58 protein-coding genes are annotated in these 56,108 nt (G+C 32.7%); 42 read left to right on the top strand and 16 right to left on the bottom strand.

The features are described from left to right. Positions 1–113 precede the first annotated feature (113 nt). From HMPREF3247_RS02005 to HMPREF3247_RS01980, 6 genes are all read left to right on the top strand, one after another. On the top strand, positions 114–266 hold the full coding sequence (locus HMPREF3247_RS02005; protein ID WP_001788502.1) for a hypothetical protein: 153 nt from the start codon (positions 114–116) through the stop codon (positions 264–266). Between the two features lie 70 nt (positions 267–336). Beyond that, on the top strand, positions 337–447 hold the full coding sequence (locus HMPREF3247_RS02000; RefSeq protein ID WP_000139423.1) for a hypothetical protein: 111 nt from the start codon (positions 337–339) through the stop codon (positions 445–447). 1 nt (position 448) lies between these two features. Beyond that, on the top strand, positions 449–634 hold the full coding sequence (locus HMPREF3247_RS01995) for a hypothetical protein (RefSeq protein ID WP_001286805.1): 186 nt from the start codon (positions 449–451) through the stop codon (positions 632–634). A gap of 345 nt (positions 635–979) precedes the next feature. Next, positions 980–1,291, top strand: a complete 312-nt coding sequence (locus HMPREF3247_RS01990; protein WP_000344118.1) for a DUF3467 domain-containing protein — start codon at positions 980–982, stop codon at positions 1,289–1,291. Further along, a complete protein-coding gene (locus HMPREF3247_RS01985) occupies positions 1,278–1,661 on the top strand; it encodes a hypothetical protein (RefSeq protein ID WP_001251277.1) in 384 nt (127 codons plus the stop codon). Before HMPREF3247_RS01990 ends, HMPREF3247_RS01985 begins: the two co-directional genes overlap by 14 nt. Positions 1,662–2,119: 458 nt before the next feature. Beyond that, the gene (locus HMPREF3247_RS01980) at positions 2,120–2,257 is read left to right on the top strand and encodes a chorismate mutase (protein ID WP_001790198.1); all 138 of its coding nucleotides are present in this window, start codon (positions 2,120–2,122) and stop codon (positions 2,255–2,257) included. 5 nt (positions 2,258–2,262) lie between these two features. On the opposite strand, the gene HMPREF3247_RS01975 is transcribed toward HMPREF3247_RS01980, so the two are convergent. Continuing rightward, positions 2,263–2,577: a hypothetical protein gene (locus HMPREF3247_RS01975; RefSeq protein WP_000274029.1), complete on the bottom strand. Its 315-nt coding sequence runs from the start codon at positions 2,575–2,577 to the stop codon at positions 2,263–2,265. 364 nt (positions 2,578–2,941) lie between these two features. On the opposite strand from HMPREF3247_RS01975, the gene HMPREF3247_RS01970 reads away from it, so the two are divergent. The 7 genes from HMPREF3247_RS01970 (at position 2,942) to HMPREF3247_RS01940 (ending at position 9,787) form a co-directional block, all read left to right on the top strand. Further along, entirely contained in the window at positions 2,942–3,982 is a 1,041-nt protein-coding gene (locus tag HMPREF3247_RS01970; protein WP_000582332.1) for a hemolysin family protein, read from the top strand. A gap of 13 nt (positions 3,983–3,995) precedes the next feature. Continuing rightward, positions 3,996–5,063 (top strand): NAD(P)H-dependent flavin oxidoreductase, encoded by a 1,068-nt coding sequence (locus tag HMPREF3247_RS01965; RefSeq protein ID WP_000267250.1) that lies wholly within the window; start codon positions 3,996–3,998, stop codon positions 5,061–5,063. Positions 5,064–5,238: 175 nt separating this feature from the next. Beyond that, positions 5,239–6,087, top strand: coding sequence for a DUF72 domain-containing protein (locus HMPREF3247_RS01960; protein WP_000608129.1), 849 nt, complete (start codon positions 5,239–5,241; stop codon positions 6,085–6,087). Between the two features lie 12 nt (positions 6,088–6,099). Then, positions 6,100–6,927, top strand: coding sequence for a sulfite exporter TauE/SafE family protein (locus tag HMPREF3247_RS01955; RefSeq protein ID WP_070866174.1), 828 nt, complete (start codon positions 6,100–6,102; stop codon positions 6,925–6,927). A gap of 26 nt (positions 6,928–6,953) precedes the next feature. Continuing rightward, on the top strand, positions 6,954–8,273 hold the full coding sequence (locus tag HMPREF3247_RS01950; protein ID WP_001241217.1) for a bifunctional metallophosphatase/5'-nucleotidase: 1,320 nt from the start codon (positions 6,954–6,956) through the stop codon (positions 8,271–8,273). 83 nt (positions 8,274–8,356) lie between these two features. Beyond that, positions 8,357–9,274 carry a lipoyl synthase gene (lipA, locus tag HMPREF3247_RS01945; RefSeq protein ID WP_000201875.1) on the top strand — a complete coding sequence of 306 codons (918 nt, stop codon included), beginning with the start codon at positions 8,357–8,359 and terminating at the stop codon, positions 9,272–9,274. Between the two features lie 129 nt (positions 9,275–9,403). Beyond that, positions 9,404–9,787 carry a YutD family protein gene (locus HMPREF3247_RS01940; RefSeq protein WP_000598444.1) on the top strand — a complete coding sequence of 128 codons (384 nt, stop codon included), beginning with the start codon at positions 9,404–9,406 and terminating at the stop codon, positions 9,785–9,787. Positions 9,788–9,865: 78 nt separating this feature from the next. On the opposite strand, the gene HMPREF3247_RS01935 is transcribed toward HMPREF3247_RS01940, so the two are convergent. Continuing rightward, entirely contained in the window at positions 9,866–10,132 is a 267-nt protein-coding gene (locus tag HMPREF3247_RS01935) for a DUF3055 domain-containing protein (RefSeq protein ID WP_000566649.1), read from the bottom strand. A gap of 97 nt (positions 10,133–10,229) precedes the next feature. Here HMPREF3247_RS01935 and HMPREF3247_RS01930 point away from each other — a divergent pair, with 97 nt between their 5' ends. From HMPREF3247_RS01930 to dltD, 9 genes are all read left to right on the top strand, one after another. After that, positions 10,230–10,664, top strand: coding sequence for a DUF86 domain-containing protein (locus tag HMPREF3247_RS01930; RefSeq protein WP_000273981.1), 435 nt, complete (start codon positions 10,230–10,232; stop codon positions 10,662–10,664). After that, positions 10,664–11,443 (top strand): TIGR01457 family HAD-type hydrolase, encoded by a 780-nt coding sequence (locus tag HMPREF3247_RS01925; RefSeq protein ID WP_000816184.1) that lies wholly within the window; start codon positions 10,664–10,666, stop codon positions 11,441–11,443. The genes HMPREF3247_RS01930 and HMPREF3247_RS01925 overlap by 1 nt, the downstream gene beginning before the upstream one ends. Positions 11,444–11,475: 32 nt before the next feature. Beyond that, complete coding sequence (locus HMPREF3247_RS01920; RefSeq protein ID WP_000239131.1) at positions 11,476–12,435, top strand: 2-hydroxyacid dehydrogenase; 960 nt, start codon at positions 11,476–11,478, stop codon at positions 12,433–12,435. A 253-nt stretch (positions 12,436–12,688) separates the two neighbouring features. Continuing rightward, positions 12,689–12,799, top strand: coding sequence for a hypothetical protein (locus tag HMPREF3247_RS01915; RefSeq protein ID WP_001790652.1), 111 nt, complete (start codon positions 12,689–12,691; stop codon positions 12,797–12,799). Between the two features lie 47 nt (positions 12,800–12,846). Continuing rightward, on the top strand, positions 12,847–12,999 hold the full coding sequence (locus HMPREF3247_RS01910) for a teichoic acid D-Ala incorporation-associated protein DltX (protein ID WP_000837752.1): 153 nt from the start codon (positions 12,847–12,849) through the stop codon (positions 12,997–12,999). Positions 13,000–13,014: 15 nt separating this feature from the next. After that, positions 13,015–14,472, top strand: coding sequence for a D-alanine--poly(phosphoribitol) ligase subunit DltA (dltA, locus tag HMPREF3247_RS01905; RefSeq protein ID WP_000129653.1), 1,458 nt, complete (start codon positions 13,015–13,017; stop codon positions 14,470–14,472). Continuing rightward, positions 14,469–15,683: a PG:teichoic acid D-alanyltransferase DltB gene (dltB, locus tag HMPREF3247_RS01900; RefSeq protein ID WP_000613541.1), complete on the top strand. Its 1,215-nt coding sequence runs from the start codon at positions 14,469–14,471 to the stop codon at positions 15,681–15,683. The genes dltA and dltB overlap by 4 nt, the downstream gene beginning before the upstream one ends. Before the next feature lie 17 nt (positions 15,684–15,700). After that, positions 15,701–15,937, top strand: a complete 237-nt coding sequence (gene dltC / locus HMPREF3247_RS01895) for a D-alanine--poly(phosphoribitol) ligase subunit 2 (protein ID WP_000395692.1) — start codon at positions 15,701–15,703, stop codon at positions 15,935–15,937. Beyond that, positions 15,934–17,109 carry a D-alanyl-lipoteichoic acid biosynthesis protein DltD gene (gene dltD, locus HMPREF3247_RS01890; RefSeq protein WP_000769416.1) on the top strand — a complete coding sequence of 392 codons (1,176 nt, stop codon included), beginning with the start codon at positions 15,934–15,936 and terminating at the stop codon, positions 17,107–17,109. Before dltC ends, dltD begins: the two co-directional genes overlap by 4 nt. Before the next feature lie 262 nt (positions 17,110–17,371). Here the strand turns inward: dltD and HMPREF3247_RS01885 are convergent, their stop codons facing one another. Next, the gene (locus tag HMPREF3247_RS01885) at positions 17,372–17,614 is read right to left on the bottom strand and encodes a NifU family protein (RefSeq protein WP_001141883.1); all 243 of its coding nucleotides are present in this window, start codon (positions 17,612–17,614) and stop codon (positions 17,372–17,374) included. A 100-nt stretch (positions 17,615–17,714) separates the two neighbouring features. Between HMPREF3247_RS01885 and HMPREF3247_RS01880 the strand changes: the two genes are divergently transcribed. Then, positions 17,715–18,038: a YuzD family protein gene (locus tag HMPREF3247_RS01880; RefSeq protein ID WP_000401414.1), complete on the top strand. Its 324-nt coding sequence runs from the start codon at positions 17,715–17,717 to the stop codon at positions 18,036–18,038. Positions 18,039–18,096: 58 nt separating this feature from the next. Here the strand turns inward: HMPREF3247_RS01880 and HMPREF3247_RS01875 are convergent, their stop codons facing one another. Next, positions 18,097–19,161 (bottom strand): NAD(P)/FAD-dependent oxidoreductase, encoded by a 1,065-nt coding sequence (locus HMPREF3247_RS01875; RefSeq protein WP_000794020.1) that lies wholly within the window; start codon positions 19,159–19,161, stop codon positions 18,097–18,099. A gap of 316 nt (positions 19,162–19,477) precedes the next feature. On the opposite strand from HMPREF3247_RS01875, the gene HMPREF3247_RS01870 reads away from it, so the two are divergent. From HMPREF3247_RS01870 to HMPREF3247_RS01845, 6 genes are all read left to right on the top strand, one after another. Beyond that, complete coding sequence (locus HMPREF3247_RS01870) at positions 19,478–19,714, top strand: YuzB family protein (RefSeq protein WP_001068337.1); 237 nt, start codon at positions 19,478–19,480, stop codon at positions 19,712–19,714. 12 nt (positions 19,715–19,726) lie between these two features. Beyond that, complete coding sequence (locus HMPREF3247_RS01865; RefSeq protein WP_001143497.1) at positions 19,727–20,086, top strand: HesB/IscA family protein; 360 nt, start codon at positions 19,727–19,729, stop codon at positions 20,084–20,086. A gap of 453 nt (positions 20,087–20,539) precedes the next feature. Next, positions 20,540–21,748 carry an NAD(P)/FAD-dependent oxidoreductase gene (locus HMPREF3247_RS01860; RefSeq protein ID WP_000046076.1) on the top strand — a complete coding sequence of 403 codons (1,209 nt, stop codon included), beginning with the start codon at positions 20,540–20,542 and terminating at the stop codon, positions 21,746–21,748. 130 nt (positions 21,749–21,878) lie between these two features. Then, complete coding sequence (locus HMPREF3247_RS01855; RefSeq protein WP_001009697.1) at positions 21,879–23,354, top strand: M17 family metallopeptidase; 1,476 nt, start codon at positions 21,879–21,881, stop codon at positions 23,352–23,354. Between the two features lie 410 nt (positions 23,355–23,764). Then, positions 23,765–25,081, top strand: a complete 1,317-nt coding sequence (locus HMPREF3247_RS01850) for a Na+/H+ antiporter family protein (RefSeq protein WP_000606329.1) — start codon at positions 23,765–23,767, stop codon at positions 25,079–25,081. 18 nt (positions 25,082–25,099) lie between these two features. Next, positions 25,100–25,474, top strand: coding sequence for a PaaI family thioesterase (locus tag HMPREF3247_RS01845; RefSeq protein ID WP_000149291.1), 375 nt, complete (start codon positions 25,100–25,102; stop codon positions 25,472–25,474). Positions 25,475–25,529: 55 nt separating this feature from the next. Here the strand turns inward: HMPREF3247_RS01845 and HMPREF3247_RS01840 are convergent, their stop codons facing one another. The 9 genes from HMPREF3247_RS01840 to HMPREF3247_RS01800 all read right to left on the bottom strand — a co-directional run bounded on the left by HMPREF3247_RS01840 (position 25,530) and on the right by HMPREF3247_RS01800 (position 33,211). Beyond that, a complete protein-coding gene (locus HMPREF3247_RS01840; RefSeq protein WP_064130003.1) occupies positions 25,530–26,684 on the bottom strand; it encodes an FAD/NAD(P)-binding protein in 1,155 nt (384 codons plus the stop codon). 248 nt (positions 26,685–26,932) lie between these two features. Next, entirely contained in the window at positions 26,933–27,289 is a 357-nt protein-coding gene (gene mnhG1 / locus HMPREF3247_RS01835; protein ID WP_000590451.1) for a Na+/H+ antiporter Mnh1 subunit G, read from the bottom strand. Beyond that, positions 27,267–27,560: a Na+/H+ antiporter Mnh1 subunit F gene (gene mnhF1, locus HMPREF3247_RS01830; protein ID WP_001016306.1), complete on the bottom strand. Its 294-nt coding sequence runs from the start codon at positions 27,558–27,560 to the stop codon at positions 27,267–27,269. Before mnhF1 ends, mnhG1 begins: the two co-directional genes overlap by 23 nt. Beyond that, a complete protein-coding gene (gene mnhE1, locus HMPREF3247_RS01825) occupies positions 27,560–28,039 on the bottom strand; it encodes a Na+/H+ antiporter Mnh1 subunit E (protein WP_000290674.1) in 480 nt (159 codons plus the stop codon). The genes mnhF1 and mnhE1 overlap by 1 nt, the downstream gene beginning before the upstream one ends. Position 28,040: 1 nt before the next feature. Then, positions 28,041–29,537, bottom strand: coding sequence for a Na+/H+ antiporter Mnh1 subunit D (gene mnhD1 / locus HMPREF3247_RS01820; protein WP_000573077.1), 1,497 nt, complete (start codon positions 29,535–29,537; stop codon positions 28,041–28,043). Next, on the bottom strand, positions 29,530–29,871 hold the full coding sequence (gene mnhC1 / locus HMPREF3247_RS01815; RefSeq protein ID WP_000402803.1) for a Na+/H+ antiporter Mnh1 subunit C: 342 nt from the start codon (positions 29,869–29,871) through the stop codon (positions 29,530–29,532). Before mnhC1 ends, mnhD1 begins: the two co-directional genes overlap by 8 nt. Continuing rightward, positions 29,871–30,299, bottom strand: a complete 429-nt coding sequence (gene mnhB1 / locus HMPREF3247_RS01810; protein WP_001081626.1) for a Na+/H+ antiporter Mnh1 subunit B — start codon at positions 30,297–30,299, stop codon at positions 29,871–29,873. The genes mnhC1 and mnhB1 overlap by 1 nt, the downstream gene beginning before the upstream one ends. Then, positions 30,292–32,697 (bottom strand): Na+/H+ antiporter Mnh1 subunit A, encoded by a 2,406-nt coding sequence (gene mnhA1 / locus HMPREF3247_RS01805; protein WP_000054609.1) that lies wholly within the window; start codon positions 32,695–32,697, stop codon positions 30,292–30,294. The genes mnhB1 and mnhA1 overlap by 8 nt, the downstream gene beginning before the upstream one ends. A gap of 130 nt (positions 32,698–32,827) precedes the next feature. Further along, on the bottom strand, positions 32,828–33,211 hold the full coding sequence (locus HMPREF3247_RS01800; protein ID WP_000781162.1) for a kinase-associated lipoprotein B: 384 nt from the start codon (positions 33,209–33,211) through the stop codon (positions 32,828–32,830). A gap of 63 nt (positions 33,212–33,274) precedes the next feature. Between HMPREF3247_RS01800 and HMPREF3247_RS01795 the strand changes: the two genes are divergently transcribed. The 5 genes from HMPREF3247_RS01795 (at position 33,275) to HMPREF3247_RS01775 (ending at position 39,000) form a co-directional block, all read left to right on the top strand. Beyond that, positions 33,275–33,868: a peptidylprolyl isomerase gene (locus tag HMPREF3247_RS01795; protein WP_000035058.1), complete on the top strand. Its 594-nt coding sequence runs from the start codon at positions 33,275–33,277 to the stop codon at positions 33,866–33,868. A gap of 415 nt (positions 33,869–34,283) precedes the next feature. Next, the gene (gene ygs / locus HMPREF3247_RS01790; RefSeq protein ID WP_001067294.1) at positions 34,284–34,661 is read left to right on the top strand and encodes a S1 domain-containing post-transcriptional regulator Ygs; all 378 of its coding nucleotides are present in this window, start codon (positions 34,284–34,286) and stop codon (positions 34,659–34,661) included. A gap of 360 nt (positions 34,662–35,021) precedes the next feature. Further along, positions 35,022–36,149 carry an NADH-dependent flavin oxidoreductase gene (locus tag HMPREF3247_RS01785; protein WP_000838029.1) on the top strand — a complete coding sequence of 376 codons (1,128 nt, stop codon included), beginning with the start codon at positions 35,022–35,024 and terminating at the stop codon, positions 36,147–36,149. A gap of 307 nt (positions 36,150–36,456) precedes the next feature. Beyond that, the gene (locus HMPREF3247_RS01780) at positions 36,457–37,647 is read left to right on the top strand and encodes an ornithine--oxo-acid transaminase (RefSeq protein WP_000167314.1); all 1,191 of its coding nucleotides are present in this window, start codon (positions 36,457–36,459) and stop codon (positions 37,645–37,647) included. 108 nt (positions 37,648–37,755) lie between these two features. Further along, a complete protein-coding gene (locus HMPREF3247_RS01775; RefSeq protein ID WP_000138487.1) occupies positions 37,756–39,000 on the top strand; it encodes a Glu/Leu/Phe/Val family dehydrogenase in 1,245 nt (414 codons plus the stop codon). Positions 39,001–39,450: 450 nt separating this feature from the next. On the opposite strand, the gene HMPREF3247_RS01765 is transcribed toward HMPREF3247_RS01775, so the two are convergent. The 3 genes from HMPREF3247_RS01765 to HMPREF3247_RS01755 form a co-directional block, all read right to left on the bottom strand. Next, entirely contained in the window at positions 39,451–40,380 is a 930-nt protein-coding gene (locus HMPREF3247_RS01765; protein ID WP_000185321.1) for a glycerophosphodiester phosphodiesterase, read from the bottom strand. A gap of 241 nt (positions 40,381–40,621) precedes the next feature. After that, a complete protein-coding gene (gene argH, locus HMPREF3247_RS01760; RefSeq protein ID WP_070866173.1) occupies positions 40,622–42,001 on the bottom strand; it encodes an argininosuccinate lyase in 1,380 nt (459 codons plus the stop codon). Beyond that, entirely contained in the window at positions 41,991–43,196 is a 1,206-nt protein-coding gene (locus HMPREF3247_RS01755; protein WP_000660040.1) for an argininosuccinate synthase, read from the bottom strand. The genes argH and HMPREF3247_RS01755 overlap by 11 nt, the downstream gene beginning before the upstream one ends. A gap of 350 nt (positions 43,197–43,546) precedes the next feature. Here HMPREF3247_RS01755 and HMPREF3247_RS01750 point away from each other — a divergent pair, with 350 nt between their 5' ends. The 8 genes from HMPREF3247_RS01750 (at position 43,547) to HMPREF3247_RS01715 (ending at position 55,974) form a co-directional block, all read left to right on the top strand. After that, a complete protein-coding gene (locus tag HMPREF3247_RS01750; RefSeq protein ID WP_000148852.1) occupies positions 43,547–44,878 on the top strand; it encodes a glucose-6-phosphate isomerase in 1,332 nt (443 codons plus the stop codon). Positions 44,879–45,202: 324 nt separating this feature from the next. Then, a complete protein-coding gene (locus HMPREF3247_RS01745; protein ID WP_000007967.1) occupies positions 45,203–45,778 on the top strand; it encodes a TVP38/TMEM64 family protein in 576 nt (191 codons plus the stop codon). 4 nt (positions 45,779–45,782) lie between these two features. Beyond that, entirely contained in the window at positions 45,783–46,307 is a 525-nt protein-coding gene (gene lepB / locus HMPREF3247_RS01740) for a signal peptidase I (protein ID WP_000758209.1), read from the top strand. Between the two features lie 15 nt (positions 46,308–46,322). Beyond that, on the top strand, positions 46,323–46,898 hold the full coding sequence (gene lepB, locus HMPREF3247_RS01735) for a signal peptidase I (protein ID WP_000711896.1): 576 nt from the start codon (positions 46,323–46,325) through the stop codon (positions 46,896–46,898). Positions 46,899–47,057: 159 nt separating this feature from the next. Continuing rightward, positions 47,058–50,534: a helicase-exonuclease AddAB subunit AddB gene (addB, locus tag HMPREF3247_RS01730; protein ID WP_001566566.1), complete on the top strand. Its 3,477-nt coding sequence runs from the start codon at positions 47,058–47,060 to the stop codon at positions 50,532–50,534. After that, the gene (addA, locus tag HMPREF3247_RS01725; protein ID WP_000154935.1) at positions 50,535–54,188 is read left to right on the top strand and encodes a helicase-exonuclease AddAB subunit AddA; all 3,654 of its coding nucleotides are present in this window, start codon (positions 50,535–50,537) and stop codon (positions 54,186–54,188) included. Positions 54,189–54,353: 165 nt separating this feature from the next. Beyond that, a complete protein-coding gene (locus HMPREF3247_RS01720; protein ID WP_000670752.1) occupies positions 54,354–55,256 on the top strand; it encodes a fumarylacetoacetate hydrolase family protein in 903 nt (300 codons plus the stop codon). A gap of 328 nt (positions 55,257–55,584) precedes the next feature. Continuing rightward, positions 55,585–55,974, top strand: coding sequence for a YisL family protein (locus HMPREF3247_RS01715; protein ID WP_000902805.1), 390 nt, complete (start codon positions 55,585–55,587; stop codon positions 55,972–55,974). The last annotated feature ends 134 nt before the right edge of the window (positions 55,975–56,108 follow it).

Below are 56,108 nucleotides of genomic sequence, written 5' to 3'. Positions count from 1 at the left end.
GGCAGGTACTTCGGTACTTGCCTATTTTTTTATGCAAATTTTAAAAAACACTTGACTAATAAACATTTGTTTAGTATAATTATATTTGTAGGTTAGTTGATGACTTACAAATTATGTGTAAGGAGGTGAAAAGCCTCATGCTAGACATAATAAAAACACTTCTAGAACATCAAGTATTGGCAGTACTGATAATTCCAGAAGTGTTAAAACAACTTAGAGAATGGCATCTCGGCTACCTAGACCGAAAGCCAAACAACAAAGATTAACATTATGCTTGGAGCCTGATGGCTCCTCCTTACACTTATATAATATAATATTATTTGGAGGTTTTCAATTATGACAGAACAAATGTATTTAATATTGTTTTTATTAAGCCTACCATTGTTATTATTTATCGGGAGAAAAACACATTTTTATTGTTTAGATAAAAAGAATGGACGTAGATAATATGAGTGATTATAAATTAAAAATAATTGAATTGATCAAAAGTGATATAACAGGTTACCAAATTCACAAACAAACTGGCGTAGCGCAATATGTAATTTCACAATTAAGGCAAGGAAAGCGCGAAGTAGATAACTTAACTTTAAATACAACTGAAAAACTATACAGTTACGCACGACAAGTGTTATAATATAAATGTGAAATGGTCATTCTTGAAATGACTCGGTCGCTACTGGCACAGAACGTTTAAAGTGTCACCACAACATGAACTGAGAATTCATATGACGTTGCTGACGAGCGACAAAGCTCTGTGTTCCTGGATAGGAGTAAGTTTGTGTGGTGGTGCATAACAAGTCGCTGAAATATTTGCGACATAATAAAGCATATTATCGGTTTTATTAAGTGCTAAAGGCACACCTTAACCACCCATACTAGTTACTGGGTGGTTGTTTTTTGTTCGCCATTATGTTCTGTCTACTAAACTCAGATTATCTCATATATTATTTATATAGACGTTAATGTAGGAGGAAAATATATGGACGAAAATGAAAGACTTAATGTTGAATTAAATAAAAGTAATGATTATATTTTTGGTGAAAGCTATGAAATATTTTATGCTAACGCTTTAGATGTGCAGGTAAGCATCACAGATCTTATGGTGGATTTCAAACAACATACCCCTAGCGGATTTTTAAGTAATAAAAAAATTATTATGAATCCTAGTCTAGCAAAGCAATTAAATAAAGCTTTAGAACAAGCTTTATCACAATATGAAAATATGCACGGAACAATTAAAGATATTGATACTCTTCAAAATGAAATGAGCAAAATTTATGGCGATGAATAATATCGTTAAAATCAATAATCATCAACGATATGATAGGTATAGTGTAGGTGGTAGTGAGTTTTATACAAGTGATAGTATTGGTGGAAACCTAGCCTTTAAAAAAGTGGAGGGTGGTAATATGAGTTATGAATACATTACTAGACCGGAATTTGAGGAACACAAAAGGCACTTAGATACTAGATTTGATAAAGTTGAAGACAGTATAAAAAAGTCACAAATTTCGTTGAGTAAAGACATAGACTTAGCAATAAAAAATTTGAAAGATGAAATCAACGATAAAAAATTAACTAGTAATCGCTTTTGGATAGGTATAGCTGCACCTACTGTTGTAAGTATTATCGGTATTATAATAGGTGTATTTTTTAAATAACAAGGCGATTCATGTTAAATAAAACATAGATATATTAAATTCGGTTTTTTAATACAACAAAACCACACCACCTATTAATTTAGGAGTGTGGTTATTTTAATATATGAAGCTAAAATAACTACAAATGATACCATTTTTGATACCAAAAAATAATAACCTCAAAATTTCGAGAGAAATAACTTCGTTTTAAATCGCATTAAATCAATGTTTCTATAAAAATAAGTCCTTAAAAATTAGTTTTTTCAATCGAAATGGAAGGTAGTATTGGATAGCTTTAAACCGCGTTGTTAAGCCATTCTTGACTTCCGAAAATGGCTATTGATACCATTTTGATACTGAATATAACAAAAAGCCACATTACTGTGGCTTTTTTTGTTTTATAACTAAATCGGATTGATAGATAAGCTTTGTACTTATTTATATCAGTTCGATTTTTTGATTGGTGTAAAAAATAATCATTGATGGTGGATAAAGCGACAACACAAATACAACATGATTGTGGCATTAGAGTGCTGGTCTTTATTAAATTAATTGAAAGCTACATCAAATATTCTTTAGATAATTCGATATTAGTTCGATTAAGATTCGTTGTATAAGTGAGTTAAAATAAGAAAACTATTAATAATATTAAGTTCACTACAGATGTTGCTAATGGACCATAAGTTTTAAAGACATCTTCACTTTTATAACCAACAATCGCATCTAAAAATTGAACTAAGATCATTGCAATGGATATAGTTATCAAAAATATAGCACTATGAATGACTAAAGAAAAAATAGCTAATAAAAATAAAGGTAAGCTTCGACTAAGTGCATAATATGCATTTATATTATGGCTAGATGCACATGCTTGAATTGAATAACCTAAACTTACACTGGCACTGATTATTGTAAATATTGCTAAAACAAAATACATGTTAATCCTTCTTTCTATATTTGGATATAAACAAGTACTTGTCTAAAGTTATTTAAAAGATAATTAGAATAAATTTATGAGAAACTGGTTGTTATCATTATAATGGTTTCAAATGATTATAACTATGTCATAAACTGAATTTGTTGAAATTTTTCATTATGCAAATTTATTAATAACAAACAGCTCGAACTATAGCATCATTTTACTAATGAATGCATTAAAGTAACTATGACTAAAAATGCATATTAATTATCATTATTAAGACTATTATATATAATGAATTTTAACTGGTTTATTAAACGAGAACGTCGGGAATTAAGTAACTACAATAAAAATAAGATATGACAATAAGGAGACTACACGCGTGATCATTGCCATAATTATATTGATATTTATTTCGTTTTTCTTTTCAGGAAGCGAGACGGCATTAACGGCTGCCAATAAAACAAAATTTAAAACTGAAGCTGACAAAGGTGATAAAAAAGCAAAAGGCATTGTAAAGTTACTTGAAAAACCAAGTGAGTTTATTACAACGATTCTAATTGGGAATAATGTCGCGAATATTTTATTACCAACACTTGTTACAATTATGGCTTTACGTTGGGGGATTAGCGTTGGTATTGCATCAGCTGTTTTAACAGTTGTTATCATTTTGATTTCCGAAGTGATTCCCAAGTCTGTCGCTGCAACATTTCCAGATAAAATAACAAGGCTTGTATATCCAATTATTAATATTTGTGTCATTGTGTTTCGCCCTATCACATTACTTTTAAATAAGTTGACGGACAGTATTAATCGAAGTTTATCTAAGGGTCAACCTCAAGAACATCAATTTTCAAAAGAAGAATTTAAAACAATGTTAGCAATTGCTGGACATGAAGGTGCTTTAAATGAAATTGAGACGAGTAGGTTGGAAGGTGTCATTAATTTTGAAAATTTAAAAGTAAAAGATGTAGATACAACACCTAGAATTAATGTGACGGCATTTGCTTCAAATGCGACATACGAAGAAGTTTATGAAACGGTTATGAATAAGCCATACACTAGATATCCAGTGTACGAGGGAGATATTGATAACATTATTGGAGTGTTTCATTCTAAATATCTGTTGGCTTGGAGTAATAAAAAAGAAAATCAAATTACAAACTATTCAGCTAAGCCATTATTTGTGAATGAACACAATAAAGCTGAATGGGTATTACGTAAGATGACTATTTCTAGAAAACATTTAGCAATTGTGTTGGACGAATTTGGTGGTACTGAAGCGATAGTGTCACATGAAGACTTAATTGAAGAATTATTAGGTATGGAAATTGAAGATGAGATGGATAAAAAGGAAAAAGAAAAACTTTCTCAACAGCAAATTCAATTTCAACAACGGAAAAATCGCAACGTATCTATATAAGGAGCGAACAGCTATGTGGAATAAGAATCGACTTACTCAAATGTTAAGTATTGAATATCCAATTATACAAGCAGGTATGGCAGGAAGTACGACACCGAAATTAGTTGCATCAGTAAGTAACAGTGGTGGGTTAGGCACAATAGGCGCAGGTTACTTTAATACGCAGCAATTGGAAGATGAAATAGATTATGTACGCCAATTAACGTCAAATTCTTTTGGCGTAAATGTCTTTGTACCAAGTCAACAATCATATACTAGTAGTCAAATTGAAAATATGAATGCATGGTTAAAACCTTATCGACGCGCATTACATTTAGAAGAGCCGGTTGTAAAAATTACCGAAGAACAACAATTTAAGTGTCATATTGATACGATAATTAAAAAGCAAGTGCCTGTATGTTGTTTTACTTTTGGAATTCCAAGCGAATCTATTATAAAAAGATTGAAAGAAGCAAACATTAAGCTAATAGGTACAGCAACAAGTGTTGATGAAGCTATTGCGAATGAAAAAGCGGGTATGGATGCTATCGTTGCTCAAGGTAGTGAAGCAGGTGGACATCGTGGTTCATTTTTAAAACCTAAAAATCAATTACCTATGGTTGGAACAATATCTTTAGTGCCACAAATTGTAGATGTCGTTTCAATTCCGGTCATTGCCGCTGGTGGAATTATGGACGGTAGAGGAGTTTTGGCAAGTATTGTCTTAGGTGCAGAAGGGGTACAAATGGGCACTGCATTTTTAACATCACAAGATAGTAATGCATCAGAACTACTACGAGACGCAATTATAAATAGTAAAGAAACAGATACAGTCGTTACAAAAGCGTTTAGTGGAAAGCTTGCACGCGGTATCAACAATAGGTTTATCGAAGAAATGTCCCAATACGAAGGCGACATCCCAGATTATCCAATACAAAATGAGCTAACAAGTAGCATAAGAAAAGCCGCGGCAAACATCGGCGACAAAGAGTTAACACATATGTGGAGTGGACAAAGCCCGCGACTAGCAACAACGCATCCCGCCAACACCATCATGTCCAATATAATCAATCAAATTAATCAAATCATGCAATATAAATAATCGAATCGACCGCAATCCACAAAAGCACAAGCACCCCCAAACATTATTTTAGTGCTTGCCATTTTTGTGGATTGCGTTTCTATTTTACCAATCTAGTCAAACGAAATTATCAAACTAAAGTTCGCTGAAATGATTATGATAAAAGTTATATGGTATGATGACATTGGTGATATATATGATAAACATCGGATTAACAGGTTGGGGTGATCACTATTCATTATATGAAGATTTAGAACGCCAAACCGATAAACTTAAAACATATGCTGGACATTTTCCGGTTGTCGAATTAGATGCGACATACTATGCGATACAACCGGAAAGAAATATATTGAAATGGATAAAAGAAACGCCTGATACATTTGAATTTGTGGTCAAAATTCATCAAGCACTCACATTGCATGCAGACTACAAAACATTTGCAGATACAAGGCAAGAACTATTTGATCAATTTAAGAATATGTTAGAGCCCTTACATACACAGAAAAAATTAGCAATGGTATTGGTTCAATTTCCGCCATGGTTTGACTGCAATGCACAAAATATCAAATATATTTTGTATGTAAGACAGCAATTACAAGCATTTCCAATGTGTGTAGAATTTAGGCATCAATCATGGTTTAGTGATGCATTTAAAGAACAAACATTGGCATTTTTAACAGAACATCAAATCATTCATGCAGTAGTTGATGAACCACAAGTGAAAGATGGCAGTGTACCTTTAGTCAATCGAATCACAAATGAAATTGCGTTTGTACGTTATCATGGACGTAATCATTACGGTTGGACTAAGAAAGATATGTCAGATCAAGAATGGCGCGATGTACGCTATTTATATGATTATAATGAGCAAGAATTAATAGACTTGGCACAAAAGGCACAAATATTAGCACAAAAAGCTAAGAAAGTTTACGTCATATTTAACAATAATTCTGGTGGTCATGCAGCAAATAATGCCAAAACATATCAGCGATTATTGAATATAGAATATGAAGGGTTAGCACCACAACAATTAAAATTATTTTAAGAGGCGACGACTATGTTATTAACAATTACATTATTAGTTTTAATCGGAGGTTTGTCAGCGATTATAGGGTCTATCGTAGGCATTGGAGGCGGTATTATTATCGTTCCAACAATGGTTTACCTCGGTGTTGAACATGGATTACTACATAATATTACAACACAAGTAGCGATAGGGACGTCTTCAGTCATTCTAATTGTGACAGGACTTTCTTCATCACTTGGATATTTAAAAACAAAACAAGTTGATATTAAAAATGGTTCCATCTTTTTATTTGGACTATTACCAGGTTCATTGCTTGGGTCCTTCATTAGTAGATATTTAACATTTGAGTCATTTAATTTATATTTTGGTATCTTTTTAATTTTCGTAGCCATTTTATTAATGGTAAGAAATAAGATTAAACCGTTTAAAATTTTCGATAAACCCAAGTATGAAAAGACTTATGTAGACGCTAAAGGTAAAACATATCATTATAGTGTTCCACCATTGTTTGCTTTTATTACAACGTTTTTAATTGGTATATTGACAGGTTTATTTGGTATTGGAGGTGGCGCACTAATGACGCCACTAATGCTTATTGTATTTAGATTTCTACCTCATGTAGCTGTTGGAACAAGTATGATGATGATTTTCTTTTCAAGTGTCATGAGTTCTATAGGGCACATTGCTCAAGGTCACGTAGCTTGGGGTTATGCAATCATTTTAATTATTTCTAGTTATTTTGGTGCGAAAATCGGTGTCAAAGTGAATCAATCAATTAAGTCAGATACGGTAGTAACATTATTGAGAACAGTAATGTTGTTAATGGGTATATATTTAATTATTCGTGCGTTGATTTAATACAACTTTAAAAGGAGGACGTCAATTTGAGGCTTACAATTTATCATACGAACGATATTCATAGTCATTTACATGAATACGAACGCATTAAAGCATATATGGCAGAACATCGGCCACGACTTAATCATCCTTCTTTATATGTTGATCTAGGTGATCATGTAGATTTATCCGCACCTATAACTGAAGCAACTTTAGGTAAAAAGAATGTGGCATTACTAAATGAAGCAAAATGTGATGTTGCAACAATCGGTAATAATGAAGGGATGACCATTTCACACGAAGCTTTAAATCACCTTTACGACGAAGCAAAATTTATAGTGACATGTAGCAATGTTATAGATGAATCAGGTCATTTACCAAATAATATCGTTTCTTCTTATATTAAGGACATAGACGGTGTGAAAATACTATTCGTTGCAGCGACAGCACCTTTTACCCCATTTTATCGTGCACTAAATTGGATTGTTACCGATCCACTTGAATCTATAAAAGAAGAAATTGAACTTCAACGAGGTAAATTTGATGTATTAATCGTGCTAAGTCATTGTGGCATTTTCTTCGATGAAACATTATGCCAAGAATTGCCTGAAATTGATGTCATTTTTGGTAGTCATACGCATCATTATTTTGAACATGGTGAAATCAATAATGGTGTACTGATGGCGGCAGCTGGAAAGTATGGTAATTATCTTGGAGAGGTTAATTTAACTTTTGAGGCACATAAAGTAGTACATAAAACTGCAAAGATTATTCCTTTAGAAACATTACCTGAAGTTGAAACTTCATTTGAAGAAGAAGGAAAAACGTTAATGTCCAATTCAGTAATTCAACATCCAGTAGTGCTTAAGCGTAGTATGAATCACATAACTGAAGCTGCATACTTATTAGCTCAAAGTGTTTGTGAGTATACACATGCACAATGTGCCATCATCAATGCTGGCTTACTCGTTAAAGATATTGTAAAAGATGAAGTGACAGAATATGACATTCATCAAATGTTACCGCATCCGATTAATATGGTAAGGGTTAGACTTTTTGGTGTGAAATTAAAAGAGATTATAGCTAAAAGTAATAAACAAGAATATATGTATGAACATGCACAAGGTTTGGGTTTCAGAGGGAATATATTTGGAGGATATATTCTTTATAATTTAGGGTACATTCATTCTACAGGGCGTTACTATCTGAATGGAGAAGAAATCGAAGACGACAAAGAATATGTACTAGGTACGATAGATATGTATACGTTCGGTCGTTATTTCCCAACATTGAAAGAATTACCAAAAGAGTATTTAATGCCAGAGTTTTTAAGAGATATATTTAAAGAAAAATTATTGGAATATTAAAAAGTAAGATTATTGGATTTTCATTTGTCATGAATTTCGATATAATGTTTAAAGATACACTTAACAGGAGGGTATGTGTTGTTATGGCGACAAAAAACGAGGAAATATTACGTAAACCGGATTGGTTGAAAATAAAATTAAATACCAACGAAAACTATACAGGACTTAAGAAGATGATGAGGGAAAAAAATCTTAATACTGTATGTGAAGAAGCTAAATGTCCTAATATACATGAATGTTGGGGTGCACGTCGTACAGCGACATTTATGATTTTAGGTGCCGTATGTACAAGAGCTTGTCGTTTTTGTGCGGTTAAGACAGGTTTACCTAATGAACTTGATTTAAATGAGCCTGAACGTGTAGCTGAATCAGTTGAATTAATGAATTTGAAACACGTTGTTATCACTGCTGTTGCGCGTGATGATTTAAGAGATGCTGGTTCAAATGTTTATGCTGAGACAGTACGTAAAGTTAGAGAAAGAAATCCATTTACAACGATTGAAATTTTACCATCAGATATGGGCGGGGACTATGATGCGTTAGAAACATTAATGGCGTCAAGACCTGACATTTTAAACCATAATATTGAAACTGTTCGTCGCTTAACACCGAGAGTTCGTGCGCGTGCGACTTACGACAGAACATTAGAGTTTTTACGTCGTTCAAAAGAATTACAACCGGATATCCCAACTAAATCAAGTATTATGGTTGGATTAGGTGAAACTATAGAAGAAATTTATGAAACGATGGATGATTTACGTGCGAATGATGTAGATATTTTAACGATTGGTCAATATTTACAACCTTCACGTAAACATTTAAAGGTTCAAAAATATTACACGCCTTTAGAGTTTGGTAAATTAAGAAAAGTGGCAATGGATAAAGGGTTTAAACATTGCCAAGCTGGACCTTTAGTACGTAGTTCTTATCATGCGGATGAGCAAGTAAATGAAGCTGCTAAAGAAAAGCAACGCCAAGGTGAGGCACAGTTAAATAGTTAATATTTAACCATTAATAAGGCATAAAGGCTTAGTTTGTACAAAACGAACGTGTCATAGAAGTAATCATTATTTTTATGAAACACTAAAAGTATAAACTGAGCCTTTCATTGTCATAGATAGGTGAAGAATTTGATAAAAGTAGATCAACATTACTTTGAATTAATAGAAAATTATCGCGAATGTTTTAATGAAGAACAATTTATTGCTAGGTATTCAGATATTTTAGATAAATATGATTACATAGTTGGTGACTATGGTTACGATCAATTACGATTAAAAGGTTTTTACAAAGATTCTAATAAAAAAGCAGAGATGAGTAAACGTTTTTCAAATATTCAAGATTACATATTTGAATATTGTAACTTTGGTTGTCCTTACTTTGTATTAAGACATTTGTCTAAACAAGAGGTTAAAAAGTTAATCGAAGAAGTTCATCCGTCTGATGTGATAGATGACGACAATAAACTTCAAGATGTGAAGATTAAGCCAACCATTCAAGATACTGAACATTAATAAAACCCTTAGCTAGATTGAAAATGGGAATCATGCAATTCAAGCATGGACCTGTAATCTAGTTAGGGGTTTTTATCTTTAATGAATGACTTCATTTAAATACTCAGTAATTTCATCGCCTTCTTCAGCATTTACACCTAAAATATGAGCGATATAGCCTTCTTCTTTTAAATCATCAGTACCGATAATACCGAATTTATTTGTTTGCATATTAAGTACGAGTGTCTTACCATAATGTCTATTTGTATGGACTAACATCAAATCATATCGACTATGCTCGCCAACAAAACCAACAAACTGAACTTGACTCTCTTCGTTGTCATCATATAAATACATATCAATCATTTTGTAGCGACTCCTTTTAAAAGTAGTAAAGTTAGTATAACGACAAATGAAGTATACTGCAAAATTATGATAATATATAAGTGAGAGGTGACAAGGAATGTATTTTGTAGACAAAGATAAACTAACTCAGAAATTAGCCTATTTACAAGCATTAACTGATGATTATCATGAGAGCAAGCACAATCATTATGCATTTGAACGCATTGCTCAAATGTTGATAGAATCATCGGTAGATATAGGGAATATGATTATCGATGCATTTATTTTAAGGGATCCTGGTAATTATAAAGATGTGATTGATATATTAGAACTAGAAAATGTTATTACTAAAGAAACACAGCAGGCGATTAATAAAACTGTCGGTATTCGTAAACAATTTACATATGATTACACAGCCTTAGATATTAAGATTATCATGCCAATGTTTGATGACGCATTACCTTATTACAAACAATTTATTACAGAAGTAACGACATTTTTACATCAAGAAAATGTACCAGTAACAGCTTTTGGTAAAGGAGAAAATCAATAATGAAACAGTATAAAGCGTATTTAATCGATTTAGATGGCACAATGTATATGGGAACAGATGAGATTGATGGAGCAAAACAATTCATCGATTATTTAAATGTAAAAGGCATTCCTCATTTATACGTAACTAATAATTCAACAAAAACACCTGAGCAAGTAACTGAAAAATTACGTGAAATGCACATTGATGCTAAACCAGAAGAGGTTGTAACGTCAGCGTTAGCCACTGCTGATTATATTTCAGAACAATCACCAGGAGCATCAGTATATATGTTAGGTGGGAGTGGTTTAAATACTGCGTTAACCGAAGCGGGACTTGTCATTAAAAATGACGAGCATGTTGATTATGTAGTTATTGGACTTGACGAACAAGTTACATATGAAAAGCTTGCGATTGCAACGTTAGGTGTAAGAAATGGTGCAACATTTATTTCTACAAATCCTGATGTATCAATTCCTAAAGAGCGTGGTTTATTACCTGGTAATGGTGCTATTACAAGTGTTGTAAGTGTATCGACAGGTGTATCGCCACAATTTATTGGTAAACCAGAACCGATTATTATGGTTAAAGCATTAGAAATTTTAGGATTAGATAAATCCGAAGTTGCTATGGTAGGCGATTTGTACGATACCGATATTATGTCTGGTATTAACGTAGGTATGGATACGATTCATGTACAAACAGGTGTATCTACGTTAGAAGATGTGCAAAATAAAAATGTGCCACCAACGTATTCTTTTAAAGATTTAAATGAAGCAATAGCTGAATTAGAAAAATAGATATAGTCATTTTATAAAGTAGGTGAATTGATTTGGTAAAAATAGTTGTTTCGAGGAAAATTCCAGATAAATTTTATCAACAATTAAGTAAACTTGGTGACGTTGTTATGTGGCAAAAATCATTAGTGCCTATGCCTAAAGATCAATTTGTGACAGCACTTCGTGACGCAGATGCTTGTTTTATTACATTAAGTGAACAGATCGATGCAGAAATTTTAGCACAATCACCAAATTTAAAAGTAATTGCGAATATGGCTGTAGGATATGACAACATCGATGTTGAAAGTGCAACAGCGAATAACGTGGTTGTCACGAATACACCAAATGTACTTACTGAAACAACTGCAGAATTAGGATTTACATTAATGCTTGCTATAGCACGCCGTATTGTAGAAGCTGAAAAATATGTAGAAGCAGATGCATGGCAAAGCTGGGGTCCTTATTTATTGTCAGGTAAAGATGTCTTCAATTCAACTATTGGAATATATGGTATGGGAGATATTGGTAAAGCTTTTGCAAGAAGGTTGCAAGGGTTTAATACTAATATTCTTTATCATAATCGATCAAGACATAAAGATGCAGAGGCGGACTTTAATGCAACATATGTTTCTTTTGAAACGTTGTTAGCAGAAAGTGATTTTATCATCTGTACAGCGCCACTTACAAAAGAAACACATCATAAATTTAATGCTGAAGCATTTGAACAAATGAAAAATGATGCAATTTTTATTAATATCGGTAGAGGGCAAATTGTAGATGAAACAGCATTAATCGATGCACTAGACAATAAAGAAATTTTAGCATGTGGTTTAGATGTATTAGCAAATGAACCGATTGATCATACACATCCATTAATGGGACGTGATAATGTTCTGATTACACCACACATTGGTAGCGCATCAGTAACAACACGGGACAATATGATTCAATTATGTATTAATAATATAGAAGCGGTTATGACAAATCAGGTACCACATACTCCAGTAAATTGAAAATAAGTATGGTTTTTAATCATTGGTAAAACAAGCAAAGCAATTGTTAAATATGTTATGCTTGACTTGCGAATGTATATATTTGCGCTGATGATAATTCAATAACATTATAAACTCGTCATATTAATGTGATGAGTTTATTTAATTTTGACGTATATAACAAAATTGTTATATAGACTGTAATTGTTTATTGTTTAAATAACCTTTAAAATGAATGATGTTCTCAACAAAGTGTATCATTTACAATAATTGAGTGATGACAACCAATTACTATGTTGAATCTATAAAATTAAAATTGAATTTCATTATGAATATCGATATAATGAATTGTAAAAAACAAATTTTAAAACGTATTTTATATTGAACGGTCTTTATAAAGGCGTTTTTACTAAGAACTTTAAGAGGTGCAATATGAAATCTAAAAGTAAACAGCCACCTAATAAATATGTTGAAGCATTCAAACCATATTTATTAACACTATTGTATTTGGCAATATTTATTACTTTATATTTAATTTATGGCAGTGGCGACACACACAATAACTTCATTTATAATGAGTTCTAATGAGGGAGACTTAATATGACAGATATTATTAACAAGCTGCAAGCGTTTGCGGATGCAAATCCACAAAGCATTGCTGTTAGACACACAACTGATGAATTAACTTATCAACAGTTAATGGATGAGTCTAGTAAATTAGCACATCGATTACAAGGTAGTAAGAAACCGATGATTTTATTCGGTCACATGTCACCATATATGATTGTTGGGATGATTGGTGCCATTAAAGCAGGATGTGGATATGTACCTGTAGACACTTCAATTCCTGAAGACCGTATTAAAATGATTATTAACAAGGTTCAACCAGAGTTTGTATTTAATACGACTGATGAATCATTTGAAAGTTTAGAAGGCGAAGTATTTACAATAGAAGATATTAAAACATCTCAAGACCCAGTAATTTTTGATAGTCAGATTAAAGATAACGACACAGTATACACAATCTTTACATCTGGTTCTACTGGGGAACCTAAAGGTGTTCAAATTGAATATGCAAGTTTAGTTCAATTTACTGAGTGGATGTTAGAACTTAATAAATCAGGAAATGAACAACAATGGCTTAACCAAGCGCCATTTTCATTTGATTTATCTGTAATGGCTATTTATCCATGTTTAGCATCAGGCGGTACATTAAATCTTGTAGATAAAAACATGATTAATAAACCTAAATTATTAAATGAAATGCTAACAGCAACACCGATTAACATTTGGGTATCAACACCATCATTTATGGAAATGTGTTTATTATTACCAACGCTTAATGAAGAACAATATGGTAGTCTTAACGAATTCTTCTTCTGTGGTGAAATTCTACCTCACAGAGCAGCAAAAGCGTTAGTAAACCGTTTCCCAAGTGCGACGATTTACAACACATATGGTCCAACTGAAGCTACGGTAGCAGTTACAAGTATTCAAATTACACAAGAAATCTTAGATCAATATCCGACATTACCTGTTGGCGTTGAAAGACCAGGCGCAAGATTATCTACTACAGATGAAGGTGAACTTGTTATCGAAGGTCAAAGTGTAAGTTTAGGATACTTAAAAAATGACCAAAAAACAGCTGAAGTATTTAATTTCGATGACGGTATTCGTACATATCACACTGGTGATAAAGCGAAGTTTGAAAATGGTCAATGGTTCATTCAAGGTCGTATTGATTTCCAAATCAAATTGAATGGCTACAGAATGGAATTAGAAGAAATTGAAACACAATTACGCCAGTCTGAGTTCGTAAAAGAAGCGATTGTTGTACCTGTATATAAAAATGATAAAGTTATTCATTTAATTGGTGCAATTGTGCCAACGACTGAAGTTACGGACAATGCAGAAATGACTAAAAATATTAAAAATGACTTGAAATCACGCTTACCAGAGTATATGATTCCTAGAAAGTTTGAATGGATGGAACAATTGCCATTGACTTCAAATGGTAAAATTGACAGAAAGAAAATTGCAGAGGTAATTAACGGATGATTCCATATGGTGATTTTACATTCTTCTTAATTGCTTTAATTGCATTATTACCAGTCATTATACTTGGATTTTTAGGTAAGCGAAGTTACATTTATAATGGCGTAGTTACAGCATTTATGATTGTGTTAATCTTTTCTTCTGATAAACATAATCTGTTTGACCAAAAGTATTTAAGTGTTCAATTAATTAGTTTTATTATTTACGTCGTATGGCAAGTTTTATTGATAATGTTTTATTATCATTCAAAACCAAAAAATAATTCATTTTCAAAATTTGTAACTGTAATGGTTTTATCAATATTGCCATTAGCACTTGTGAAAGTGTTACAAAGTACATGGTTAGGTGGACATCAGATTCACTTCCATGAAAGTAAATTAATTGAATTTGTTGGTTTCTTAGGAATTTCTTATGTTACATTCAAAAGTGTGCAGTTAATTATGGAAATTCGTGATGGTTCTATCAAAGAAATTAAAGTATGGAAATTAATTCAATTTATTTCATTCTTCCCAACGATTTCATCTGGACCAATCGATCGTTACAAACGTTTCGTTAAAGACGATAAAAAAGTACCAACAGGCAATGAATATCGTGAATTAGTATTAAAAGCAATTCACATGATTATGCTTGGTTTCTTGTATAAATATATTGTTGCTTACTTTATTAACACATATGCAATCATGCCGTTACAATTAGACTTACATGGCTTTGTCAATTTGTGGTTATATATGTACGCATACAGCTTATATTTATTCTTTGACTTTGCAGGTTATAGTTTATTTGCGATAGCATTTAGTTATTTATTCGGTATTAAAACACCACCAAACTTCGATAAACCTTTCAAAGCGAAAAATATTAAAGATTTCTGGAATAGATGGCATATGACATTATCATTCTGGTTCAGAGATTGTATTTACATGAGATCTTTATTCTACATGTCTCGTAAAAAATTATTGAAGAGTCAATTTGCAATGTCTAACGTGGCATTCTTAATCAACTTCTTCATAATGGGAATTTGGCATGGTATCGAAGTGTATTACATTGTTTATGGTTTATACCATGCAGCATTGTTTATAGGTTATGGCTATTATGAACGTTGGCGTAAGAAACATCCGCCACGTTGGCAAAATGGTTTCACAACAGCACTTAGCATTGTGATTACATTCCACTTTGTAACATTTGGCTTTTTAATCTTCTCAGGTAAACTTATATAATAAAGGAGAATTTAATTATGGAATTTAGAGAACAAGTATTAAATTTATTAGCAGAAGTAGCAGAAAATGATATTGTAAAAGAAAATCCAGACGTAGAAATTTTTGAAGAAGGTATTATTGATTCTTTCCAAACAGTTGGATTATTATTAGAGATTCAAAATAAACTTGATATCGAAGTATCTATTATGGACTTTGATAGAGATGAGTGGGCAACACCAAATAAAATCGTTGAAGCATTAGAAGAGTTACGATGAAATTAAAACCTTTTTTACCCATTTTAATTAGTGGAGCGGTATTCATTGTCTTTCTATTATTACCTGCTAGTTGGTTTACAGGATTAGTAAATGAAAAGACTGTAGAAGATAATAGAACTTCATTGACAGATCAAGTACTAAAAGGCACACTCATTCAAGATAAGTTATACGAATCAAACAAGTATTATCCTATATACGGCTCTAGTGAATTAGGTAAAGATGACCCATTTAATCCTGCAATTGCATTAAATAAGCATAACGCCAACAAAAAAGCATTCTTATTAGGTGCTGGTGGTTCTACAGACTTAATTAACGCAGTTGAACTTGCATCACAGTATGATAAATTAAAAGGTAAGAAATTAACATTTATTATTTCACCACAATGGTTTACAAACCATGGTTTAACGAATCAAAACTTTGATGCTCGTATGTCTCAAACTCAAATTAATCAAATGTTCCAGCAGAAAAACATGTCTACTGAATTAAAACGTCGTTATGCACAACGTTTATTACAGTTTCCACATGTACACAATAAAGAATACTTGAAATCTTATGCTAAAAACCCTAAAGAAACTAAAGATAGTTATATTTCTGGTTTTAAAGAGAATCAATTGATTAAAATAGAAGCGATTAAATCATTGTTTGCAATGGATAAATCTCCATTAGAACATGTTAAACCTGCTACAAAACCAGACGCTTCTTGGGATGAGATGAAACAAAAAGCAGTTGAAATTGGTAAAGCTGATACTACATCGAATAAATTTGGTATTAGAGATCAATACTGGAAATTAATTCAAGAAAGTAAGCGTAAAGTTAGACGTGACTACGAATTCAATGTTAATTCTCCAGAATTCCAAGATTTAGAATTACTTGTAAAAACAATGCGTGCTGCTGGTGCAGATGTTCAATATGTAAGTATTCCATCAAACGGTGTATGGTATGACCACATTGGTATCGATAAAGAACGTCGTCAAGCAGTTTATAAAAAAATCCATTCTACTGTTGTAGATAATGGTGGTAAAATTTACGATATGACTGATAAAGATTATGAAAAATATGTTATCAGTGATGCCGTACACATCGGTTGGAAAGGTTGGGTTTATATGGATGAGCAAATTGCGAAACATATGAAAGGTGAACCACAACCTGAAGTAGATAAACCTAAAAATTAAAATACAAATAGCACATAACTCAACGATTTTGATTGAGCGTATGTGCTATTTTTATATTTTAAATTTCATAGAATAGAATAGTAATATGTGCTTGGATATGTGGCAATAATAAAATAATTAATCAGATAAATAGTATAAAATAACTTTCCCATCAGTCCAATTTGACAGCGAAAAAAGACAGGTAATAACTGATTATAAATAATTCAGTATTCCTGTCTTTGTTGTTATTCATAATATGTTCTGTTAACTTAATATCTTTATATTAGAATACTTGTTCTACTTCTATTACACCAGGCACTTCTTCGTGTAATGCACGCTCAATACCAGCTTTAAGAGTGATTGTAGAACTTGGGCATGTACCACATGCACCATGTAATTGTAATTTAACAATACCGTCTTCCACGTCAATCAATGAGCAGTCGCCACCATCACGTAATAAAAATGGACGAAGACGTTCAATAACTTCTGCTACTTGATCAAACATCGTTGTATCTTCAGTAGGCATCAGGCAAGTCTCCTTTCGAGAGATGAATTTGATAATCTTTATTAGTATATTATAATAGATAGTGTAATAAAAATCTATCAAACCAATGGGGGATAAATATATGGAGCACGTGAGTGTGGTAGTATATGGGGCAGATGTTATATGTGCAAGTTGCGTTAATGCGCCAACATCGAAAGATATTTATGACTGGCTACAGCCGCTATTAAAAAGAAAATACCCAAATATATCATTTAAATATACGTATATAGATATTACAAAAGATAATGACAACTTAACAGATCATGATTTACAATTTATTGAAAGAATAGAACAAGATGAACTATTTTATCCATTAATTACAATGAACGATGAATATGTAGCAGATGGTTATATACAAACAAAGCAAATCACTCGATTTATAGACCAAAAGCTTGTGAATGAATAATATACACATAACTAAAAGCAATGTCAGTAATAGTGTGAACTGACATTGCTTTTTAATTTTAACCATTATGATATTTATATAACCAAAGTACGCCGGATTTTAAAATAGAAGCGAGTCGTCCTGTTACAGTGCGGTCCATGATATATGCAAAACCTTGCTTATCTCCTAATGACCCAACGATACCTTGTACCTTTAGTTCCGGCATTTTGTCAGGTAATGGTTCATTTAGCCATTGCTTTTTAAGCACATCGGCAATTTGATCACCTTGAACTTCGGCTAACTGAGCACTTGGCGCATGTGGTAAATCAGCACAATCACCAACTACATAGACGTTACGATATGTTGGTACTTGATGATACTGGTTAACTATCACGCGTCCATTACTATTTATATCAATCGGCAAGTTACGAACAACTTCAACAGGTTGAATTCCTGCTGTCCATACAACTAAATCAATATCTTTAGGTTCATCACAGTTATATATTTTACCAGGTTCAACTTTATTAATATTTGAATTTGGAACAACGGTAACATTATTTTTGGCGAACCATTTCGCAACATACTTACTTAATTTTTCTGGAAAATTTCTTAAAATTCGCGGCCCACGGTCATAAAGATATATTTCCAAGTCTGATCTACTTTCTCTTAATTCGCTGGCAAGTTCTATGCCGCTTAATCCAGCACCAACGATACCGACTTTAGCACCTTCTGGTAGTTCACTAATACTATGGAAAGTATCCCGAGCCTTTGAGAGTGTTTGAATACTATGTGTATATTCTTCGGCTCCTGGAACGTTATGATATTTATCTTCACATCCTAAACCAATGATTAGCTCATCATAATCAATTTTAGAATTACCGACTGAGACAATTTGAGCATCTAAATCTATGTCGTTAATTTCACCATAAACTGTATTCACTTGTGGATGATTAGGGAATTTCATACGAACATCTTTATCTGATTTCGTGCCCGCAGCTAAAGCATAAAATTCTGGTTTCAATCCATGAAATGGCATACGATCAACTAATGTGACTGTATAATCTTGTGGTAAAGAAGTAGTTAAAATGCGTGACATGATACGCATATTACCATATCCGCCGCCTAACAAAACTAAGTTTTTCATAATGAAGTACCCCTTTTATATGTTAATATTTACTTTAATTTTGAAAAGATCAAAGTGCATAGATATATTTGTTAATGAACAGTTATAAAATGCAAGTGTCTTTGATTCATCAATAACCCCTAAAAAAGTAAATATGTATTTATATGCTTATTATATATTTTTTTGAAAATGACTACAAATAAATATTTGTACTAACTAAGGCACTATTACATAACTGGGATAAGAAACATCAGTTGTTGCTAATTGAGCACATCATGTTAAAATACCAGTTTTAAAATGCTATAATATTGTAACAAATGAAATAAGAAGGTGAAGTATGAATCCGATCGTAGAATTTTGTCTCTCTAACATGGCAAAAGGTGGAGATTATGTTTTTAATCAACTGGAAAATGACCCAGATGTCGATGTGTTAGAGTATGGTTGCCTGACACATTGTGGTATATGTTCAGCCGGGTTGTATGCTTTAGTAAATGGTGATATTGTTGAAGGTGATTCGCCGGAAGAATTATTACAAAATATATATGCACATATAAAAGAAACTTGGATTTTTTAAGGAGGAGTTATCATGCCAACAGTTATATTAACAGAAGCAGCTGCTTACGAAGTAAAAGATATGCTTAAAGCAAATGAAATGCCAGATGGCTATTTAAAAATTAAAGTGAATGGTGGCGGGTGCACTGGTTTAACATACGGTATGGGTGCAGAAGAAGCACCTGGTGAAAATGATGAAGTCTTAGAATACTTTGGATTAAAAGTATTAGTAGACAAAAAAGATGCACCCGTATTAAATGGTACGACTATTGATTTTAAGCAATCATTAATGGGTGGCGGTTTCCAAATCGACAATCCTAATGCAATTGCTTCATGTGGCTGTGGTAGTTCATTTAGAACTGCAAAAGTTGCAGGTAATCCTGAAAATTGCTAATAAAATAACTTTTTAATGGTTAACCCAATTTTTGGGATACAAATTGATATCAATAACGATTAAGGACATATTTGATTATGTCCTATTTTTGCGTAAAGATATTTTGTTTTATTAAAAAGCTTATTGAAAATTAAGAATCTGACTATAAATAGTATTTTAAATGATCGTGATAGCGGATACATTTTTAATCGAAATCAGGCTACGAAAAAATTAATTAATTTTTTCACAATCTGACTGAATCTTGCTTGAAAATATAACATAAAAGCTATAGAATTAGTATTGGATTAAAAATGTCTTTTTTGTGAACATCACAGGTTTTTACATAATTTAAAAGACTTAAATAACAAAATGATGATAAACTAGTATACATTGTGGTAAAAGTAGTAATGACCAGTTGTTACTAGTAATTATCAGCATTTGGTTAAAAAAATATGAAAGCTTAGGTGAAATTAAATGGCTCAAGATCGTAAAAAAGTACTTGTACTTGGTGCTGGTTATGCAGGTTTACAAACTGTAACTAAATTGCAAAAAGCGATATCAACAGAAGAAGCAGAAATTACGCTTATTAATAAAAATGAATATCACTATGAAGCAACATGGTTACATGAAGCATCAGCAGGTACACTAAACTATGAAGATGTATTATATCCTGTGGAAAGTGTCTTGAAGAAAGACAAAGTGAACTTTGTTCAAGCAGAAGTAACAAAAATTGACCGTGATGCTAAAAAGGTAGAAACAAATCAAGGTATTTATGACTTTGATATTTTAGTAGTAGCATTAGGTTTCGTTAGTGAAACATTCGGCATCGAAGGTATGAAAGATCATGCTTTCCAAATTGAAAATGTTATCACAGCACGTGAATTATCACGTCATATCGAAGACAAATTTGCTAACTATGCAGCATCAAAAGAAAAAGATGATAACGATTTATCTATCTTAGTTGGTGGTGCTGGATTCACTGGTGTTGAATTCTTAGGTGAATTAACAGACAGAATTCCTGAATTATGTAGCAAATATGGTGTGGATCAAAATAAAGTTAAAATCACTTGTGTTGAAGCAGCACCTAAAATGTTACCAATGTTCTCAGAAGAATTAGTTAACCACGCAGTTAGCTACTTAGAAGACCGCGGTGTTGAATTTAAAATTGCTACACCAATCGTTGCTTGTAACGAAAAAGGTTTTGTAGTTGAAGTAGATGGTGAAAAACAACAATTAAATGCAGGTACTTCAGTATGGGCAGCTGGTGTACGTGGTAGTAAATTAATGGAAGAATCATTTGAAGGCGTTAAACGTGGACGTATCGTTACAAAGCAAGATTTAACAATCAATGGTTACGACAACATTTTTGTTATTGGTGACTGTTCAGCGTTTATCCCAGCTGGAGAAGAACGTCCATTACCAACTACAGCACAAATTGCAATGCAACAAGGTGAAAGTGTTGCTAAAAACATTAAACGCATCTTAAACGGTGAATCAACTGAAGAATTCGAATACGTTGATCGTGGAACTGTTTGTTCTTTAGGTTCACATGACGGTGTAGGTATGGTATTTGGTAAACCTATCGCTGGTAAAAAAGCAGCATTCATGAAAAAAGTGATTGATACACGTGCGGTATTCAAAATCGGTGGTATCGGTTTAGCATTCAAAAAAGGTAAATTCTAGGCTTTAAATAAAGTTTCAGCTAAACACATAAAATTAAATTATTCATTTATAAAGTCCTTCAGTGTCACTGAAGGGCTTTATTGTTGTACAATTTGAAGTGAGTAACATATCAAATCTAAGGAGGTACATTATGAATTTTAAATTAAATAACACACTAAGCAACGAAATAAATACATTGATTATTGGTATACCAGAACATTTAAATCAGTTAGAGCGCATTAGTTTTAATCATATCGATATTACAGAATCACTTGAAAGACTAAAACATCAACATATTATTGGTAGTAAAGTTGGGAAGATTTATACAACTGCATTTGATGTACAAGATCAAACATATCGTTTAATTACAGTTGGTTTAGGAAACTTAAAGACACGTAGTTATCAAGATATGTTGAAAATATGGGGACATCTTTTCCAATACATAAAGTCAGAACACATTGAAGATACGTATTTACTTATGGATTCATTTATTTCAAAATATGATCAGTTATCAGATGTATTAATGGCATGCGGTATTCAAAGTGAGCGTGCAACATATGAATTCGATCATTATAAATCAAGTAAGAAGGCACCGTTTAAGACGAATTTAAACCTTATTAGTGAATCATTAATTGAATTAGATTTTATTCATGAGGGTATCAGTATTGGCCAATCCATTAATTTGGCAAGAGACTTTAGTAATATGCCACCGAATGTATTAACACCACAAACATTTGCAGAAGATATTGTTAATCATTTTAAAAATACAAAGGTCAAAGTAGATGTTAAAGATTATGACACTTTAGTTTCTGAAGGATTCGGACTTTTACAAGCAGTAGGTAAAGGTAGTAAGCATAAACCGAGATTAGTAACCATCACATATAATGGCAAAGACAAAGATGAAGCACCAATTGCCTTAGTTGGTAAAGGTATAACGTATGATTCTGGTGGTTATAGTATTAAAACGAAGAATGGCATGGCTACAATGAAGTTTGACATGTGTGGCGCTGCGAATGTCGTTGGTATCATTGAAGCGGCTAGTCGTTTACAACTGCCTGTAAATATTGTCGGAGTGCTTGCGTGTGCTGAAAATATGATAAATGAAGCATCAATGAAGCCAGATGATGTATTTACAGCATTAAGTGGTGAAACTGTAGAAGTAATGAATACAGACGCTGAAGGTAGATTAGTCCTTGCAGATGCTGTGTTTTATGCAAATCAATATCAGCCTAGTGTGATTATGGACTTTGCTACATTAACGGGTGCAGCAATTGTTGCACTAGGCGATGATAAAGCTGCTGCATTTGAATCGAATAGTAAAGTGATATTAAACGATATATTACAAATAAGTTCTGAAGTCGATGAAATGGTATTTGAATTACCGATTACTGCAACCGAACGTGCAAGTATTAAACACAGTGATATCGCTGATTTAGTTAACCATACGAATGGACAAGGTAAAGCGCTATTTGCGGCAAGTTTTGTAACACATTTTAGTGGTCAAACACCTCACATTCATTTCGATATTGCAGGTCCAGCAACGACTAATAAAGCTTCATATAATGGTCCAAAAGGGCCAACAGGATTTATGATTCCGACGATAGTACAATGGTTAAAACAACAATAATTTAATTATTTGCCTGATACAACTTGTGTCTTGATATACATTTCTAATTTAACTCTTGAAAGTATAAAGGATCGCATTGTATCAGGCATTTTCATTGTTGTAAGAAAATATAAATCGCATATCCTTGTGAGCATAAATCAACTTGACTAGCATTGCAAAAAAATATTATAAGCATATGTTCATTCAGTCAACGACTACTAATATTGCATTTTAGAACTTAGGATTTTGATTGGTGTTCCAAGCTTGTAAAATTGTTTAATTTAATGAAAGCTAAAATTATTTTAAGAAAGACAATTAACTAAAAAATAAAGATTATTGGTATAGTTTGCTATTGACAGGTGTTAAAGCTACTGATACTATGTAGTCTATAAACGCTTTAGTTCGATATAGTGATAAAGGATGGTTGTCATATGATAAATGCAGTAGTAATAGCAGTAATTTTAATGATTGTGCTATGTTTATGTCGATTAAACGTAGTTATAAGCTTATTTATCAGTGCGCTAGTTGGTGGCTTAATTTCAGGCATGAGCATTGAAAAAGTTATAAATGTATTTGGGAAAAATATAGTCGATGGTGCTGAGGTAGCATTAAGCTATGCTTTATTAGGTGGATTTGCAGCATTAATTTCATACAGTGGTATCACAGACTATTTAGTAGGAAAAATTATAAATGCAATTCACGCTGAAAATAGTCGATGGTCAAGAGTTAAAGTCAAAGTGACAATAATCATTGTATTATTAGCTATGAGTATCATGAGTCAAAACTTAATTCCTGTACATATTGCATTCATTCCAATTGTCATCCCACCATTGTTAAGTCTGTTTAATGACTTAAAAATAGATAGACGTTTAATCGGTTTGATTATCGGTTTTGGTTTATGTTTCCCGTATGTGTTATTACCATATGGATTCGGTCAAATTTTCCAGCAAATTATTCAAAGTGGCTTTGCAAAGGCGAATCACCCAATTGAGTTTAATATGATTTGGAAAGCAATGCTTATTCCTTCAATGGGGTATATTGTTGGCTTACTTATCGGTTTATATGTATATCGTAAACCACGTGAATATGAAACACGTAAAATTTCAGATAGTGACAATGTTACAGAGTTAAAACCATATATCTTAATAGTAACAATTGTAGCAATACTAGCTACATTTTTAATACAAACATTTACAGATTCAATGATTTTTGGTGCACTGGCAGGGGTACTCGTATTCTTTATTTCACGTGCATATAATTGGTATGAATTAGATGCTAAGTTTGTTGAAGGTATTAAAATTATGGCTTATATTGGTGTAGTTATTTTAACAGCAAATGGATTTGCTGGTGTAATGAATGCTACTGGTGATATAGATGAATTAGTTAAAACTTTAACAAGTATTACTGGTGATAATAAATTATTTAGCATTATCATGATGTATGTGATAGGTTTAATTGTCACTTTAGGTATTGGATCATCATTTGCAACAATTCCTATTATCGCATCATTATTCATTCCTTTTGGAGCGTCAATTGGACTAGATACAATGGCATTAATCGCATTGATTGGAACAGCGAGTGCATTAGGTGACTCAGGTTCACCTGCAAGTGATTCAACATTAGGACCAACTGCGGGATTAAATGTTGATGGCCAACATGATCATATACGCGATACATGTGTACCAAACTTCTTGTTTTATAATATTCCTTTAATGATTTTCGGTACTATTGCTGCTATGGTACTATAAGCATAAAGAGGTGAAAATATGACTCATTTATTAGAGACATTTGAGATGTCAATAGATCACCAGGAAGATGGTTTAGTTGTTATTTCTATGCCTGTTACTGATAAAGTAAAACAACCATTTGGATATTTACATGGTGGTGCTTCGATTGCTTTAGGTGAAACAGCATGTTCATTAGGATCTGCTAATCTAATTGATACAACCAAATTTATTCCATTAGGTTTAGAGATGAATGCCAATCATATTCATTCTGCTAAAGATGGTCATGTTACTGCGACAGCTGAAATTATTCATCAAGGTAAGTCGACACATGTATGGGATATAAAAATTAAGAATGACAAAGAACAATTAATTACAGTTATGCGTGGTACAGTTGCTATTAAGCCTTTAAAATAAAAGAACTGCTAGCTGAAATGTTATGAGATATTCATAACTACGGCTAGCAGTTTTTTTATGCGCTATATTGTTGTAATTTTAGAAATGCTTGTTCAATGCGTTCGGCAGCTTTACGGCCACCCATAACATTTCTACCAAATGGTCCTAATTCTAAGTCTGCAAAGCATCCTGCGACAAATAGATTTGGTATCCATTCTAATTTTTCGGAAATAACAGGGTAATTACATTCGTTGATAGGTGCATCATAATTTTGTATTAATTGCTTAATAAGTGGTTGTGACATAAAATCTTGTTCAAAACCAGTTGCAACCATAATCTGTTGATATGGAACAGAATTATTTTCAGTGTTAATTAAACCATCACTAATTTGAGTGATAGGTGTTTTATGCACATTTATACGACCATTTTTAATATGTTTTTTAAGGCGTAAGTACAGTTCGTGAGGCATTGATCCTTTATGACGTTCACGTTGTACAATGGCATTTCTTTCAGGCATGCTTTTAGTACTTAAAAATGTAGACATATTCTTCGGACCTAACCAACCAGGATCAGCATCAAAGTCATGTATTTCAATATCTTTATTTAGCCATAAATGAATCTTTTTATCGTTATCATGATTTAACAATTTAAGTGCAAGATGTGCAGCCGTAATGCCACTACCAACGATATGATCGGTCTTATCATATACTACTTGATCATGTTCTTTCTCGAAGATATGATTTACATTCTGTTTGTCTTTTAAAATGTCAGGCATAAACGGAATATTTGTACTACCTATTGCAATAACGACGCAATCTGTAGTGATAATTTGTCCATCTTCTAACTTGATATGCCATTTGTCTTCTTGTTTATCTAAAGTTTGAACTAAACCTTGAACCAAGCAATCCTCTAATTGATATTGTTTAGAAGCATGTGCAATATGATCCATAAACATTGTCAATTCAGGTCGTTGATAAGGACCATAAAAAGCATGTGTATATTGGTGCTGTTTAGCAAATTGTTTTAGATGGAACGGTTGTGGATGTACGTGATGTACAATCGGTGATCTTAAATAAGGCATTTCTATTCGATTTGTAAATGAGTTAAACCTTTGGCAAAAAGTTTCGTGTGGGTCAATGATTGTTAATCGGTCTGTTGTTAATCCGCTTGATAATAGTTTTTGTGCGATTGCAGTTCCCTGTATGCCACCGCCGATAATTGTCCAATGCATAATAAAACCTCTCTCTTTTTAAAGCGTAATCGTTACGATTTATAATTATTATTATCATAATACATAACGACATGAAAGGCAATTAAATTAAAGAGATATATGTAGATAGGGCGAAGCTGTAGTCAAAGAAAAAACCATTGAAAAAGAGGTAACAATGTCAAAAGAAAACAGCAGTAAAATCATTCCTAATTTGGAATCATCTTACTGCTGTTTGTTGTTGATTTATATTCATGATTTTGTTATATAATCTACAATTTTGTGTCTTTTAAGTCTTCTGAAATTTCATCGACTTTAGTCTTTTTAGTATAAGGCGTTTTAATATTATATGCTGCTTTCATAATCATATGACTTGAAAGAGGACCTGTAATTAATACAAAGATAATCGCAACGATTAATTGCATATTTACAAAACCTTGAGTAGCAATAAAATATAAAAACGTACCAAATAGTAATGACATTGCACCTAATGTTGATGCTTTTCCGGCAGCATGTGCACGTGAATATACATCTTCAAGTCTCAATAATCCTATAGCTGCCAGGGCGCTAATTAAAGCACCGATGATAACAAAGATAAGTGCAAGACTAATCAGTATGATTTTGATCATGTTCAATCACCTTACCTTTGTCCATAAATTTAGAGAATACTGCAGTACCTAAAAAAGCTAATATACCAATCATCATAATAACGACAATCATGTATTTAATATTTAATAAAATACTGAATAATGCTATAACTGCCATTAATTGAAGACCAATCGCATCTAATGCGACAACACGATCGGCAAGTGATGGGCCTAGCACAACGCGAATGAGCATAGCTAACATAGAAATGACAACTATGATTAATGCAATAACGATAATAACATTATGATTCATTATATTTCGCCCACCTCTCTTACAATTTTCTCTAATGATGTTTTAATACTTTCTACTTCTTGCTCTTTAGTTGAAAAATCTATGGCATGAATATAAATTTTTGTACGATCGTCACTTACACCAAGCACTACAGTACCAGGTGTTAATGTAATTAAATTAGACAGCAAGACAATTTGCCAATCTTTTTTTAAATCTGTGTGATAAACAAAGAATCCTGGTTCATTTTTAATCGAAGGTTTAATAATAATTTTCAAAACATCAAAATTAGCTTTAATCAGTTCGATTAAGAAAATAATAACTAATTTAATAATACGATATAGCGTGATGACATAAAATCTACCTGGTAACACTCTGTGTAAGAGGTAAACAAGAACTAGGCCAAAGATGAAACCTAACACAAAGTTATTTGTTGTGTAACTATTTGTCACAAACAACCAAAACACTGCGATAATAAAGTTTAATACTAATTGTACAGCCATGTTATTTACCTCCTAATACAGCTTTAACGTAGGTTGATGGATTGTAGAATGTTTCTGCACCAGCTTTTACCATTGGATATAAGTAATCTGCTGACAATCCATATAAAACAGTTATCACAACTGCAACGATTGCAATCGTAGTTAAATATTTGACGTCGACTTTGTTATTAAGATCATATCCTTTTGGTTGACCGAAAAAGCCTTGTAGGAATATGCGAATGACAGAATATAATACGACTAAACTTGATAATAAGACGATGACACCACTTAAATAAAATCCTCTTTCAAATGTTGATTGGACAATAAAAAATTTTCCATAAAAGCCACTGAGTGGGGGAATGCCAGCTAAACTTAATGCTGCGATAAAGAATGACCAACCAAGTACAGGATATCGTTTAATTAAGCCACCAAATTGTCTTAAATCAGCAGTGCCTGTAATTTTAATCATAATTCCGATAAGCAAGAATAATGCAAGTTTTACTAACATGTCGTGCAATGTATAGTAAATAGCCCCAATCATACCTGACTCTGTCATCATTGCAACGCCGACTAAGATCACACCTACAGCAATCATGACATTGTATAGGATGATTTTTTTAATGTTGGCATATGCAACAGCACCGACACAACCAAAGATGATCGTTAATAGTGCTAAGAATAAAATGACATAATGTGAAAAGCTTACATTATCACTAAAGAATAGGCTCAATGTTCTAGCGATTGCATAAACACCAACTTTTGTTAACAAAGCACCAAAGAATGCAATGATTGGAATTGGTGGTGCATAGTATGCACTAGGTAACCAAACAAACATTGGGAATACGCCAGCTTTTGTAGCAAAAACAAAGATAAATAGTATGAAAACGATATTGACTAAGCCACTGTCATGCGCTGAAAGGTTAGCTAATTTATTGCTTATATCTGCTAGATTCAATGTTCCTACTACTGAATATAAAATCGCTACACCCATTACGAAGAAGGATGACGATACAACGTTAACAAGAACATATTTTATTGTTTCTTGTAGTTGAATTTTTGTAGAACCAATTACTAATAAGAAATAAGATGACATTAAAAATACTTCGAAAAATACGAATAGGTTGAAAATGTCACCAGTTGTGAATGCACCAATGATACCTATTAACATAAATAGTACTGAAAAATAATAATAATATCTTTCACGTTCAATACCAATTGTTTGGTATGAATATAAAATCACAATAGCTGTAATAATAATACTAGTAATTATTAGTAGGGCACTGAATATGTCTAATACAAAGACAATACTGTATGGTGCTTTCCATGAACCTAGCTCTACGCGTATTGGTCCATGTTTAACAACATTTGCTAAATTGATAATTGCCGCGACCAAGGTTAATAATGTACCGCCTAGTGCGACATAACGCTTTATAATAGGACGCTTTCCAATAAAGACAAGTAATATGGCTGTAATTACTGGAATAACTAGCGTTAACACAAGCATATTACTTTCAATCATCTTCTGGAACTCCTTTCATACTCTCAACGTTATCTGTGCCTAATTCTTTATATGTTCTAAATGCTAATACTAAGAAAAAGGCTGTTGTCGCAAAGGCGATAACGATTGCTGTTAAAATAAGTGCTTGCGGGATAGGATCAACATAGCTTTTTACGTTCGCTTCATAAATTGGAACAGTACCATGTTTAAGTCCGCCCATAGTTATTAAAAATAAATTTGCTGCATGTGTTAATAGTGTAGTTCCCATAACAATTCGTATCAGACTTTTAGACAAAACGAGATAGACACTAATTGCTGTGAGAATACCACTAACAAAAATCATAATAATTTCCACTATTCGTTCTCTCCAATCGAAATAATAATTGTCATGACAGTACCAACTACTGCACATAAAACACCGAAATCAAAGAATACTGCTGTTGTCATATGAACAGGTTCTAATATAAATAACGGTATATCAAATGTGACATGCGTAAAGAAATTTTTGCCTAAAAACCAACTTGCGATAGGCGTCGCAATACAAAAAACTAATCCGATACCTATCAAGATTTTAAAATCTAATGGGAAAATTTTACGCATTGTTTCTATATCAAATGCAATCGTAATGATAACAAGTGAACTTGCGAATAATAATCCGCCGACGAAACCGCCACCAGGTGTATAATGTCCTGCTAAGAAAAGTGAAAAACCAAAGACCATTACCATGAAAAAGATAATAACTGCAGCAAATTGCAAAATTAGATCATTTTGTTGTCTATTCATGATTTTTCACCTCGTTACCTTGCGTTTGACGCTTTTTACGTAATTTAATCATTGTATATACAGCTAATCCTGCGATACCAAGCACAGATGACTCGAATAAAGTATCCATACCACGGAAATCAACAAGTATGACGTTTACCATGTTTTTACCGTGAGCTAAATCATAAACGTGCTCTTGATAAAACTTAGATATCGATTCAAAATGTCTATTTCCGTATGCAATTAAACCGATAATAATGACGGACAAACCAACACCACCAGCAATTAAAGCATTAGTAAGCTGGAATGAGCGCTTTTCATTATAACGATTTAAATTTGGTAAGTGGTAGAAGCATAATAAGAACAATGCTGTTGAAATAGATTCAACGACAAACTGTGTCAATGCTAAGTCGGGTGCTTTAAAGAATATAAACAATACAGACACAGCATATCCAACTGCACTTAACATAATGATGCTAAATAATCTTGATTTAGCGAAAAGAATTAAAAAGGCAGCACTTAATAATAAAATTACGATACAAACTTCGAAAATTCTAATCGGACTAACGTCTTTAAAATTAATGTTGAAAGGTACTGAGAATATAGTGACAAATGTTAATAAAATTAATGCACCAAAAATGATAACTAAATTATTACGTGAATAATCGGTAACATAGCTATTCGTCATCTTTTCAGAGTAGTTTGGAATAACATTTGCACTTCTGTTGTACCAATAATTGAATGTTAGTTTACCAGGTTGTCGTTGCAACAATTTCACCCAATAACTAAATGTCACAATTAGTAAGATACCTAAAATATAAATCACTAATGTTGATAAAAAGGCAGGCGTTAATCCATGGAACATATGGAATTCAACATCATCAATTACCGTATGATTAATCGAAGATGTAGCTGGTTCAATAATCGAATTAGTTAAAATGCCAGGGAATAAACCGAATACAATTACTAATGTAGCTAAAATAGCTGGTGATAAAAGCATTAATATTGATACTTCGTGTGCTTTTTTAGGTAATTGTTCAGGTTTATATTGTCCGAAAAATATATGCATTATAAATTTAATTGAATATACAAATGTGAAGACACTGCCCACTATACCAATGATTGGGAATAGATAGCCTAATGTATCAACACTGAATAAATTTGCTTGGCTTGCTGTAAATGTTGTTTCTAAAAATGATTCTTTTGATAAGAAACCATTGAACGGTGGTACACCAGCCATACTTAATGCTGTAATAACAGTGATTGTAAATGAAATAGGCATAATTGTTAGTAAGCCACCTAATTTCTTAACATCACGTGTACCAGTAGAATGATCCACTGCACCTGTAATCATAAATAGGGCACCTTTAAATGTTGCATGGTTGATTAAATGGAATATTGCAGCCGTAAATGCAGCAGCATATATTTTGCTATCATCGCCTTGATAGTGATAACTAATGGCACCGATTCCAAGCATCGCCATAATCATACCTAATTGGGATACTGTTGAAAATGCCAGTATACCTTTCAAGTCTTGTTGTTTTGTTGCGTTTAGCGAAGCCCAGAATAACGTAATTAAACCAACGAGTGTGACAGTCCATACCCAACCTTGCGATGCTGCGAAGATTGGTGTCATTCGAGCGATTAAATATAACCCTGCTTTAACCATTGTTGCTGAATGAAGATAAGCACTGACTGGTGTAGGTGCTTCCATTGCATCTGGTAGCCAAATATAAAATGGAAACTGAGCAGATTTTGTAAAAGCACCAATCATGATTAAAATCATCGCAAAAATGAAGAATGGGCTATTTTGAATTTCAGAAGCATGTTGAATCATGTACTGAATGCTAAATGATTGTGTTGGTATAGCGAGTAAGATGATACCACCTAATAATGATAGACCACCAAATACTGTGATTATGAGCGATTTTTGAGCACCATATATAGATGCTTGTCGTTCGCGCCAGAATGAAATAAGTAAAAAACTAGAAAATGACGTTAGCTCCCAGAATAAATATAGAATAATAACATTATCTGAAAGTACGACACCTAACATTGCACCCATAAATAGTAATAAATAACAATAAAAATTCCCTAGTTGTTCTGACTTACTTAAGTAGCCGATTGAATATAATACTACTAAACTGCCGATTCCTGAAATAAGCAAACTAAAGAGTAAACCTAAGCCATCAAGATATAAATCAAAGTTCATACCAAAATGAGGCATCCAATTTAAGGTTTTCATTACAGTATTACCTGACATCGTCGTTTTAATTAATGTAAGCATATAAATAAATATGACGATAGGGACAGGTAATACGAACCATCCTAAATGTATACGTTTAAAAAATCTATACAGGATAGGAATAATGAGTGCGAATATTAACGGTAATATCACCGCAATATGTAACAAACTCACTATGTTGTCCTCCTTTAAAAAATATTTATGTTATTCATTATACATGAATGATATAGTTCTGAAAAACGTACACACTCCTTGTTGTGCTTTATTTTCAGAAGTATTTAAATAAGAAGAAACACGTCATTTTTTATTTAAAATTTTCTTTGTATTGAAGTGAATAATCTTCTTTTAAGCGTGCTAAACTAGCTAAAGACATTTCAGCATGTTTTGTTTGCTGAGCTTTAAGTTTAGTTTCTAAATCTGTAATTGCTTGTTGAAGTGAATCTTCATAGCGCAATACATCAACATTGAAGTCGCGTAATTGTGAACGTTTCGTATAGCGTTTTTCAAAATGGCTTAATGCTTTGCGTTCATGGAAAAATACACCTTCAGTTTCAGTAGGGTTATGTAAATCACCTTGTTTCGGGTGTTTGATAACTTGTTCAACTTTAACAAGGACATCGTCTCCATTTTCTTCAACAATCGTGACACCATAGCTACCTGTTTTGTGTGAAAATCGATATAGCTTCATGCTATTTTCCTCCCTTAAAAGTATGTTAATATATATGTATCATAACATGAATGGAGAATATAAATGGCTAACTATCCACAGTTAAACAAAGAAGTACAACAAGGTGAAATCAAAGTGGTTATGCACACAAATAAAGGTGACATGACATTCAAATTATTTCCAAATATTGCACCAAAAACAGTTGAAAATTTTGTGACACATGCAAAAAATGGTTATTATGATGGAATCACATTCCACCGTGTCATTAATGACTTCATGATTCAAGGTGGCGATCCAACAGCTACTGGTATGGGTGGCGAAAGTATTTATGGCGGTGCTTTTGAAGATGAATTTTCATTAAATGCATTTAACTTATATGGCGCATTATCAATGGCTAACTCAGGACCTAATACTAATGGTTCACAATTTTTCATTGTTCAAATGAAAGAAGTACCTCAAAATATGTTAAGTCAACTTGCAGATGGTGGCTGGCCTCAACCAATCGTTGATGCATATGGCGAAAAGGGTGGTACACCATGGTTAGATCAAAAACATACAGTATTCGGTCAAATCATTGATGGTGAAACTACATTAGAAGATATTGCAAATACAAAAGTGGGACCACAAGACAAACCACTTCATGATGTTGTAATTGAATCTATTGATGTTGAAGAATAATAGCTAAACATAATTAACTACCAACATTTTAAACTCGGATAAAGCTAATTTATGAATGGATTAGTATATATTCCAACGAAAATAAATAAACTAATATGATGAGCAATCTCAATATATTTATCAAGAAAGCACAGTTTTTAAATAGATGTGTATTCTAAAGATAATAGTTGAGGTTGCTTTTTATGTTTTTACAGAGAATTGTTATTCAAATAGTTAATAAATTGAAAACAAAGTAGCTGGATATCATATTGATTTAGATAGGAATTTGTTGCTAATTTTATTTGTAAATCCAAGTTTGTAGAATTCTTATTCATTTATAAAATAATATTCGTATGATTTGATGTTTTAATTAGTCCACCATTTCGATTTGTGCTATGATAATAGTGTTAAGTAAACGAAATAAGGGGTTATTAAGTTGAATAACTACAAAATTGGCCAACATATCAAGGTGCGTGTAACTGGTATTCAACCATACGGTGCGTTTGTTGAGACCCCTAATCATACTGAAGGACTGATTCATATATCAGAAATTATGGATGACTACGTTCATAATTTGAAGAAATTTCTATCAGAAGGCCAAATTGTTAAAGCTAAAATTTTGTCTATAGATGATGAAGGAAAGCTTAATCTATCATTAAAGGATAATGATTACTTCAAAAATTATGAGCGTAAGAAGGAAAAACAATCAGTATTAGATGAAATCAGAGAAACAGAAAAATATGGGTTTCAAACACTTAAAGAACGCTTACCAATCTGGATAAAACAGTCAAAGCGAGCAATTCGAAACGACTAAAGGAACAGATAAATCGTACCGAAAATCATACAAAGGGTCTGAAATGAAAGTTTCTTAGACTATAAAAGAGATTAGTATCTATTAAATTTTATTAGATACTAATCTCTTTTTGTCTACGATAACGTAATATGATTGATTCTATTTACACGTACAAATGGTTTAAGGTGACATATCCATTATCTTTGTTAGATAGAATCGTTGATTTGCAATATTGTATGTGGATTTGTTTTTTTATTTATTTTAGAAATGAGAACTACAACTTAAAGTATTAAACGAATTGCAACTATATAAACAGATAATTGGAGAATGAAAAAATTACATGTTATAGTCAACTCAATAATTTTAAGGAGGAATTAAGTAATGAAAAGTAAATACGAACCATTGTTTGATAAAGTAGAATTACCAAATGGAGTAGAGTTGAGAAATCGATTTGTGTTAGCCCCTTTAACACATATTTCTTCAAATGATGATGGTACTATTTCAGATGTAGAACTTCCTTATATTGAAAAGCGTTCACAAGATGTTGGTATTACAATTAATGCTGCGAGTAATGTGAGTGATGTCGGAAAAGCATTTCCAGGACAGCCGTCAATCGCGCATGACAGTGATATTGAAGGACTAAAACGATTAGCTACAGCAATGAAGAAAAACGGTGCCAAAGCACTCGTACAAATACATCATGGTGGTGCACAAGCATTGCCTGAATTAATACCTGATGGAGACGTCGTAGCACCAAGTCCAATTTCTTTAAAAAGTTTCGGTCAGAAACAAGAACATAGTGCTAGAGAAATGACGAATGAAGAGATTGAACAAGCAATCAAGGATTTTGGTGAAGCAACACGACGTGCAATTGAAGCAGGGTTTGATGGTGTTGAAATACATGGCGCGAATCATTACTTAATTCATCAATTTGTATCACCATACTATAATAGAAGAAATGATGTATGGGCAAATCAATATAAATTCCCGGTCGCTGTGATTGAAGAAGTGCTTAAAGCGAAAGAAGCGTATGGCAATAAAGACTTTATAGTTGGATACAGATTATCTCCAGAGGAAGCGGAGTCTCCAGGAATCACAATGGAAATTACAGAGGAACTCGTTAATAAAATTAGCCATATGCCAATCGACTATATTCATGTTTCAATGATGGATACGCATGCAACGACACGTGAAGGTAAATACGCTGGACAAGAAAGACTACCTTTAATTCACAAATGGATAAATGGTCGTATGCCACTTATCGGTATTGGTTCAATTTTCACAGCTGACGAAGCTTTAGATGCAGTTGAAAATGTTGGTGTTGACTTAGTAGCCATTGGTAGAGAGCTACTACTGGATTATCAATTTGTTGAAAAAATTAAAGATGGACGGGAAGATGAAATTATTAATTACTTTGATCCAGAGAGAGAAGATAATCATCACTTAACTCCTAATTTATGGCATCAATTTAATGAAGGATTCTATCCATTACCACGTAAAGATAAATAAGTGTTTAACTGTTACCACTAATGATATTGTGTATGCAATTTGTTAGTGGTTTTCAATATTTATAAATAAAAATATTCTTAGTAAAATATACTTTTGATTAAGTGTAAAATTATCAATTCTTTTGCTTGTAATCATTTAAGTAATTATGTCATTATAAATGTAAGGGTTTTCAAAATAGACAAATTTAATGAAATTTAGTGATTATTTCATCTTTTTTGGTGGAAAAGTATCTGCTTTGAAAACTAATGTAATTATTTGGATAATGTTTCATGTATAATAGTTATAAATGATGAAAAGGGGAGATATGATGACTAAATCTGAAAAAATTATTGAGTTAACAAATCATTACGGAGCACATAATTATTTACCATTGCCAATTGTCATTTCAGAAGCTGAAGGGGTATGGGTTAAAGATCCTGAAGGCAATAAATATATGGATATGTTATCTGCATATTCCGCTGTTAACCAAGGTCATAGACATCCGAAAATTATTCAAGCATTAAAAGATCAAGCTGATAAAGTGACTCTAGTTTCACGTGCTTTTCATAGTGATAACTTAGGTGAATGGTACGAAAAAATTTGTAAACTGGCAGGTAAAGATAAAGCTTTACCAATGAATACAGGTGCTGAAGCAGTAGAAACAGCTTTGAAAGCAGCACGACGCTGGGCATACGATGTTAAAGGAATTGAGCCAAATAAAGCAGAAATCATTGCATTTAATGGTAACTTCCATGGTCGAACAATGGCGCCAGTTTCATTATCTTCAGAAGCAGAATACCAACGTGGTTATGGTCCGTTATTAGATGGATTTAGAAAAGTTGATTTTGGAGATGTAGATGCATTGAAAGCTGCAATTAATGAAAATACTGCAGCAGTTTTAGTAGAACCAATTCAAGGTGAAGCGGGTATAAATATACCGCCAGAAGGATATTTGAAAGCAATTAGAGAATTATGTGATGAACATAATGTCTTATTTATTGCTGACGAAATCCAAGCAGGATTAGGTCGTTCGGGTAAATTATTTGCTACGGATTGGGATAATGTAAAACCTGATGTCTATATTTTAGGTAAAGCACTAGGTGGTGGTGTCTTCCCAATTTCTGTTGTATTAGCAGATAAAGAAGTATTAGATGTCTTTACACCTGGCTCACATGGTTCAACATTTGGTGGTAATCCACTTGCTTGTGCTGCATCAATTGCTGCATTAGATGTTATCGTTGATGAGGATTTACCAGGGCGCTCTTTAGAATTAGGAGATTATTTTAAAGAACAATTAAAGCAAATTGATCATCCATCAATTAAAGAAGTCCGTGGACGTGGTTTGTTTATAGGTGTGGAACTTAATGAAAGTGCTAGACCATATTGTGAAGCTTTGAAAGAAGAAGGCTTATTATGTAAAGAAACGCATGATACTGTCATTCGTTTTGCACCACCATTAATTATTACTAAAGAAGAATTGGACCTTGCACTTGAAAAAATAAGACATGTATTTCAATAATGTCAAAAAGTTGTAACAATCAGTTTGTAAGGGCTTTAAAAAGGAATACGTTATGTTACAATATGTTTGAAAGCGAAATCATTAGGTAAAGAAGAGGCGAAAAGGATCATGACTGAGAACAATAATTTAGTAACTTCTACTCAAGGAATTATTAAAGAAGCATTGCATAAATTGGGATTTGACGAAGGAATGTACGATTTAATTAAAGAACCTTTAAGAATGTTACAAGTGCGTATCCCTGTACGAATGGATGATGGCACTGTTAAAACATTCACAGGTTACCGTGCGCAACATAATGATGCTGTTGGACCAACAAAAGGGGGCGTGCGTTTCCACCCAGATGTTGATGAAGAAGAAGTAAAAGCATTATCAATGTGGATGACTTTGAAATGTGGCATTGTAAACTTACCATACGGTGGTGGTAAGGGTGGTATCGTTTGTGATCCACGTCAAATGAGCATTCATGAAGTTGAACGTTTATCACGCGGATATGTAAGAGCAATTTCACAATTCGTAGGTCCGAACAAAGATATTCCAGCACCAGATGTATTTACAAACTCACAAATTATGGCTTGGATGATGGATGAATATAGTGCATTAGATAAATTTAATTCACCAGGTTTCATCACAGGTAAACCAATTGTATTGGGTGGTTCTCATGGACGCGACAGATCAACTGCACTAGGTGTAGTTATTGCAATTGAACAAGCTGCAAAACGTCGTAATATGCAAATTGAAGGTGCCAAGGTTGTTATTCAAGGCTTCGGTAATGCCGGAAGTTTCTTAGCTAAATTCTTATATGATTTAGGTGCAAAAATTGTAGGTATCTCTGATGCTTACGGTGCATTACACGATCCAAATGGCTTAGATATAGATTATTTATTAGACCGTCGTGATAGTTTTGGTACGGTAACAAATTTATTTGAAGAAACAATCTCAAATAAAGAATTGTTTGAATTAGATTGTGACATTTTAGTACCAGCGGCTATTTCAAACCAAATTACAGAAGACAATGCACATGATATTAAAGCTAGTATCGTTGTTGAAGCTGCTAATGGACCTACAACACCAGAAGCAACACGTATTTTAACTGAACGTGGTATATTATTAGTTCCAGACGTATTAGCAAGTGCTGGTGGTGTAACGGTTTCTTACTTCGAATGGGTACAAAATAATCAAGGTTATTATTGGTCTGAAGAAGAAGTTAATGAAAAGCTACGTGAAAAATTAGAAGCGGCATTTGATACGATTTACGAATTGTCTCAAAACCGAAAAATAGATATGAGACTTGCAGCATATATCATAGGTATTAAACGTACAGCAGAAGCAGCTAGATATCGTGGTTGGGCATAATTAATTATCATATGTGATTTAACGAGCTTGGGACAGAAAACAAAGCCCTAAGCTCGTTAATTTTATTTTAGCAGTAGTTGACTGTAAAACAATGCCCGTGTAACACGCTCTTTTCAAAAATAGTCGGGGCCCCAACACAGAGGCTGGTGGAAAGTCAGCTTACAATAGTGTGCAAGTTGGCGGGGCCCCAACACAGAGGGTGGCGGAAAGTCAGCTTACAATAATGTGCAAGTTGGGGTGGAGCCCCGACACAGAGAAATTAGCTCCTCAATTTCTACAGACAATGCAAGTTGGCGAGGCCCCAACACTGAGAATTTCTAATTAAACGCTCAACTATATATAGTTGATCAAAAAGACAGCAGTAGGATAATTTCAATTTGGAAATATCTTACTGCTGTTTTTTATAGTAATAGCTATATTTTTGTATTTATGTTTTCTAGTTTAACAATACTACTTAATTACTTCTTTATATTTATCAGCGAAATTTGTAAAGACACCATCAACGCCATATTTATTTAATCGTAACATATCAGCTTGTTCATTCACTGTATAAGGATGTACTATAAATCCTAAGTCTTTTAAATGATGGGTATTTTGTTCAGTTAAATCTGTATAATCAGGACCTAATCCAATCGCATAAGAGCGTATCTCTTTTAAGCGTTGGTCGTTAAATTGTTGTAGTTCACCTTTATCAACTAATTTTACTAATGGCACATGCTTATTTTGACGATGAATTTTCTTTAAACTTTCGTCAGAAAATGATTGAATCATTACATGTCCATTTTTTAATTTATTGTTATTTAAAAGGTGATGCTTTTTCAATGAAGCTAATAATTGTTCTTCCATTCCTGGGTATACATCAGGTGACTTTGTTTCAATATAATAGTTTGCATTCGGGCCATAACGTTCTAAAATTTCATCTAAAGTGGGTACTTTAGCATTTTTATAACTTGCTCTTGCGTATTTTGGATATTTTTTATTAAACCAACTTCCTGCATCTAACTGTTTTAATTCATCAAGGGTATAATCCTCAACTTTACCGTGTCCATTTGTTGTACGGTTAACAGTTTCATCATGCATAGCAACTAAATGGCCATCTTTGGTACGTTGTAAATCAATTTCGATATAAGATGCTTTTAACTCATTATGACTCTTATCATATGCTTGAAACGTATGCTCGGGTGCATAGCCACTTGCGCCACGATGTGCGATAGTAGTGAATCGCTCATTCGTTAAATTTGTATGCCATTGAATAGCCTGAGGTTTATTTGCAATTTGATTTGTTTGTTCAGCGCCAGCAGTAGGTACTGATAAAAATCCCATAGTAAAAACAGCAGAAGCAGCCATAAATTTAGTGAAGCTTTTCGAAGAGTTAGTCATAGTCTTTATCCTTTCATCTCTTTATTTGTAGTCTAACAATTTTAAAATACTACAAAAACCTGCTTGTGAAAACGCTTTACACATTTCTTTTACAATTTATAACATTTTTGTAATATAAATTTAAAAGAATTATCAAACATTTTAGGAATCTTAAAAATGTGATGTTCAACAAGACGAAGAGAGCATTAAAATACCCACAATGTAATTTTAATAGACATTGTGGGTAGGTAGATTAACGTATTTATTGTGATAGTAATTGTTTAGCAACATCAAGTTGTTGTTTGACCGATGATTGCCCCGTTGACCCGTAACTTTGACGTCGTTTCAAGCAATTTTCAGGCTGCAAATAATCGTAAATATCGGCATCGATACTAGAATGATGTTGTTGATATGTTGCTAAAGGAACATCTAATAAATAATGACCTTGTTGTATACATTCTAAGACGATTTTTCCTACAATTTCATGTGCAGTTCTAAATGGAATATTTTTAGTTACTAAATAATCTGCTAGTTCCGTTGCATTTGAAAAATCTTCTTTAACAGTTTGATTGAGTCGTTCTTTATTAATTGTCATCGTTTGAATCATACCTTCGAAAATACGTAAAGAACCTTTAATTGTATGGACAGCATCGAATAAACCTTCTTTATCTTCCTGCATATCTTTGTTATATGCTAGAGGTAATCCTTTTAAAGTCATAAGCATGCTCATTAAATGACCAGTCGTTCGACCAACTTTACCTCTAATTAATTCTGCCATATCAGGATTTTTCTTTTGTGGCATAATAGATGAGCCAGTTGAAAATGCATCTGATAATGTAATGAATTTAGCTTCGTCTGTGGACCAGAAAATAATTTCCTCTGCAAAGCGTGATAAGTGAACCATCGTTAAAGAAATATTATGCAATGTTTCAATAATATAGTCTCTGTCACTAACAGCATCTAGGCTATTCTCATAGAGACTGCCAAAGTTCAACAATGCTGTTGTCTCGTGTCTATCGATAGGGTATGTGGTACCACTTAAGGCTGCTGCACCTAAAGGATTAATATCGATTCGTTTTAAACTATCTTCAAATCGTTGTTGGTCTCGTTGTAACATCCAAAAATAAGTCATATTATGATGTGCAAATGAAATTGGCTGTGCACGCTGTAAATGAGTATAACCAGGCATAATTGTATCAACATTATTGGAAGCGATGTCTACAATTACACTTTGTAACGACTTAATTAATGCGATGATATCTTGCACTTGTTTCTTAGTGTACAAGTGCATGTCTGTTGCAACTTGATCGTTTCTACTGCGTCCAGTATGCAACTTACCACCAGCATCACCAATACGTTTAATTAATTCATGTTCAATATTTAAATGAATATCTTCTAATGATGCACTAAATTGAATTTGATCTTGATGATAATCATGTTGAATAGATTTTAGTCCTTGTATAATTTGTTCGCTGTCTTGTTGACTAATAATGCCTTGATTCGCAAGCATAGTTGCATGTGCAATGCTGCCTTCGATATCTTGATCTATGAGCGTTTGATCAAAAGTAATGGATGCGTTAAAGTCGTCAACCCACTCTTCAGGTTGTACTTCAAATCTACCGCCCCAAGCTTTATTGCTCATTGCTATAGCCTCCATGCAACATCGCATTTACTTGAGTAGGTAAACCATAGATATCGATAAAGCCAACAGCAGCGTCTTGATTAAATGCATCTTCTTTTGTATAAGTTGCTAATTTTTCATCATATAATGTGTAAGGTGATTTTCTACCATTCACGATGGCATTACCTTTGAATAATTTAATTCTGACATCACCACTTACGTATTGCTGAGTACTATCAATAAATAATTTCAAGCTATCAGTTAAAGGTGAGAACCAAAGTCCATTGTATAGTTGTTCAGCAAATTGCTTCTCAATGATTGGTTTAAAGTGTGCGACATCTTTCGTTAACGTAATCGTTTCTAATGCTTTATGCGCTTTTAAAATAACTTCTGCAGCAGGTGCTTCATAAATTTCTCTTGATTTGATACCTACAAGTCTATTTTCTACATGGTCAATTCTTCCGATACCATGCTTACCAGCTAATGCATTCAACGTTAAAATTAAATCGTCTAATTCATATGTTTTGCCATCAATTTGAACTGGGATGCCTTTATCAAACGTTAAAATGATTTCATCAGCAGCATCTGGTGTTTCTTCTAAAGCATTTGTTAGATCGAACGCATCCTCTGGTGGCGCAGCATAAGGATCTTCTAAAATACCACATTCATTCGCTCTGCCCCATAGATTTTGATCGATAGAATAAGGTGAATCATGGTTGATTGATACAGGGATATTATGTTTAATTGCATAATCGATTTCTTCTTCACGACTCCATGCCCACTCACGTACAGGTGCGAATGCTTTCAATGATGGGTTTAATGCTTTAATGGCAACTTCGAAACGTACTTGGTCATTCCCTTTACCAGTACAACCATGTGCAATACCTACTGAATTTGTTTTCTCAGCAATCTCTACTAATTTTTTAGCGATTAATGGTCTTGATAAAGCTGAAACTAATGGATATGCATTTTCATACATTAAATTTCCTTTGATTGCATAACTTACATACTCATCACTAAATTCTTTTGTTGCATCAATAATATGACATTCAACTGCTCCCATATCTAAAGCTTTTTTATAAACGATGTCTAAATCTTTACCTTCACCAACATCTAGGCAACAAGCTACAACGTCGTATCCTTTGTCGATAAGCCATTGAACGGCCACACTTGTATCTAGTCCTCCTGAATATGCTAAAACAATTTTCTCTTTCATAAAATTCACCTCATTGTAGTTATCTGAATATTTCGTATGAACACATGATAGCAAACTTTTAATGAAAATAAAACCATTATTTTACATATTTATTCATAAAATGCAATGGAGATATATAGAGTTATAAGTATAAATGCTTGTTTATCAATGTTTAAAAGTGTTTTAAAAAACATGCAAATTGTATAAAAAATGTTTGAGTGTTTGACGCCAGTTTGAAATGTTTGTTGAAAAATAGGTGTGAAACGTCACATAAATATCAATTTTATTGATTAAGTACAAACTTGTGAATTGAATCGCAAACGTAAACTTAGTAAAATTAAGATATTAAATGAAACAGGAGGCTTTTATAGATGACTCATATTCAATTAGATTTTAGTAAAACGTTAGAATTTTTCGGTGAACACGAATTAAAACAACAACAAGAAATTGTTAAATCAATTCACAAAACAATTCATGAAGGTACTGGTGCAGGTAGTGACTTCTTAGGCTGGGTTGATTTACCAGTTGATTACGACAAAGAAGAATTTTCAAGAATTGTTGAAGCATCAAAACGCATTAAAGAAAATTCTGATGTTTTAGTAGTCATCGGTATTGGTGGTTCTTACTTAGGTGCACGTGCAGCAATCGAAATGTTAACGTCATCATTTAGAAACAGCAATGAATACCCTGAAATTGTATTTGTTGGTAATCACTTATCATCAACATATACGAAAGAGTTAGTTGATTATTTAGCAGACAAAGATTTCTCTGTAAACGTTATTTCTAAATCTGGTACAACTACAGAACCAGCAGTTGCATTTAGATTGTTCAAACAATTAGTTGAAGAAAGATACGGTAAAGAAGAAGCACAAAAACGTATATTTGCAACAACGGATAAAGAAAAAGGTGCTTTAAAACAGTTGGCTACAAACGAAGGTTATGAAACGTTTATCGTACCTGATGATGTAGGTGGAAGATATTCTGTTTTAACAGCAGTAGGATTATTACCAATTGCAACAGCTGGAATTAACATCGAAGCTATGATGATTGGTGCTGCAAAAGCACGTGAAGAATTATCTTCAGATAAATTAGAAGACAACATTGCATACCAATATGCGACAATTCGAAACATTTTATATGCAAAAGGTTATACAACAGAAATGTTGATTAACTATGAACCATCTATGCAATACTTTAATGAATGGTGGAAACAATTATTTGGTGAATCAGAAGGTAAAGACTTCAAAGGTATCTATCCTTCAAGTGCCAACTACACAACTGATTTACATTCTTTAGGTCAATATGTACAAGAAGGCCGTCGTTTCTTATTCGAAACAGTGGTAAAAGTAAATCATCCTAAATATGATATTACTATTGAAAAAGATAGTGATGATCTAGACGGATTAAATTATTTGGCTGGTAAAACAATCGACGAAGTTAACACAAAAGCATTCGAAGGTACATTATTAGCGCATACTGATGGTGGTGTTCCTAACATGGTAGTGAACATTCCACAATTAGATGAAGAAACTTTCGGTTATGTCGTATACTTCTTCGAACTTGCTTGTGCAATGAGTGGATACCAATTAGGTGTAAATCCATTTAACCAACCTGGTGTAGAAGCATATAAACAAAACATGTTCGCATTATTAGGTAAACCTGGTTTTGAAGACTTGAAAAAAGAATTAGAAGAGCGTTTATAAAATACATTACTTCAATGATTAGTGAAGTTTGAAAAGATAGAACTAGACGTTAACTATTTAAAGCATATTTTCGAGGTTGTCATTACAAATGTAAAAATGTAATGACAACCTCGTTTTTATTTATATGCAAGAACTAGGTTACTAGCTAATGTGACAAGATGTTAAGAGAAAATTAAAAATAAAATAATATCTGTCTTACAATAATATTGTTATACTACTAGAGACTGATTTATTAGCATGATTACATGTTAATGTTTCTTTACTTAGTAATTAACTTTATAATGTAAGAATAATTATCTTCAACCAAAGAAAGGGATTGATGATTTGTCGTTTCATCAAGTAGAAGAATGGTTTGAGATATTTCGACAGTTTGGTTATTTACCTGGATTTATATTGTTATATATTAGAGCGATAATTCCAGTATTTCCTTTAGCACTCTATATTTTAATTAACATTCAAGCTTATGGACCTATTTTAGGTATATTGATTAGTTGGCTTGGATTAATTTCTGGAACATTTACAGTCTATTTGATCTGTAAACGATTGGTGAACACTGAGAGGATGCAGCGAATTAAACAACGTACTGCTGTTCAACGCTTGATTAGTTTTATTGATCGCCAAGGATTAATCCCATTGTTTATTTTACTTTGTTTTCCTTTTACGCCAAATACATTAATAAATTTTGTAGCGAGTCTATCTCATATTAGACCTAAATATTATTTCATTGTTTTGGCATCATCAAAGTTAGTTTCAACAATTATTTTAGGTTATTTAGGTAAGGAAATTACTACAATTTTAACGCATCCTTTAAGAGGGATATTAATGTTAGTTGTGTTGGTTGTATTTTGGATTGTTGGAAAAAAGTTAGAACAGCATTTTATGGGATCGAAAAAGGAGTGACATCGTGAAAAAAGTTGTAAAATATTTGATTTCATTGATACTTGCTATTATCATTGTACTGTTCGTACAAACTTTTGTAATAGTTGGTCATGTCATTCCGAATAATGATATGTCACCAACCCTTAACAAAGGGGATCGTGTTATTGTAAATAAAATTAAAGTTACATTTAATCAATTGAATAATGGTGATATCATTACATATAGGCGTGGTAACGAGATATATACTAGTCGAATTATTGCCAAACCTGGTCAATCAATGGCGTTTCGTCAGGGACAATTATACCGTGATGACCGACCGGTTGACGCATCTTATGCCAAGAACAGAAAAATTAAAGATTTTAGTTTGCGCAATTTTAAAGAATTAGATGGAGATATTATACCGCCTAACAATTTTGTTGTGCTAAATGATCATGATAACAATCAGCATGATTCTAGACAATTTGGTTTAATTGATAAAAAGGATATTATTGGTAATATAAGTTTGAGATATTATCCTTTTTCAAAATGGACGATTCAGTTCAAATCTTAAAAAGAGGTGTCAAAATTGAAAAAAGAATTATTGGAATGGATTATTTCAATTGCAGTCGCTTTTGTCATTTTATTTATAGTAGGTAAATTTATTGTTACACCATATACAATTAAAGGTGAATCAATGGATCCAACTTTGAAAGATGGCGAGCGAGTAGCTGTAAACATTATTGGATATAAAACAGGTGGTTTGGAAAAAGGTAATGTAGTTGTCTTCCATGCAAACAAAAATGATGACTATGTTAAACGTGTCATCGGTGTTCCTGGTGATAAAGTAGAATATAAAAATGATACATTATATGTCAATGGTAAAAAACAAGATGAACCATATTTAAACTATAATTTAAAACATAAACAAGGTGATTACATTACTGGGACTTTCCAAGTTAAAGATTTACCGAATGCGAATCCTAAATCAAATGTCATTCCAAAAGGTAAATATTTAGTTCTTGGAGATAATCGTGAAGTAAGTAAAGATAGCCGTGCGTTTGGCCTCATTGATGAAGACCAAATTGTTGGTAAAGTTTCATTTAGATTCTGGCCATTTAGTGAATTTAAACATAATTTCAATCCTGAAAATACTAAAAATTAATATGAAACAAATACAACATCGTTTGTCGGTTTTAATACTGATAAACGATGTTTTATTTTGTTAGTACCACAATAAAAGCTAAGTTCGAAATGAACTTATAATAAATCAATCACAATCACTTTGTGTTAAAATATGTGTCAAAGGAAGTGAGGGTTTGTCATGACATTACATGCTTATTTAGGTAGAGCGGGAACAGGTAAGTCTACGAAAATGTTGACCGAAATAAAACAAAAAATGAAAGCAGATCCGCTTGGAGATCCAATCATTTTAATTGCGCCAACTCAAAGTACATTTCAATTAGAACAAGCCTTTGTCAATGATCCGGAATTAAATGGTAGTTTAAGAACAGAAGTGTTGCATTTTGAACGATTAAGTCATCGTATTTTCCAAGAAGTTGGTAGTTATAGCGAACAAAAGTTATCTAAAGCTGCAACGGAAATGATGATTTATAACATTGTTCAAGAACAACAAAAGTATTTAAAACTTTATCAATCACAAGCAAAATATTATGGGTTTAGTGAAAAATTAACAGAACAAATTCAAGATTTTAAAAAATATGCAGTAACGCCTGAACATTTAGAACACTTTATTGCTGATAAAAATATGCAAACTCGAACTAAAAATAAGTTAGAGGATATTGCTTTAATATACCGTGAGTTCGAACAACGCATTCAAAACGAGTTTATTACTGGTGAGGATTCATTACAATATTTTATTGATTGTATGCCGAAATCAGAGTGGCTAAAACGTGCTGATATATATATTGATGGTTTTCACAACTTTTCAACGATTGAGTATTTAATAATCAAAGGATTAATTAAATATGCGAAGAGTGTCACAATTATATTGACGACAGATGGTAACCACGATCAATTTAGTTTATTTAGAAAACCATCGGAAGTGTTACGACATATTGAAGAAATAGCAAATGAACTCAATATTTCTATTGAACGTCAATATTTCAACCAATTATATCGCTTCAATAATCAAGATTTAAAGCATCTTGAACAAGAATTTGATGTACTTCAAATCAATCGAGTGGCATGTCAAGGTCATATCAATATTTTAGAATCTGCGACTATGAGAGAGGAAATAAATGAAATTGCGCGACGTATCATCGTTGATATTCGTGATAAGCAATTACGATATCAAGATATTGCTATTTTATATCGTGATGAATCTTATGCTTATTTATTTGATTCCATATTACCGCTTTATAATATTCCTTATAATATTGATACAAAGCGTTCGATGACACATCATCCGGTCATGGAAATGATTCGTTCATTGATTGAAGTTATTCAATCTAATTGGCAAGTGAATCCAATGCTACGCTTATTGAAGACTGATGTGTTAACGGCATCATATCTAAAAAGTGCATACTTAGTTGATTTACTTGAAAATTTTGTACTTGAACGTGGTATATACGGTAAACGTTGGTTAGATGATGAGCTATTTAATGTCGAACATTTTAGCAAAATGGGGCGTAAAGCGCATAAACTGACCGAAGATGAACGTAACACATTTGAACAAGTCGTTAAGTTAAAGAAAGATGTCATTGATAAAATTTTACATTTTGAAAAGCAAATGTCACAAGCGGAAACTGTAAAAGATTTTGCAACTGCTTTTTATGAAAGTATGGAATATTTCGAACTGCCAAATCAATTGATGACAGAGCGAGATGAACTTGATTTAAATGGTAATCATGAAAAGGCGGAGGAAATTGATCAAATATGGAATGGCTTAATTCAAATCCTTGATGACTTAGTTCTAGTATTTGGAGATGAAACAATGTCGATGGAACGTTTCTTAGAAGTATTTGATATTGGTTTAGAACAATTAGAATTTGTTATGATTCCGCAAACATTGGACCAAGTAAGTATTGGTACGATGGATTTGGCTAAAGTCGATAATAAGCAACATGTTTACTTAGTAGGTATGAATGATGGTACGATGCCACAACCAGTAACTGCGTCAAGCTTGATTACAGATGAAGAAAAGAAATACTTTGAACAGCAGGCTAATGTCGAGTTAAGTCCAACATCAGATATTTTACAGATGGATGAAGCATTTGTTTGTTATGTTGCTATGACTAGAGCTAAGGGAGATGTTACATTTTCTTACAGTCTAATGGGATCAAGTGGTGATGATAAGGAGATCAGCCCATTTTTAAATCAAATTCAATCATTGTTCAACCAATTGGAAATTACTAACATTCCTCAATACCATGAAGTTAACCCATTGTCACTAATGCAACATGCTAAGCAAACCAAAATTACATTATTTGAAGCATTGCGTGCTTGGTTATATGATGAAATTGTGGCTGATAGTTGGTTAGATGCTTATCAAGTAATTAGAGATAGCGATCATTTAAATCAAGGTTTAGATTATTTAATGTCAGCATTAACGTTTGACAATGAAACTGTAAAATTAGGTGAAACGTTGTCTAAAGATTTATATGGTAAGGAAATCAATGCCAGTGTATCCCGTTTTGAAGGTTATCAACAATGCCCATTTAAACACTATGCGTCACATGGTCTGAAACTAAATGAGCGAACGAAGTATGAACTTCAAAACTTTGATTTAGGTGATATTTTCCATTCTGTTTTAAAATATATATCTGAACGTATTAATGGCGATTTTAAACAATTAGACCTGAAAAAAATAAGACAATTAACGAATGAAGCATTGGAAGAAATTTTACCTAAAGTTCAGTTTAATTTATTAAATTCTTCAGCTTACTATCGTTATTTATCAAGACGCATTGGCGCTATTGTAGAAACAACACTAAGCGCATTAAAATATCAAGGCACGTATTCAAAGTTTATGCCAAAACATTTTGAGACAAGTTTTAGAAGGAAACCAAGAACAAATGACGAATTAATTGCACAAACATTAACGACAACTCAAGGTATTCCAATTAATATTAGAGGGCAAATTGACCGTATCGATACGTATACAAAGAATGATACAAGTTTTGTTAATATCATTGACTATAAATCCTCTGAAGGTAGTGCGACACTTGATTTAACGAAAGTATATTATGGTATGCAAATGCAAATGATGACATACATGGATATCGTTTTACAAAATAAACAACGTCTTGGATTAACAGATATTGTGAAACCAGGTGGATTATTATACTTCCATGTACATGAACCTAGAATCAAATTTAAATCATGGGCTGATATTGATGAAGATAAACTAGAACAAGATTTAATTAAAAAGTTTAAGCTGAGTGGTTTAGTGAATGCAGACCAAACTGTTATTGATGCATTGGATATTCGTTTAGAACCTAAATTCACTTCAGATATTGTACCAGTTGGTTTGAATAAAGATGGTTCTTTGAGTAAACGAGGCAGCCAAGTTGCAGATGAAGCAACGATTTATAAATTCATACAACATAACAAAGAGAATTTTATAGAAACAGCTTCAAATATTATGGATGGACATACTGAAGTTGCACCATTAAAGTACAAACAAAAATTGCCATGTGCTTTTTGTAGTTATCAATCGGTATGTCATGTAGATGGCATGATTGATAGTAAGCGATATCGAACTGTAGATGAAACAATAAATCCAATTGAAGCAATTCAAAATATTAACATTGATGATGAATTTGGGGGTGAGCAATAGATGACAATTCCAGAGAAACCACAAGGCGTGATTTGGACTGACGCGCAATGGCAAAGTATTTACGCAACTGGACAAGATGTACTTGTTGCAGCCGCGGCAGGTTCAGGTAAAACAGCTGTACTAGTTGAGCGTATTATCCAAAAGATTTTACGTGATGGCATTGATGTCGATCGACTTTTAGTCGTAACGTTTACAAACTTAAGCGCACGTGAAATGAAGCATCGTGTAGACCAACGTATTCAAGAGGCATCGATTGCTGATCCTGCAAATGCACACTTGAAAAACCAACGCATCAAAATTCATCAAGCACAAATATCTACACTCCATAGTTTTTGCTTGAAATTAATTCAACAGCATTATGATGTATTAAATATTGACCCGAACTTTAGAACAAGCAGTGAAGCTGAAAATATTTTATTATTAGAACAAACGATAGATGAGGTCATAGAACAACATTACGATATCCTTGATCCTGCTTTTATTGAATTAACAGAGCAATTGTCTTCAGATAGAAGTGATGATCAGTTTCGAATGATTATTAAACAATTGTATTTCTTTAGCGTTGCAAATCCAAATCCTACAAATTGGTTGGATCAATTGGTGACACCATACGAAGAAGAAGCACAACAAGCGCAACTTATTCAACTACTAACAGACTTATCTAAAGTATTTATCACAGCTGCTTATGATGCTTTAAATAAGGCGTATGATTTGTTTAGTATGATGGATAGCGTCGATAAACATTTAGCTGTTATAGAAGATGAACGACGTTTAATGGGGCGTGTTTTAGAAGGTGGCTTTATTGATATACCTTATTTAACTGGTCACGAATTTGGCGCGCGTTTGCCTAATGTAACAGCGAAAATTAAAGAAGCAAATGAAATGATGGTCGATGCCTTAGAAGATGCTAAACTTCAGTATAAAAAATATAAATCATTAATTGATAAAGTGAAGAGTGATTACTTTTCAAGAGAAGCTGATGATTTGAAAGCTGATATGCAACAATTGGCGCCACGAGTAAAGTACCTTGCGCGTATTGTGAAAGATGTTATGTCAGAATTCAATCGAAAAAAGCGTAGCAAAAATATTTTGGATTTTTCTGATTATGAACATTTTGCACTACAAATTTTAACTAATGAGGATGGTTCGCCATCAGAAATTGCCGAATCATACCGTCAACACTTTCAAGAAATATTGGTCGATGAGTATCAAGATACGAACCGGGTTCAAGAGAAAATACTATCTTGCATCAAAACGGGTGATGAACATAATGGTAATTTATTTATGGTTGGAGATGTTAAGCAATCCATTTATAAATTTAGACAAGCTGATCCAAGTTTATTTATTGAAAAGTATCAACGCTTTACTATAGATGGAGATGGCACTGGACGTCGAATTGATTTGTCGCAAAACTTCCGTTCTCGAAAAGAAGTACTGTCAACGACTAACTATATATTCAAACATATGATGGATGAACAAGTCGGTGAAGTAAAATATGATGAAGCGGCACAGTTGTATTATGGTGCACCATATGATGAATCGGACCATCCAGTAAACTTAAAAGTGCTTGTTGAAGCGGATCAAGAACATAGTGATTTAACTGGTAGTGAACAAGAAGCGCATTTTATAGTAGAACAAGTTAAAGATATCTTAGAACATCAAAAAGTTTATGATATGAAAACAGGAAGCTATAGAAGTGCGACATACAAGGATATCGTTATTCTAGAACGCAGCTTTGGACAAGCTCGCAATTTACAACAAGCCTTTAAAAATGAAGATATTCCATTCCATGTGAATAGTCGTGAAGGTTACTTTGAACAAACAGAAGTCCGCTTAGTATTATCATTTTTAAGAGCGATAGATAATCCATTACAAGATATTTATTTAGTTGGGTTAATGCGCTCCGTTATATATCAGTTCAAAGAAGACGAATTAGCTCAAATTAGAATATTGAGTCCAAATGATGACTACTTCTATCAATCGATTGTAAATTACATTAATGACGAAGCAGCAGGTGCTATTTTAGTTGATAAATTAAAAATGTTTTTATCAGATATTCAAAGTTACCAACAATATAGTAAAGATCATCCGGTGTATCAGTTAATTGATAAATTTTATAATGATCATTATGTTATTCAATACTTTAGTGGACTTATTGGTGGACGTGGACGACGTGCAAACCTTTATGGTTTATTTAATAAAGCTATCGAGTTTGAGAATTCAAGTTTTAGAGGTTTATATCAATTTATTCGTTTTATCGATGAATTGATTGAAAGAGGCAAAGATTTTGGTGAGGAAAATGTAGTTGGTCCAAACGATAATGTTGTTAGAATGATGACAATTCATAGTAGTAAAGGTCTAGAGTTTCCATTTGTCATTTATTCTGGATTGTCAAAAGATTTTAATAAACGTGATTTGAAACAACCAGTTATTTTAAATCAGCAATTTGGTCTCGGAATGGATTATTTTGATGTGGATAAAGAAATGGCATTTCCATCTTTAGCTTCGGTTGCATATAAAGCTGTTGCCGAAAAAGAACTTGTGTCAGAAGAAATGCGATTAGTCTATGTAGCATTAACAAGAGCGAAAGAACAACTTTATTTAATTGGTAGAGTGAAAAATGATAAATCGTTACTAGAACTAGAGCAATTGTCTATTTCTGGTGAGCACATTGCTGTCAATGAACGATTAACTTCACCAAATCCGTTCCATCTTATTTATAGTATTTTATCTAAACATCAATCTGCGTCAATTCCAGATGATTTAAAATTTGAAAAAGATATAGCACAAGTTGAAGATAGTAGTCGTCCGAATGTAAATATTTCAATTATATACTTTGAAGATGTGTCTACAGAAACCATTTTAGATAATAATGAATATCGTTCGGTTAATCAATTAGAAACTATGCAAAATGGTTATGAGGATGTTAAAGCACAAATTAAACACCAACTTGATTATCAATATCCATATGTAAATGATACTAAAAAGCCATCAAAACAATCTGTTTCTGAATTGAAAAGGCAATATGAAACAGAAGAAAGTGGCACAAGTTACGAACGAGTAAGACAATATCGTATCGGTTTTTCAACGTATGAACGACCTAAATTTCTAAGTGAACAAGGTAAACGAAAAGCGAATGAAATTGGTACGTTAATGCATACAGTGATGCAACATTTACCATTCAAAAAAGAACGCATATCTGAAGTTGAGTTACATCAGTATATCGATGGATTAATCGATAAACATATTATCGAAGCAGATGCGAAAAAAGATATCCGTATGGATGAAATAATGACATTTATCAATAGTGAGTTATATTCGATTATTGCTGAAGCAGAGCAAGTTTATCGTGAATTACCGTTTGTAGTTAACCAAGCATTAGTTGACCAATTGCCACAAGGAGACGAAGACGTCTCAATTATTCAAGGTATGATTGACTTAATCTTTGTTAAAGATGGTGTGCATTATTTTGTAGACTATAAAACCGATGCATTTAATCGTCGCCGTGGGATGACAGATGAAGAAATTGGTACACAATTAAAAAATAAATATAAGATACAGATGAAATATTATCAAAATACGCTTCAAACGATACTTAATAAAGAAGTTAAAGGTTATTTATACTTCTTCAAATTTGGTACATTGCAACTGTAGTATTTTGATTTTCAAAAGAATAAAAAATAATTTCGATTAAGTGCAAAGCCCTTGTAGCAGAATGAACATAACTCATTTTCAAAATTGTCTTACTTATTTATTTGTTATTTGATAACGAAAAAAGTTATAATGTGAATTAAGATAAAGATGAGGAGTTGAGAATGAATGAAATTCTTATCATTCAAGTATAATGACAAAACTTCATATGGCGTTAAAGTAAAACGCGAAGATGCTGTATGGGATTTAACACAAGTATTTGCTGACTTTGCAGAAGGAGATTTCCATCCTAAAACATTGTTAGCTGGTTTACAACAAAATCATACTTTAGATTTTCAAGAACAAGTACGTAAAGCAGTTGTAGCAGCAGAAGATAGCGGCAAAGCTGAAGACTATAAAATTTCATTTAATGACATTGAATTCTTACCACCAGTAACACCTCCGAATAATGTGATTGCTTTTGGTAGAAATTACAAAGATCATGCGAACGAATTAAATCATGAAGTAGAAAAATTATATGTATTTACAAAAGCAGCGTCATCTTTAACAGGAGATAATGCAACAATTCCAAATCATAAAGATATTACTGATCAATTAGATTATGAAGGTGAATTAGGTATTGTTATTGGTAAGTCTGGTGAAAAGATTCCAAAAGCATTAGCTTTAGATTATGTTTACGGCTATACAATTATTAACGATATCACTGATCGCAAAGCACAAAGTGAACAAGATCAAGCATTTTTATCAAAAAGTTTAACTGGCGGTTGCCCAATGGGTCCTTATATCGTTACTAAAGACGAACTACCATTACCTGAAAATGTAAATATTGTTACAAAAGTTAACAATGAAATTAGACAAGATGGTAACACTGGCGAAATGATTCTTAAAATTGATGAATTAATAGAAGAAATTTCAAAATATGTTGCACTACATCCGGGAGATATTATTGCAACTGGTACACCAGCAGGCGTTGGTGCAGGTATGCAACCACCTAAATTTTTACAACCAGGTGATGAAGTTAAAGTGACTATTGATAATATTGGAACGCTGACAACTTATATCGCTAAATAATTATCATTTAAAAAGCTAACCAGTCTTTATATAGATTGGTTAGTTTTTTCTTGCTTTTCTAAAAAGGTGTTAAAGATAAATTATTTATAATGTTACCATTTTGAGATGAAAGTGAAATATTGATATTAAGAAGTAGTTGATTATTTTACAGCAGATTCACAATATTCTAATAAGGAATAAAATGTCATGTTCTTCCTCTCAAATATAGAAGTGTGGTAGAATATATATTCGTGTATAATCAAATCATGATTAAATTACAAGCAAGTGGGTATTAATCCCAAGAAGCTTTAATTTAATAATATAAATAATTAAAGTGGGGGGAATCAGTATGTTACATTTACATATATTAAGTTGGGTATTAGCGATTATTTTATTTATCGCTACATACTTAAACATTTCAAAAAATCAAGGCGGATCACCATTTTTCAAACCGTTGCACATGATTTTACGCTTATTTATGCTGTTGACGTTAATTTCAGGATTTTGGATATTAATTCAGTCATTTATGAATGGCGGGGCAAATCATATGTTGCTTACATTGAAAATGCTGTGTGGTGTTGCAGTAGTTGGATTGATGGAAGTGTCGATTGCTAAAAGAAAGAGACATGAACAAAGTCACAAAATGTTTTGGATAACAATGGCATTAATTATCATCACAATGGTATTAGGTGTCATTCTACCGTTAGGGCCTATATCAAAATTATTCGGTATTGGCTAATTGATAAGACATATAGTATATGACATAAGGCATGGACAATTATTAGTCCAAGACCTTATGTCTTTTTTGATTCTAAAAATGTTTAAACATAAAAAAAGGACTGGGACATTAAGTTCTTAGGCAATGTAAAAAAG

Source organism: Staphylococcus sp. HMSC36A10, from assembly GCF_001838845.1.
Taxonomy (GTDB): domain Bacteria; phylum Bacillota; class Bacilli; order Staphylococcales; family Staphylococcaceae; genus Staphylococcus; species Staphylococcus aureus.
The sequence above is the reverse complement of the archived record's forward strand: the minus strand, read 5'-3'. Positions and strand labels throughout refer to the sequence as shown.

Excerpts from the sequence above, each read along its gene's own strand:
- HMPREF3247_RS02005 (WP_001788502.1), top strand. The coding sequence starts at position 114 with ATGTGTAAGGAGGTGAAAAGCCTCATGCTAGACATAATAAAAACACTT.
- HMPREF3247_RS02000 (WP_000139423.1), top strand. The coding sequence starts at position 337 with ATGACAGAACAAATGTATTTAATATTGTTTTTATTAAGCCTACCATTG.
- HMPREF3247_RS01995 (WP_001286805.1), top strand. The coding sequence starts at position 449 with ATGAGTGATTATAAATTAAAAATAATTGAATTGATCAAAAGTGATATA.
- HMPREF3247_RS01990 (WP_000344118.1), top strand. The coding sequence starts at position 980 with ATGGACGAAAATGAAAGACTTAATGTTGAATTAAATAAAAGTAATGAT.
- HMPREF3247_RS01985 (WP_001251277.1), top strand. The coding sequence starts at position 1,278 with ATGGCGATGAATAATATCGTTAAAATCAATAATCATCAACGATATGAT.
- HMPREF3247_RS01975 (WP_000274029.1), bottom strand. The coding sequence starts at position 2,577 with ATGTATTTTGTTTTAGCAATATTTACAATAATCAGTGCCAGTGTAAGT.
- HMPREF3247_RS01965 (WP_000267250.1), top strand. The coding sequence starts at position 3,996 with ATGTGGAATAAGAATCGACTTACTCAAATGTTAAGTATTGAATATCCA.
- HMPREF3247_RS01960 (WP_000608129.1), top strand. The coding sequence starts at position 5,239 with ATGATAAACATCGGATTAACAGGTTGGGGTGATCACTATTCATTATAT.
- HMPREF3247_RS01955 (WP_070866174.1), top strand. The coding sequence starts at position 6,100 with ATGTTATTAACAATTACATTATTAGTTTTAATCGGAGGTTTGTCAGCG.
- lipA (WP_000201875.1), top strand. The coding sequence starts at position 8,357 with ATGGCGACAAAAAACGAGGAAATATTACGTAAACCGGATTGGTTGAAA.
- HMPREF3247_RS01935 (WP_000566649.1), bottom strand. The coding sequence starts at position 10,132 with ATGATTGATATGTATTTATATGATGACAACGAAGAGAGTCAAGTTCAG.
- HMPREF3247_RS01930 (WP_000273981.1), top strand. The coding sequence starts at position 10,230 with ATGTATTTTGTAGACAAAGATAAACTAACTCAGAAATTAGCCTATTTA.
- HMPREF3247_RS01925 (WP_000816184.1), top strand. The coding sequence starts at position 10,664 with ATGAAACAGTATAAAGCGTATTTAATCGATTTAGATGGCACAATGTAT.
- HMPREF3247_RS01910 (WP_000837752.1), top strand. The coding sequence starts at position 12,847 with ATGAAATCTAAAAGTAAACAGCCACCTAATAAATATGTTGAAGCATTC.
- dltA (WP_000129653.1), top strand. The coding sequence starts at position 13,015 with ATGACAGATATTATTAACAAGCTGCAAGCGTTTGCGGATGCAAATCCA.
- dltB (WP_000613541.1), top strand. The coding sequence starts at position 14,469 with ATGATTCCATATGGTGATTTTACATTCTTCTTAATTGCTTTAATTGCA.
- dltC (WP_000395692.1), top strand. The coding sequence starts at position 15,701 with ATGGAATTTAGAGAACAAGTATTAAATTTATTAGCAGAAGTAGCAGAA.
- dltD (WP_000769416.1), top strand. The coding sequence starts at position 15,934 with ATGAAATTAAAACCTTTTTTACCCATTTTAATTAGTGGAGCGGTATTC.
- HMPREF3247_RS01885 (WP_001141883.1), bottom strand. The coding sequence starts at position 17,614 with ATGCCTACTGAAGATACAACGATGTTTGATCAAGTAGCAGAAGTTATT.
- HMPREF3247_RS01880 (WP_000401414.1), top strand. The coding sequence starts at position 17,715 with ATGGAGCACGTGAGTGTGGTAGTATATGGGGCAGATGTTATATGTGCA.
- HMPREF3247_RS01875 (WP_000794020.1), bottom strand. The coding sequence starts at position 19,161 with ATGAAAAACTTAGTTTTGTTAGGCGGCGGATATGGTAATATGCGTATC.
- HMPREF3247_RS01870 (WP_001068337.1), top strand. The coding sequence starts at position 19,478 with ATGAATCCGATCGTAGAATTTTGTCTCTCTAACATGGCAAAAGGTGGA.
- HMPREF3247_RS01865 (WP_001143497.1), top strand. The coding sequence starts at position 19,727 with ATGCCAACAGTTATATTAACAGAAGCAGCTGCTTACGAAGTAAAAGAT.
- HMPREF3247_RS01860 (WP_000046076.1), top strand. The coding sequence starts at position 20,540 with ATGGCTCAAGATCGTAAAAAAGTACTTGTACTTGGTGCTGGTTATGCA.
- HMPREF3247_RS01855 (WP_001009697.1), top strand. The coding sequence starts at position 21,879 with ATGAATTTTAAATTAAATAACACACTAAGCAACGAAATAAATACATTG.
- HMPREF3247_RS01850 (WP_000606329.1), top strand. The coding sequence starts at position 23,765 with ATGATAAATGCAGTAGTAATAGCAGTAATTTTAATGATTGTGCTATGT.
- HMPREF3247_RS01845 (WP_000149291.1), top strand. The coding sequence starts at position 25,100 with ATGACTCATTTATTAGAGACATTTGAGATGTCAATAGATCACCAGGAA.
- HMPREF3247_RS01840 (WP_064130003.1), bottom strand. The coding sequence starts at position 26,684 with ATGCATTGGACAATTATCGGCGGTGGCATACAGGGAACTGCAATCGCA.
- mnhG1 (WP_000590451.1), bottom strand. The coding sequence starts at position 27,289 with ATGATCAAAATCATACTGATTAGTCTTGCACTTATCTTTGTTATCATC.
- mnhF1 (WP_001016306.1), bottom strand. The coding sequence starts at position 27,560 with ATGAATCATAATGTTATTATCGTTATTGCATTAATCATAGTTGTCATT.
- mnhE1 (WP_000290674.1), bottom strand. The coding sequence starts at position 28,039 with ATGGCTGTACAATTAGTATTAAACTTTATTATCGCAGTGTTTTGGTTG.
- mnhD1 (WP_000573077.1), bottom strand. The coding sequence starts at position 29,537 with ATGATTGAAAGTAATATGCTTGTGTTAACGCTAGTTATTCCAGTAATT.
- mnhB1 (WP_001081626.1), bottom strand. The coding sequence starts at position 30,299 with ATGAATAGACAACAAAATGATCTAATTTTGCAATTTGCTGCAGTTATT.
- HMPREF3247_RS01800 (WP_000781162.1), bottom strand. The coding sequence starts at position 33,211 with ATGAAGCTATATCGATTTTCACACAAAACAGGTAGCTATGGTGTCACG.
- HMPREF3247_RS01795 (WP_000035058.1), top strand. The coding sequence starts at position 33,275 with ATGGCTAACTATCCACAGTTAAACAAAGAAGTACAACAAGGTGAAATC.
- HMPREF3247_RS01785 (WP_000838029.1), top strand. The coding sequence starts at position 35,022 with ATGAAAAGTAAATACGAACCATTGTTTGATAAAGTAGAATTACCAAAT.
- HMPREF3247_RS01780 (WP_000167314.1), top strand. The coding sequence starts at position 36,457 with ATGACTAAATCTGAAAAAATTATTGAGTTAACAAATCATTACGGAGCA.
- HMPREF3247_RS01775 (WP_000138487.1), top strand. The coding sequence starts at position 37,756 with ATGACTGAGAACAATAATTTAGTAACTTCTACTCAAGGAATTATTAAA.
- HMPREF3247_RS01765 (WP_000185321.1), bottom strand. The coding sequence starts at position 40,380 with ATGACTAACTCTTCGAAAAGCTTCACTAAATTTATGGCTGCTTCTGCT.
- argH (WP_070866173.1), bottom strand. The coding sequence starts at position 42,001 with ATGAGCAATAAAGCTTGGGGCGGTAGATTTGAAGTACAACCTGAAGAG.
- HMPREF3247_RS01755 (WP_000660040.1), bottom strand. The coding sequence starts at position 43,196 with ATGAAAGAGAAAATTGTTTTAGCATATTCAGGAGGACTAGATACAAGT.
- HMPREF3247_RS01750 (WP_000148852.1), top strand. The coding sequence starts at position 43,547 with ATGACTCATATTCAATTAGATTTTAGTAAAACGTTAGAATTTTTCGGT.
- addB (WP_001566566.1), top strand. The coding sequence starts at position 47,058 with ATGACATTACATGCTTATTTAGGTAGAGCGGGAACAGGTAAGTCTACG.
- addA (WP_000154935.1), top strand. The coding sequence starts at position 50,535 with ATGACAATTCCAGAGAAACCACAAGGCGTGATTTGGACTGACGCGCAA.
- HMPREF3247_RS01720 (WP_000670752.1), top strand. The coding sequence starts at position 54,354 with ATGAAATTCTTATCATTCAAGTATAATGACAAAACTTCATATGGCGTT.
- HMPREF3247_RS01715 (WP_000902805.1), top strand. The coding sequence starts at position 55,585 with ATGTTACATTTACATATATTAAGTTGGGTATTAGCGATTATTTTATTT.